Source organism: Frigoribacterium sp. NPDC087798, from assembly GCF_044742985.1.
Classification (GTDB): Bacteria; Actinomycetota; Actinomycetes; order Actinomycetales; family Microbacteriaceae; genus Frigoribacterium.
This window is the reverse complement of the sequence record NZ_JBIUVP010000003.1, coordinates 277723-333709: the sequence shown is the minus strand read 5'-3', so window position 1 is coordinate 333709 and position 55987 is coordinate 277723. Positions and strand designations below refer to the sequence as shown.

Genomic DNA, 55987 nt, shown 5'->3' with positions numbered 1-55987 from the left:
GGACGATGTAGGCCGACCCGCGCCTCCTGCCGGTCGGGGCTCGGCCGGACGGACCAGACGCCACGACGTGCCGCTCGCCTGCGAAGGCGAGCGGCACGTCGTGACAGCTGAGAGGCGGGGCGAGCCGAGGAGGCGCGGGCCGGCTCGGTCAGCCGCGCCCGGTCAGCGCCGCGTGGGCTCGCGCCCGTCCGGGCGTCTCGGTCAGTCGCGCCCGGTCAGCGCCGCGTGGGCTCGGGCCCGTCCGGGCGTCTCGCGCAGGGACGCCGCCAGCCCGGCCAGGCGTCCGGCCGCACCGGGGTCGCGCGTCGGCAGGTCGAGCACGTGCCGCAGGGCCTCCGCCAGTTCGTCGACCGTCGCCGTGTTCGGGGCCAGCGCCACGCCCACCCCGGTGCGCTCGAGGGCGGCGGCCCCGGCGAACTGGTCGGTCGAGAACGGCAGGACGACGACGGGCACGCCCGCGGTCATCCCCTCGGTCACGCTGTTGTTGCCGCCGTGCGTGACGGCCGCGGTCGCCGCGTCGAGCAGCGTCACCTGCGGCAGGAACTCGCGGACGAGCCAGTCGCTCGGCACCTCGCCGAGGTCGGCCCGGTCGCCCGAGCCGAGCGCGATCGCGGCCCGCACGCCCACGCGACGCAGGGCCTCGGCCACGCGCCCGAGCACGTCCGACCGCACCGAGAGGAAGCTGCCGAAGCTGACGTAGACGAACGGCGCGAGCGCGGGGTCGGGGTCGGGCTCGGACGTGGGGTCGAGGTCGGGCGTGGGGTCGGGGTCGGCGCCGCCGGCCAGCCAGGCGGCGACCTCGGCGTCCACCGGCTCGGCACGCACGGCCGATCCGAGCCAGACGTGCGGGGGCAGCAGGGCCTCGCGCTCGGGGTCGGCCAGCTCGCCCGGGTAGTTGTAGAGCAGCAGGTCGCCGTGCTCGCCGAAGGCGCTCGTCGACGGCGGCAGGTGCGGAGCGAGCTCGGCCAACGCGGCGTTCCACTCGGCGGTGAACGAGGCGTCGACCCGCTCGCACAGCTCGCGCAGCCCGGCGACGCCCTCGGGCGCGGCGCCGACGTCGGCCCGCGCCACCGACGCATCTCCGGCGGCTCGCACCACGTTAGCGTCGTCGAACCACGTTCCGGGGTGGTTCGACGACTCGACGGTGGTGCGGCCTCCGGCCAGCGCCGGGTCGGCACCAGCGCCGGCACCGCCGAACGCCGCGGGCCACTCGGGCGGGCAGCCGTAGACCTCGTCGCCCACGGGCAGCGCGGTCGGGTGCCCCAGCACGACGTCGGCGAACGGCACGCCGCCGGCCACGAGCGCGAGCCGGGCGCTGAACGCGAGGTGGTCCACGACGATCTGGTCGGGCCGGACGGCGGCGACCACGTCGAGCACGGCCCGGGCCGTGGCGACCGGCTGCCACATGAGGTCGGTGAGGCGTTCGCGCGCCTGGTACGAGAGCGTCTCGACCATGCCGAGCCGGGTGGCGTCGAAGAAGCCGCGCAGCGACGCGTCCTCCTCGGCCACCTGCTCCTCGGCACGGATCACCCCGGGGTTCGAGCCGCGCCCGAGCTGCAGGTGCACGCGCTCGAAGCCGAAGGACTCGACGATGGCGGCGGTGGCCGGGCCGGTCGCGACGACGACGCGCTCGCCCCGGTCGCGCCACTCGGTGGCCAGGGTCGCGAGCGGCAGCAGGTGCGACGCGTAGTCGGGGCTGATGACGAGCAGGGTCATCGTGCGCTCACGCTCCACTCGCGCTGTTCGAGCTCGTCGTGGTGCACCGTGTCGTAGACGCCCGACAGCGATCGCGCCATGGCCTGGATCGTGAAGGACCGCTCGACGGTGTCGCGTGACCGGGCCGCGCGCGCCTCCGTCGTCTCGACCGAGGCCGCGGTGAGCGCCTCGCCCATCGCGAGGCGCAGGGCGTCGACGTCCCAGGTGCGGGTGAGCCAGCCGGTGTCGCCCTGACGCACGTAGGTCGAGGGCCCGCCGCCCTGCGGCGCGACGACGAGCAGACCGGAGCCCATCGCCTCGAGCAGGGCGATGCCGAACTCCTCTTTCAGGCTGCCGCAGACGTAGACGCCGCGGGGCGCCGCGAGCCCGGGCAGGCCGAAGCGGGCCGCGGCGACCCACCGGGCGACCGTGTCGTTCGGCCGGTGGCCGGGCAACAGGAGTCCGGAGGCGCGGTGCCGGTTCGCGGGGACGATCGCGTCGATCAGGTCGAGCTGTTCGCGCTCGTCGGCGCTCGGGTGCTCGAGGTCGCCGCCGATCAGCAGGAGGTTCGCGCGGTCCCGCAGGGGTCCGTCGGCCCAGGCCTCGACGATCGTCGCCATGCCCTTGACCCGGTGCAGCCGTCCGACGCTGACCAGCAGCGGCAGGCCGCGACGCTCGGGCGGCAGGGTCTCGAGCAGCGCGCGCAGCTCGGCGAGCGGCGGGGTCGCGGGCAGGCCCGCGGCGTGTTCGGCGGCCTCGGCGACCGAGCGGTCGACCACGCCGAGGTCGATGCCCTCGGGCACGATCGTGTGGCGCTCGGGGTGCGAGGTGACGTCGATGCCGACGAGCTCGCGCATGTCGCGCTCGAGCTCGGGCCGGGGGAACAGCACGGTGTGCGACGCGTTCGACGCGAGCTGCTGGACGAGCCGGGTGCGGAACCAGAAGTGCTCGACCTCGTCGACGTCGCCGAAGGTCTCCCGGGTCAGCGCGCCCGACAGGTCGAGCGACTGGATGACGGCGTGCGGGTCCGGCGCGACCGTGAAGACGACGGGGATGTCGAGCTCGCGGGCGACGTCGGCCGCCGCGAGGCTGCCCACGTCGGCCATCCGCAGGTGCAGCAGGTCGACTCCCCCCGCGGCGCGCAGCACCCGCCGGATGCCGCGCCGGGCCGCCACCCGCAGCGGCCACGCGGTCGCCGACGAGACGGGGTCGCTGAGCAGCGGCACGCGTCCGTAGACGTGTCCGGAGGCGCGGGTCGCCAGGTCGTGGACGCTCTCGACCGCCGCGTCCGCCGACCCGCGCGAGAGGGTGACCACCCGCTCGACGTGACGGTCGCCGAGGGCCGGCACCGCGCCTCCTGCGGGGAGCACGGCTCCTGCGGGGAGCACGGCTCCGGCGGGGAGCACGCCGCCCGCGGCGAGTGCGTCGCCGAGCCGGACGAGCAGCGTCGCGATGCCGCCGTTGTCGCCGCTGCCGGCGTGGGTGAGGCCGGCGTCGATGTCGGCGTGCAGGAAGAGCTGCGCGATGGTGAGGCCGTCGCGCCCGGCGGGGTGGTCGCCGTCGGGTCCGTCCTCGACTCCGCGGTCGTGCACCCGGTGGCCGTCGGGCACCTCGTCGGGGGCGGAGAGGTCGATCGCGGAGAGGCGCGCGACGTCGCCGAGGTAGCCGTCGTGGCGGGCGAGCTCGTGGACGACGGCGGCGACCGCCTGGTCGCCACGACGCTGGCCGAGGGCCGAGACGGCGGCGACGCGGACGTGCTCGTCCTCGCCCCGGTCGCGGGCGATCGTCAGCAGCGGGCGGGAGGTGATGCGGGCGCGCACGAGGCCCAGCGTCTCGACCAGGCGGTACCGGGCGTCGGGCTCGTGCACGCCGATCAGGGCGCCCTCGAGGGCGACGCCGACCACGGCGGGGGCGGCCGACGACCACTGCTCGAGCGTGCGCTGGGCGACCATGCCGGTGAAGCCCCCGGCGACGACGAGCCCGATCAGCCGACCGACCGTGTCGTAGCGGGGCAGCCGCTGGCTGAGCGCCGACGCGGCGTGCTCGCGGAGGAAGGTGCGGTCGCTCGACAGCAGATCGCTCAGCACGACGTCGGCCTGCTCGTCGAAGACCTGCGCGAGGGCGTTCGTCGCCGCGATGGCGACGAGCTGGTCGGGGCTGCCGAGCGCGCCGCGCAGCACGCGGATCGTCCGGGCCCCGCCGGTGCGCGCGGCGTCGAGCGCGAGGTCGTCGGCGAGGCGCATCGAGTCGACCAGACGGTCGGCCTCGTGGATCGCGTCGAGCGAGGTCTGGATGCCCATGGCGGTGCCTCTCGGGTGCGGCGGGGTGGTGGTGCGGTGCCCGGCCCGGGGAGCCCAGGGCCTGGTGGAGCCTATCGCCGCCCGGTGGCCGCCCGGTGGCGGGCCGGTGTGCTCGGCGCCGCGGGGGTCCGGTACCGTCGTGGGCGGCATCGATCCCGCTGCCGCGTCCCGCAGCGAGAGGTCCCACCCGTGCGAATCGTCACCATCGGAGACGTCGGCGTGCTCGACGGCATGGTCCACATCGGCGACGAGGCGATGTTCCACGAGGCGACCGTGCAGCTGCGTGCCCGCGGCGCCACGATCACCGGCGTCTCGTCGAACCCGGCCGAGACCGCCGAGCGGTACGGCATCGACGCCGTGCCCGCGATCGGCTTCCACCCCGCGACGACCGGCGGCCGGCTCGGCCAGCGCGAGCGACGCGCCCGCGTGCTGTCGGCGATCGACGGAGGCGCGGGTCACCTCCCGCAGGACGACCCGGCCTGGCAGGTGGTCGAGGCCGTCCGCGAGGCCGACGGCGTGCTCGTCGCCGGCGGCGGCAACATGGCCTCGCTCTGGCCGATGCACGTCTACGAGCGGAACACGCTCGGACTCGTCGCCCGACGCTTCGGCAAACCGCTGGTCGTCAGCGGGCAGACCATCGGGCCGGTGCTCGAGGGCGAGGACCGCGAGCTCGTCACCGAGCTGCTCGACGCCGCCGCGCTCGTGGGCCTGCGCGAGGGCGCGTCGCTCGAGCTCGTGCGGACGCTCGGCGTCGACCCGGCGACGACCGTGGGGACGGTGGACGACGCGAGCTTCCTCGGGTTCGACGCCGCGCCTCCTGCCGGGGGTGCCGCGTCCGTAGCGGGTGCGGCGGGTGCGGCGGGTGCGGCGAGCGCGGCGAGCGCGGCGTCCGTGACGGGCGCGCCGGCGCCCTACCTCGCCGTCAGCCTGTCCGCGCACGTGGGCGACGCCGACCGGGGAGCCTTCGCCACGGCCGTCGCCCGACTGCTCGACCGGGTGGCGGGCGAGGCGGGGCTCGAGGTCGTGTTCCTCGCGCACTGGGGCTCGCTCGACCCGACCGAGGAGCGCGGCGACTCGCTGCTGCACCGGGCCGTGCTCGACCAGCTGACCGTGCCGGCGCGGGTCGAACCCACGACCGACTCCCCCGCGGCCGCCCGCTTCGCCCGCGGGGCGGCCCTCCACCTGACGAGCCGCTACCACCCGGCCGTGTTCGCCGTCGCGGGTGGCGTGCCGACGGTCGGGCTCGCGGTCGACGACTACACGACGATCAAGCTGACCGGGGCGCTCGGCAACTTCGGGCAGACGAGCGTCGTCTCGGCCGCGCAGCTGCTCGCGGGCGAGGCCGACGCGGTCGCGCTGGCGGCCTGGGCCGGACGCGACGCGGTGCGCTCGGCGTGGGCCGACCGCCTCGACGGTACCCGCGCGGCGTCGGCCGCCTGGTGGGACCGGGTCGCCGCCGCGCTGCGCGGCTGACGCGACCCGCCTCGCGCACCATCGGGCACAACCCGCGGTCCGCGACCCGCGCGCCGTCGGGCGCGACCCGCGTCGGGTGGCGACCCGCGCCTCCAGGAGGCTGCCCCGCGTCGCGCGCACGCCGCCGGGTGACGGGCACCACGCCAGGACGTGGTCACGGCGCCAGGACGTGGTCACGGCGCCAGGCTTTCCCGTGGTGCGGTGTCCACCTCCTGGCGTGGTGGCTGGCGGGCTGGTCGCGCCACGCCCCATCCCGCCATGAAGTAAACAGTCCGCCACACAAAGACGTGGCGGACTGTTCACATCGTGGCGGCGTGCCCGGCTGGCGGGACGGCCGAGGAGGCGCGGCGCGGCCTGCTCGCGCCGGCGCGGCTGACCGCGCGGGCTCAGCGCTGAAGCGTCGCGCTGGGGTACTCGCCGAAGCGTCCGACGTACGACGCCGTGAAGCGGCTCAGGTGGGTGAAGCCCCAGCGCTGGGCGACGGCGCCGACGGTGGCCTCGCCCGGGGCGAGCTCGATCAGCTCGGCCCGCACGTGGTCGAGGCGGATGGTGCGCAGGTACTCGGTGGGCGTCACGCCGAGCTGTCGGCTGAAGGCCTGCTGCAGCCCCCGCGGCGTCAGGTGCACGGACTCGGCCAGCTGGGTCATGTTGACCGGCAGGTGCGAGTGCGTGTGCAGGTACTCGACCGCCTCGCGCAGCCGGGCGTTGCGCGGGACGAGCAGGGCGGGCGGCAGGTCGATGGACCGGTGCGAGAACGTGTCGAGCAGGGCGAACGCCGACTCGCGCTTGAGCTCGGAGCGCAGCAGCTCGGTCGACTCGCCGCCGAGGATGGTCTTCGCGGCGTTGGTGATGGTGGACTGCCAACGACGCAGGTTCGCCAGGTCGGGCACGGCCGTGTGGTCGAACTGCAACGGCCCGGCGAGGGCCCCTTCGTGCTCGGCGGCCATGCGCTCGAGGTAGGCGGCGTCGAAGTGCACCAGGTTCTGGCGGTACTCGCGCACCTCGAACTCGAAGGCCTTGCCGGTCGGGAACATCAGCGGGCGGCCGATCTCGAACGCGGCCTCTTCGGCACCCACGTCGACCCGGCCCTCGCCCGCGGTGATCCAGGCGACGACGTACTCGCGCTCGGGCTGGATGGCCCCGCGGATGTCCCCGAGGAACATCGCCGACCGCAGGGTCATGTCCTCGTCGCCCGCCGTCGTGTAGCGGTAGGCGAACGTCTCTTGCCGGGTGTCGGTGCGGAACCCGGCGCCGTTGTAGGTGTCCTCGAACAGGGCGCGCGCCTGGTCCATGTCGCGGCCGCCCATCTCGGAACGCACCGGGGGCAGGGTCTGTTCGGGTTCCATCACAGCGATCCTGCCATGACCGGGCCCCTGAAAGAACGTCCTGACCGGGCCGAAGCCCCGAAACGGGGGCGGAGGTGCGCGGGGCTCACGCGCCGGCGGGGCTCGTCGCCGGGCCGAAGGCCTTCGTGAACGCCGCCTTGAGCACGGCTTTGAAGCCCGTCGGCAGCCGCGTGCGGTGCAGCACGTCGGCCTCGACGACCAGCGCGAAGAACGTCTCGCCCTCGACCAGCCACCAGGCCCGCACCGTCTCGGTCGAGAACACGGCCTCGCCGTCGGGCTCGTCGGGGCTCTCGACGATGACGCGGTCCTCGTAGAGGGCCACCGCACCGTGTTCGCCGTTCATGGACGCCGAGCACTCGAAGACCAGGTCGGGGTCGAGCGGGGGCGCGAAGTCGCCGAAGAAGAGGTCGGCCGCCGCCGTGCGAGTCGCATCGCCGATCTCGCCGAAGTCGCTGGCGACGTTGAAGTCGCCGAACGCCGTGTCGGAGGCGCCGGGAGCGTCGACCTCGGGGGCGCGGCGCGACATGTCGCTCTCTGCGTCCACTGGTTTCTCGACTCTCGTCCCGATCCGGTGCGTACCTTCTCACCGCCGTGCATCTTCTGCACCGGTTCCATTAGAGCGCCTAGCTACTGTGAGTCGCATCCGGGGGCGACCACAGTTCGGTTTGTGGCCATGAGGGGCGGAACCGCAGGAGGCGCGGCCGGCGACGGTCAGGAGGCGCGCGTGATGCGGTCCACGGCCTCGCGGGTCAGCGCCCGACTCGGAGGGGACGGGTCGAGGGCGCGGTGGATCGACAGCCCCTCGATCAGGGCGTCGACCTGGCGGGCGGTGTCCGGGTCGAAGTGGCGCTCGAGCTCGACCCGGCTGCGGCGCATCCACTCGCGGGTGATCTCGCGGAACCTCGGCTCCCGCGCGGCCAGCGTGTAGAGCTCGTAGCTGAGCACCTGGTCGCGGACCGCGGCAGGGCCGGTCAGGTCGTCGTGGACCAACGCGACCACCGCCTCCTTGGCGTCGTCGCGGGTGGTCGCGGCACCGAGCCGGCGCTCGAACCGCACGATGATCGTCTCGGCGAAGCGCGAGAACGCCTCGTGCAGCAGTTCGTCCATGCCGTCGAAGTGGTAGGTCATCGAGCCGAGGGGCACGTCGGCGCGCGCCGCGATCTTGCGGTGCGAGGCGCCGGCGACGCCGACCTCGGCCACGACGTCGAGCGCCACGTCGATGAGGCGGTCACGACGGTCGGGCTCGGTGCGTCGCACGGCGCCCACGACTAGATGCTCCTCAGCACGCGGGCCGGATTGCCGACCGCGACCACGTTCGCCGGGACGTCCTTCGTCACCACCGCCCCGGCGCCGATCACGCTGTTCTCGCCGATCGTCACCCCGGGCAGCACGATCGCGCCGCCGCCGAGCCAGACGTTGTCGCCGATCGTGATCGGCTTCGCGGCCTCGAGCTTGTCGCGACGCGGCTGCGGCTCGACCGGGTGCGTCGGGGTCAGCAGCTGGACGTTCGGGCCGATCTGGCAGTCGGCCCCGATCGTGATCGGGGCCACGTCGAGCGCGGTCAGGCCGTAGTTGACGAACGTGCCGGCCCCGATGGTGATGGAGCTGCCGTAGTCGACGTACACCGGCGGCCGGACGTGGGCCGTCTCGTGCAGGCTGCCGAACAGCTCGCGCGCGACGGCCTGCGCGGCGTCGACGTCGTCGGCGAAGACCGCGGCGAAGCGCGCCTGCAAGGTGATCGCCCGCTGCTGCTGCGCCGCGATCTCGGGGTCGTCCGCGATGTAGAGGTCGCCCGCGAGCATCCGCTCGTGGTTCGTGCGCGGGTCGCCGGCGAAGTGGTCGGTGGTGGTCATGCGCACACCCTAGACGACGAGCGTACGAACGTACACACTGGACCCATGACCAACCGACCGCCGTTCAGCCCCGAGCTCGCCCGACGCCGGGCGGCGGTGTTCGTCTTCATGGCGGTCGTCGGCGTCTCGCTCGCCTCGTGGGTCGTGCGGACCCCGGCCATCCGCGACCTGCTGCAGGCGTCGACGGGCGAGATGGGCCTCGTCATCTTCGGCCTGTCCGTCGGGTCGATGGGCGGCATCGTGTCGTCCGCCCCGATCGTGCGACGTCACGGAGCCCACCGCGCCGTGGCGATCGGCGGCAGCTCGCTGGTCGCCGGCGTGGCCCTGGTCGGCGTGGCCGCCTCGCTCTCGATCACCCCCGGCGTCTTCGTCGGCCTCGCCCTGGTCGGGGCAGGGGTCGGCCTGGCCGAGATCGCCGTCAACATCGAGGGCGCCGCCATCGAGACCGCCTCCGGCCGGTCGGTGCTGCCCGTGCTGCACGGCTGCTTCAGCCTCGGCACGGTCGCGGGGGCCGGCCTCGGCATCCTGCTGACGGCGACGCACGTCCCCGTCCAGTGGCACCTGCTCGGGGTCGCGCTCGCGGGTGGCGCCGCACTGGCCTGGGCGGTACCGATCGTGCCGCGCTCGACCGGACGCTCCGACGAGCGGGCCGAGCGCGCCTCCGGGGTGCGGGCCCGGCTCGCCGGGTCGCTCGCGGTCTGGCACGACCGCCGGCTCGTGCTGCTCGGCCTGATCGTGCTCGCGCTCGCCCTGGCCGAGGGGTCGGCCAACGACTGGCTGCCGCTGCTCTTCGTCGACGGGCACGGGGTCTCGGCGACCGCCGGCACGGTCGTCTTCACGGCGTTCGCGGCGGCGATGACGGTCGGCCGCTTCCTCGGCGAACCGCTGCTCGCCCGCTTCGGGCACGCCACCGTGCTGCGCGCCAGTGCACTCGTCTCGGCGGTCGGCATCGCCCTCGTCGTCTTCTCGGACTCGGTCGTCGTCGCGGGCGTCGCCGTCGTGCTGTGGGGTCTGGGTGCCGCCCTGGGCTTCCCGGTGACCGTCTCGGCCGCGGCCGACGGCGACGACCCGACGACGGCGGTCGGAGCCGTCGCGACGATGGCCTACGTGGCGTTCCTGGTCGGGCCGCCGCTGCTCGGCTTCGTCGGCGAGCACGTGGGCCTGCGCAGCGCGATGATCGTCGTGCTGGTGGTGGTCGCGGGCGCCTCGCTGATCACCTCGGCGGCGCGTCCCCGCGAGCGGTCCGCCGCCGCCCGGCCTTAGTGTACGTTCGTACACCATGACGTCACCGACGACCTCTCCCGCGGCGCCGGCCCGCACCGTGCCGACGCGCGAGGACCGCCGCGCCCGACTCGGCGTCGCCCTGCTCTTCTTCACCAACGGCGCCCTGATCGCGAACCTCCTCCCGCGCTACCCCGCCATCAAGGACGGCCTCGAGCTGTCCAACGCCGACTTCGGCCTGGCGGTCGCGGCGATGCCCGTCGGCGCGCTCGTCGCGGGGCTCGGTGCCGGATGGCTGATCCGCCGCCTCCGGTCGTCACGGGTGGCCGTGGTCGGCACGGTCGTCACCGGGGTCGCCGTCCTGCTGGCCGGCATCGCCCCGGTCGGTGGGCTGCTCGCCGCGGGCTTCCTGCTCGCCGGTGCCCTCGACGCCATCGTGGACGTCTCGCAGAACTCGCACGGACTGCGCGTGCAGTACCGCTACCGCCGGTCGATCCTCAACTCGTTCCACGCCGTGTGGAGCATCGGGGCCGTCCTCGGCGGGCTGATGGGCGGGGCGGCGGCGGGACTCGGCATCCCGATCGTCTGGCACCTCGGGGCCTCGGCGCTGATCTTCGCCGTCGTGGCGCTCGTCGCGTACCCGCTGCTGCTCGCCGGGCCCGAACCGGCCGAGGGCACGGCCGAGGGGGCGGCCGAGACGGCCGACGCCGTCGTCCTGCCCGGCGACGACGCGACCGCGGGCGCCGGGGCGGCGGCCGCACCCGTGGCGACGGACTCCCCCGACGGTGGAGCGCAGGAGGCGCGGGCCGGCTCGGTGGCCGGGGCGGGCTCCGTCGACGACGCGACCCGCGCCTCCTCGGCTCGTGACCGTCGCCGCGTCTCGCCCGGGTTCGTCGCGAAGTGGGGCGTGCTGCTGGCCCTCGTCGTCATCGCGTCGTCGGGCGCCGTCGTCGAGGACGCCGGCAGCACGTGGGCCGCGCTCTACCTGGGCTCGCTCGGGGCCGGCGTGACCGTCGCCGCCCTCGGGTTCGTCTCGCTGCAGGGGGCCCAGTTCGTCGGACGACTGCTGGGCGACGGCATGGTCGACCGCTTCGGCCAGAAGGCCGTCGCCCGCGCCGGGGGCGTCTTCGTCGCGGTGGGCATGGGCATCGCCCTGGCGTTCCCGTCGGTGATCGGCACGATCGTCGGCTTCGCGGCGGCGGGGTTCGGCGTCGCGACCCTGATCCCGGCGGCGATGCACGCGGCGGACAACCTGCCCGGGTTCCGGGCCGGCACGGGGCTGACGCTGGTGAGCTGGCTGCTGCGACTGGGGTTCCTGGCGTCGCCGCCCGTCGTCGGGTTCGTCGCGGACTCGGCCGGGCTGCGGTACGGACTGCTGCTCGTGCCCGTGGTGGGCGTGGCCGTGGTGCTGCTCGCCGGGGTGCTCGAGGGACGTCGGGCCCGGGGGTCGGCACCGCGCGGCAGCTGATCCGGTCCGTGCCGGACCGGGTCGGGTCGGGTCGGGTCGCACCACCGTCGCGTCGTCGAACCGTGTTCCGAGGTGGTTCGACGACGCGAGCGTGGTGCGGCCTCGGGGCACCCGCCGGTCACGGTGCGAGCCCGGGTCGGCGGTGCGACGGTGACGCGGCGCGGCGCGGCACGGCCGATCAGGGCAGGCCGAGCAGGCGCAGACCCGCGGCGACGGCGGCCCCGGTGATCACCACGACGAGGAACGGTGCCCGCAGCAGCAGGGCCACCGCCGCCGCGACCAGCGCCCCGAGCCGGGCGTCGACCACGAGCTGCTGTCCGGTGGCGACGGCGTTCGCGACGGTCAACGACGCCAGCAGCCCGATCGTGAGCGTGCCCGCGACCCGCGCCACGCGAGGGTTCGTCAGCCAGCGTCGGGGCACGAGGTACCCGAGCAGCTTGGTGGCGTAGGCGACCACGCAGGCGACGGCGATCCAGACCCAGGTGCTCACGCCGCGCCTCCTCGGCTCGTGGGGTCGGCGCCCGGGGTCGCGGCCGCGCACGGCTCCGGGTCGCGACGCTCGCGCGCAGCCCGCCAGCCGAGGGCCGCGGCGACGACGGCTGCCACCAGGATCGGCACCCCCGGAGGTACGAACGGCACCGCGACGACGGTCACCACCGCGCACGCGACGGCGATCGCGGCCGCGTCACGGGAACGGAGGCGCGGCCACAGCAACGCGAGGAACGCCGCGACGGCCGCCCCGTCGAGTCCCCAGTCGCGCGGGTCACCCATCGCGTCCCCGGCGAGCGCCCCGACCAGGGTGAAGAGGTTCCAGAGCACGAAGACGCCGACCCCCGCGACCCAGAAGCCGCGGCGCTGCTCGAGAGGATCGGCCTGACCGGTGCTCGTGGCGAGCGACTCGTCGATCGTGACGTGCGCGGCCACCAGCCGACGCCAGCCGCGCGGGTGCAGCAGGGCGTTGAGCTGCATGCCGTAGACCGCGTTGCGGATGCCGAGCAGGGCCGCGGCGGACGCGGCTGCCGGACCCGCGCCTCCTCCGGCGACGACGCCGACGAAGGCGAACTGCGAACCTCCGGAGAACAGCAGCAGGCTCAGGACGCAGGTCTGCGCGGTGGTCAGGCCCGAGGCCACGGCGAGCGCACCGAACGAGACGCCGTAGAGGCCGGTCGCGACGGCGATCGACGCCCCGACGCGGATGCCGGGCGAGCGGCGCCACGGGGTCGGGGTGCGGGTGGGGGTGCGGGTGGGGGTCGCGCGCTCGACGGGTTCGCGGTCCCCGGGTGGTGGTTCGGGCTGGGGGGTCGGCGGCACGGTTCCAGCGTAGGGCGGACGATGCCCCGGGCCGAGTGAGGTCGCACCACCGATGTGTCGTCGAGCCACGCACGAGGGTGGTTCGACGACACGTCGGTGGTGCGAACTGGTCGGGCGGGGACGTGGCCGGGACGCCGCGGGACGTAGGGGCCGGGGTCGGACCTGTCAGCGCCCAGAAGTGGGGAGTGCGGCGGGGCGGGACGCCGTGCAGAATCGGTCCAGCCCTGAGCCCGAGGAGGCCCACCCGTGCTGTCCACCGTGTACGTCAGTCGATCGTCGTACCCCTTCACCGACGACGACCTGGCCAACCTGCTGATGACCAGTCGCTCGAACAACGCCCGCCTGGGCATCACCGGCATGCTGCTGCACCGCGAGGGCCGCTTCATCCAGGTGCTCGAGGGGCCCGAGGAGGCGGTCCGCGAGCGCCTCGCCGTGATCGCGCGCGACCCCCGGCACACGGCCGTGCACACCATCGTCGACGAACTCGTCGAGGACCGGCTGTTCCCCGCCTGGACCATGGGCTACCGGGCCGTCACGGACGACCTGGCGACGGTCCTCCCGGGCTACGCCGACGTCTTCGACTCCGGCACCGGCACCGGCTCCGGTACGGGCTCCGCCTCCGTCGCGGGTGCCGGCGTCCACGACGACTTCAGCAACCTGTCCCCGTCGTCGTCGCACAAGGTCCGCACCCTGCTGCGCTGGTTCCGTGACCAGCCGACCGACGTGACCGACGGGCTGTTCTCGCCCCGCGCCTCCTGATCGGGGCCCGCTGACCGGGGCCTCCCGACCCGCGGTCGGACCCCGCCGGGGTTGTGACCCCCGCTCGGCGTCGGAGATACTTTTCGGACGAAAGTATCTGCCGCCGTCTGGAGCACCCGTGTCGCACCCCACCCCGTCGCCCACCGTCGTCGCGCCGTCCCGAGCACCCGACGCGTTCGTCCACCTGAGCAGCGCCGGCGTCAGCCTGCTGCTCGACGTCACCGACGCGCGCCTGCCGACGGTCCTGCACTGGGGCGCCGCCCTCGGCCGGCCGACGCTCGAGGACGTGCGGTCCCTCGCCGTCGCGGCGGTGCCGCCCTATGTCAACAACCTGATGGACGAACCGGTGCGCCTGGCGATCCTGCCCGAGCACCACGCGGGCTGGTCGGGCAAGCCCGGGGTCGGCGGCCACCGCTCGGACGGCGCCGACTGGTCGCCGCGGTTCACGGTCGACGCGCTCGACGTGACGGGTGAGGCGGAGGCGACCCGCGCCTCCTCGGGTCCCGAGCTGGTCGACGCCGGCGCCGCCGTCGTCACGGTCGAGGCGCACGACGACGTCGCCGGGCTCGCCGTCGTGCTCGAGATCGAGCTGACGGCGAGCGGGCTCGTCCGCACCCGGGCCGAGCTGACGAACGTCGCCGGGCGACGCGGAGGCGGTCGGTCGACCCCCGGCGACGACCGGGCGGCGAGCACCGCGGCCGGTGCCGCGAGCACGGCGGCGGACGTGTACACGCTGACCGACCTGCACCTGGCCCTGCCGGTGCCACCGCGAGCCCGCGAGATCCTCGACTTCGCGGGCCGCTGGGGCAAGGAGCGCACGCCCCAGCGCCGCGAGCTCGTCGTCGGCGTGCACGAACGCGAGGGACGCAAGGGCCGCACCGGCCCGGACGCCGCGACCGTGCTGAGCGTCGGCGTGCCCGGGTTCGGCTTCGGCGCCGGCTCGGGAGAGGTCTGGGGGCTGCACGTCGGGTTCAGCGGCGGCCACCGGCACTACGCCGAACGCCTGTCGACCGGGGCGCAGGTCCTGGGCGGCGGCGAGTTGCTGCTGCCGGGCGAGCTGCGGCTCGAGGTGGGCGAGTCGTACCGCAGCCCGTGGGTCTTCGGCTCGTACGGCGACGGCCTCGACGACCAGGCCCGGCGGTTCCACCGGTGGTTGCGCTCCCGCGAGCAGCACCCGACCCGCCCGCGCCCGATGACGATCAACGTCTGGGAGGCCGTCTACTTCGACCACGACCTCGCCCGCCTGCGCGACCTGGCCGACCGGGCCGCCGCCCTCGGCGTCGAGCGGTACGTGCTCGACGACGGATGGTTCCGGGGGCGACGCGACGACCACGCCGGCCTCGGCGACTGGGTGGTCGACGGCGACGTCTGGCCCGACGGCCTGTCACCGCTGATCGACCACGTCACGGGCCTCGGCATGGAGTTCGGCCTCTGGTTCGAGCCCGAGATGGTCAACGAGGACAGCGACCTCGCCCGCGAGCACCCCGAGTGGATCCTGCAGACCGGCGACCGCCTGCCCCCGCGGTCGCGCGACCAGCAGGTGCTGAACCTCGGCATCGCCGGGGCGTTCGAGCACGTGCTCGGCCAGATGACGGCGATCCTCACCGAGTACGACATCGCCTACCTGAAGTGGGACCACAACCGCGACCTCGTCGACGCCGGCACCTGGCCGACCGGCGCCGCGGGCGTCCACGAGCAGACCCTCGCGGCGTACCGGCTGATGGACGAGCTCAAGGCGAGGTTCCCCGGTCTCGAGATCGAGTCGTGCTCGTCCGGCGGCGCCCGCGTCGACCTCGGCGTGCTCGAACGCACCGACCGCGTCTGGGTCAGCGACTGCATCGACCCGCTCGACCGGCAGCAGATGAACCGCTGGACCATGCAGCTCCTGCCGCCTGAGCTGCTCGGCTCGCACATCGCCTCGGGCGTCAGCCACTCGACCGGCCGCTGGCACGAGCTGTCGTTCCGGGCGGGCACCGCCCTGTTCGGCCACCTCGGCATCGAGTGGGACCTCGCCCGGGCCACCGACGCCGAGAACCGCGACCTCGCCGAGTGGATCGCCCTCTACAAGGAGCACCGCCAGCTGATGCACACGGGCGACCTCGTACGGGTCGACGAGGCCGACCCGTCGCTGCTGGTCTACGGCTCGGTCGCCGCCGACGCGAGCGAGGCCCTGTTCTTCCTCGCCTCCGTGGGGCGGTCGGACGTCGCACCGCTCGGCCGCGTGCTGCTGCCCGGGCTCGACCCCGAGCGCCGGTACCGGGTCGCCCCCGTCACCGTCGGCTCGCCCGACCACGGCCTCACGCCCCCGCCGTGGTGGGGCACGGCGGACGAGGGCGGCGCGTACCCCGGGGTGGTGCTCGGCGGGCGCGCCCTGGCGGTCGCCGGGCTGCAGGCGCCGTCGTCGTTCCCCGAGCGGGTCGTGCTGCTGCGGGTCACCGCCGCGGGGTGAGGCGGGGGCGGCTGCTCGACTCGCTGCCCGATGAACCCCGTTCACGACGATGAACCCCGATGAATCGGGGTTCGTCTTCGCATTCGGGGTTCATCGGCGAACGGTCGGGTAGGAGGCGCGGGTCGGGCAGGAGGTGCGGGTCGGGCAGGAGGCGCGGGTCGCGTCCCGAGGGGGGCTCACGCGAGCGCGCGCGGCCTCAGCGACCGAGCACGCGCGGCCTCAGCGACCGGGCGCGCGCGGCGTCAGCGACCGAGCGCGTGCATCTGGATGGCGACGGCGGCGGCGCCGCGGGCCCACTCGTCGAACCGGAACTCCTGGACGAGCAGGCGGGGCGGTGGGACCGCCCGGTGGGCGTCGCGTGCGATCGCCGCGTCCACCGCGGCCCCGCCGACGGTCGCGAGCCGCACGCCCTCGCCCGACAAGAGGACCACCTCGGGGTCGAGCACGTTCAGCACGCCCGCGATCAGCTGGCCCAGGACGTCGGCGGCGGTGTCGACGACGACCCGCGCCTCCTGGTGTCCGTCGGCGGCGAGGACGAGCAGGTCGTCGTAGGCGACCGGGCGGCCGAGGGCCCGGGCGGCGGCGGCCTCGACCGCGGCGACCGTGAGGAACGCGCTCGCGCAGTCGTGGTGGCCGAGGTCGCAGGTGGGGGCCGGCACGTCGGCGCGGGCCGCAGCGGCGGCCGACGCGGGCACGCGCAGCGGCACGGGCACTTGCACCGGCGCAGTCGCGGGCACGGGCACCGGCACCGGCACCGGCACGGGCATGGGCACGGGCACGGGCGCGGGCGCGGGCGCGGGCGCCACGATCCGCTGGTGTCCGACGCTGCCCGCCGAGGAGTGCGCCCCGCCGAGCACCTCGCCCGCGGCGACGAGGCCGAGCCCCACGCCGGCGCCGATCGTGACGAGGGCGAACGAGCGCAGCCCGCGTCCCTCGCCGAACCAGAGCTCGGCCTGGGTCAGCGCACGGACGTCGTTCTCGACCCAGGTCGGCAGGCCGGTCGTGGCGGTCAGCAGCTCGGCGAGGGGCACGTCGTCCCAGCCGAGGAACGGCGCGTGCCGCACGTGGGCACGGTCGACGACCTGTCCGCCGACGGTGACGCCGACCGCACGGATGCGGTCGTCCCGGCCGCGGGCCGAGGTCACGACCGCTGCGACCTGGGCGACGACGGCGGCGGGCGACGGGTCGGGCAGGTCGTCGTCGTGCCCGCCCAGCACCCTGCCCCGCTGGTCGGCCACGACGACGAAGAGGCGGTCACGGGTCAGCTTGACGCCGACGAAGTGGTGGGCGTCCGGGTCGAGGTCGAGCGGGACCGAGGGGCGACCCGAGCCGGATGGTGCGAGGGACGCGCGTTCGACCAGCAGCCCGCTCTCGAGCAGGGGTCTGGTGATGCGTGTGAGGCTCGGGCCCGACAGGCCGAGCCGGGCGGCGAGCTCGGTCCGGGGGCGGGCGCCGTGCACGAGGATGTCGAGCACCACGGCCTGCGCGCTGCCGGCCAGCGGGGACCAGCCGCCGTCGGCGTGGCCGAGGGGACCATGAGCGGGAGCGGCGTGCCCGGGAGCGTGGGAGTCCGTCACGCGACGATCCTAGGTGGCCGACCCGCGCCTCCTCGTCCCGACGTCGGGCCCCGTCCGGGCCGAGCCATCGCCGCGTCGGGTCCCCCCGACGCCCGTCGCTGCGTACCCCGCCACCCGAAGTGGGGGACAACCTCGGGGCCCCTCGTGGCCGAACATGAGTCGTGGTGATCCTCATGGACGAAACGCGCGAACTCCCCCTCTGCACGCTGTGCGCGTCGCCGACCCGTCTCGAGCCCAACCCGTTCTACGGCACGGCCCTCTCGGTGCACCGTCACGTGCTCGTCTGCACCTCGTGCGCGACCGTCGGCTTCGCCCCGGCCGTCGCCGACGCCCCCGAGGAGGCGCGGCTCCGGTCCCGCCCCGTCGGCCTGCGTGCCCGCGTGGCCGGCTGGTACCGCGCGCTGCCCTGACGCCACGGCCGCGCCTCCCTGGGCGTCCCGTGCCGCCGAGCGGTCGGTCAGCCCTGCGACCGGCCGCCGCGGGAGCGGTCGGTCAGCCCTGCGACCGGCCGCCGCGGGAGGCCGCGGCGTGCTCGGCGTCGGCCTGGAACCGGTCGGCCGCCTCGGCGTCGAGCTCGGTGCCCGCGCCGCAGTAGGCGCAGGTGTAGACGTGCTTCGTCGAGTACGGGATCACCGGGATGAAGAAGAGCGTGAACCACCGACGGTGCTTGACCAGGCGCTGTGCGGCCTCGTTGCCGCAGACCCGGCAGACGAAGAAGAGGACGCCCAGCAGGGCGCTCGTGCCCTTGGTGCCGAAGATGATCATGCGCTCACCCTAGGCGGGACCGGGGCAGCCGGCGGGAGCGGGCCCCGGGGCCTGATGACCCCGGGCCCTGTTCCTAGCCCTTGCGCACCAGGTCGACTGCGAACCGGGCGACGGTCACGACGAGAGTCGCGATCTGCCACCACGGCACGGTCTTCCTGGGCGGGCGGCGGTCGTCCTCGGACATCCGCTCCCTCCTCGCGGTGTTCGCGCCGGCGAACACCGCGAGAGAGCCAGGGACCCACCCCGTGGGATCGACGTTTGCACGTCGATCGTCATGGGATTACACTTCCGATCAGATGAAGCGGGATCTCTGTTGGGTCCCTGGTTCTCTTCACGGAGAGCACATCGAAGCCCGAGATCGGTTGTGCGGTCTCGGGCTTCGCCATGCCCGGGGGCCGTTCCGGCGATGACGACACCCGACGACCATTTTACATATCGGGCGTCTGCCGGGCGGCGGCATCGGGCAGCCTGTGGGTGATCGCACCACGAAATGAACGTCGCACCGCCGACACAGGCGGTGCGATGTTCAGTCGGCGGTGCGACGCGAGCGGGCACGCGGGCACGCGGAGCCCGCCCCGCCTCACCCGGCGCGGAACCGCCGCAGGCGCAGGCTGTTCGTCACGACGAACACGGACGACGCCGCCATCGCCGCGCCGGCCAGCACGGGGTTGAGCAGCCCGAGCATCGCGACCGGGATCGCCGCGACGTTGTAGGCGAAGGCCCAGAACAGGTTGCCCTTGATGGTGCCGAGCGTGGCCCGTGACAGGCGGATGGCGTCGGCCACCCCGGCGAGCTCGCCGCTGACGACGGTCAGGTCGCCGGCCGCGATGGCCGCGTCCGTGCCGGTTCCGAGGGCGATGCCCAGGTCGGCCGTGGCGAGGGCCGCCGCGTCGTTGACGCCGTCGCCGACCATGGCGACGACGCGACCCTCGGCCTGCAACCGGGCCACCGCCTCCACCTTCTGCTGCGGGGTCGCCTGCGCCACGACGTCCGCCGCGGCGATGCCGACCTGCGCCGCGACGTGCCGTGCCGCGCCCGCGTTGTCGCCGGTCAGCAGCACGGGCGTCAGGCCCAGACCGCGGAACCGCTCGACGGCCTCGCGCGCACCGGGCTTCACGGTGTCCGCGACGGTGACGACTCCGCGCACCCGACCGTCCCAGGCGACGGCGACGGGGGTCGCACCGGTCGCCTCGGCGGCGGCGAACGCCCTCTCGAGCCCGGGAGGCGCGGTGACCGACCACTCGTCGGCCAGCCACCCGGGGCGGCCGACCAGCACGAGCGTGCCGTCGACGAGGGCCTGCACGCCGGCCCCGGCGTGGGCGGTGAACTGCTCGGCGGCCGGGACGACGACCCCGCGCCGGGCGGCCTCGGCCTCGACCGCGCGGGCGACCGGGTGCTCCGAGCCGGACTCCACGGCGGCGGCCCGGGCCAGGACGTCGTCGACCCCGGTGGCCGCGGCGTCGTCGAGGACGACCTCGCGCACGCTCATCCGCCCGGTCGTGACCGTCCCGGTCTTGTCGAGGACGATCGTGTCGACCGTGCGGGTGCGCTCGAGCACCTGCGGCCCCCGGATCACGATGCCGAGCTGCGAGCCGCGGCCCGTGCCGACCAGCAGCGCGGTGGGCGTCGCGAGCCCGAGCGCGCACGGGCAGGCGATGATCAGGGTGGCGACGGCGGCGGTGAACGCGGTCTGCAGCGAACCGGTGAAGAAGCCCCCGCCCCCGGCACCCTCGACGAAGCCGCCGAACGCGAGCCAGCCGACGAAGGTCAGCACGGCCAGCCCGATGACGACCGGCACGAACACGGCCGAGACCCGGTCGGCCAGTCGTTGCACCTCGGCCTTGCCGCTCTGCGCCTCCTCGACGAGGCGACCGAGCCGGGCGAGCTCGGTGTCGGCCCCGACGCGGGTGATCTCGACGAGCAGGCGTCCGCCCACGTTGAGGGTCGCTCCGACGACGCGGTCGCCCGGGCCGACCTCGACCGGCACCGACTCGCCGGTCAGCATGCTCAGGTCGACCGCCGAGGTGCCCTCGCGCACGAGGGCGTCGCTGGCGATCGCCTCGCCCGGACGGACGACCACGAGGTCGCCGGGCACCAGACCCGCGGTGGCGACCCGCGCCTCCTGACCGTCGCGCAGCACGGTGGCCTCTTTCGCGCCGAGTTCGAGCAGGGCGCGCAGGGCCTCGCCCGAGCGGCGCTTGGCGCGGGCCTCGAGCCAGCGGCCGAGCAGGATGAACACGGTCACGGCCGACGCGACCTCGAGGTAGAGCTCGGTCGGACCGCCGTGGGTGGCGACCAGGCTGAACGACATGTGCATGCCCGGCCGACCGGCGTCGCCGAAGAACAGGGCCCAGAGCGACCAGGCGAAGGCGGCGACCACGCCGACGCTGACGAGGGTGTCCATGCTCGCGGCGCCGTGGCGGAGGTTGACGGCGGCGGCGCGATGGAAGGGCCAGGCCCCCCACACGGCGACGGGTGCCGCGAGGGTCAGCGCGAGCCACTGCCAGTTGGTGAACTGCAGGGCCGGGACCATCGAGAGCACCACGACGGGCAGGGCGAGGGCGGCGCTGACGAGGGTGCGCCGGCGGAGGGCGTCGACCTCGGTGGCCCGGGCGTCCGGGGCGGCGTCGGACGAGCCGTCGGCCGCGCCGGTCGGGGACGCAGGAGGCGCGGGCACGGTCGCCCCGTACCCCGCGGCGGCCACCGTGGCGATGAGCGCGTCGACGTCGGGCACCCCGGGGTCGCCCTCGCGTGCGTCGTCGACGGCACCGGCCACGACCCGCACGTGGGCCTTCTCGGTCGCGTAGTTCACCGAGGCCTCGACGCCGGGGAGCTTGTTGAGCTTGCGCTCGATGCGGTTGGCGCAGGAGGCGCAGGTCATGCCGGTGATGTCCAACTGCACCGCATCGGGTGGCAGGGTGCTCCCGGTGACGCCCTCGCCCGGCCGACCCGCGCCTCCGGCGGTGGTCATCGTGCGGAGAGCTGGTAGCCGGCCTCTTCGACGGCGGCGCGCAGCTGGTCGTGCTCGACGGTGGCGTCGGCCTGGACCGAGACGGTGGACGCGCCTCCGGGGTTGAGGTCGACCTCGACCGAGTCGACGCCGTCGACCTCGGAGAGCTCTTCGGTGACGCTCGCGACGCAGTGCTCGCAGGTCATGCCGTCGACCTGCAGGGTGGTGATGGTGGTGTCGGTCATGCGCTGTCCTCTCGATCGGGCCTCAGCTTATACCCCCTAGGGGTATCCCTGCCAGGCCTGCCCGCCGGTTGTCCCCCACCTCCGAGATGCCTCCGAGACGGCCCGGCCCCCAGGGAGGCCGACTACTAACGGAGGGGTACCCGCCAGGACGGCGGGAGAGAGAAGGCACCCGACCATGACCGAGATCACCGCACACCACGGCCTCTTCAAGGACACGAACCTGCACGTCGACGACACCGGCGGCACGGGTCGCACCGTCGTCCTGATCCACGGCTGGCCCCTGTCGGGTGAGTCCTGGAGCAAGCAGGTCCCCGCGTTCGTCGAGGCCGGCTACCGCGTCGTCACGTACGACCGCCGCGGCTTCGGACGCAGCGACAAGCCCAAGACGGGCTACGACTACGACCACCTGACCGAGGACCTGCACACCGTCCTCACCGAGCTCGACCTCGACGACGTCACGCTCGTCGGCTTCTCGATGGGCGGCGGCGAGGTCGCGCGCTACTTCAGCACGTACGGCACCGAGCGCCTGCACAGCGTCGTCTTCGCCTCGGCCGTGCCCCCGTACCTGCTCAAGACCGACGACAACCCCGACGGCCCCCTCACCAAGGAGGCCGCCGCCGAGATGACGGCCGGCCTGACCAAGGACGAGGACTCGTTCTACGACGACTTCACGACCGGCTTCTTCTCGGTCGACGGCGTGCTCAAGGTGTCCGAGGCCGACCGACAGGACGCCCTGCGCCTCGCGAAGCAGGCGGACAAGGCCGCCGCGCTCGAGGCCATGGCCTCGTTCGCGAACACCGACTTCCGTGACGACCTGACCAAGGTCACCGTGCCGACGCTGGTCATCCACGGTGACGGCGACGCGACCGTGCCGTACGAGGGCTCGGGCGCCCGGACGCACGCGGCGATCGCCGGGTCCGAGCTGCACGTGATCGCCGGCGCACCGCACGGCGCGAACGTCAGCGACGCCGACGAGTTCAACCGCGTCGTGCTCGAGTTCCTCGAGAAGTAGAGGGCAACCCGACGCGACCGCAGGAGGCGCGGCGCCGGTCCTCGAGACCGGCACCGCGCCTCCTGCGCACCGGCGTCGACCCCTCGGACACGACCACCCCTCGTTCGGGGGTGAAGGTCACGGGCGGGTAACGAAGTCACCGAGATCCAAACCTTCTCGCCCCCGGTGGCGAACCCTGTACATCCCCACCGGGACCAACTGACAAGGAGCTTCACCATGAACGCCTTCACTCGCAAGCGCATCACGAAAGCCGCCTTCGGCATCGCCGCCTCCGGCGCCCTGATCTTCTCGCTCGCCGCCTGCTCGTCCAACTCGGGCACCGCGACCGACACCTCCTCGACGTCGTCGTCCTCCTCGTCCGAGCCCTCCGCCGCGTCGACGCCCGCCGCGTCGATCGCCGACCTCAGCAACGGCGTCGACACCCAGGTCGCCGTCGACCAGTCCTTCGTCGACGCGATCACCTCGCTCGGCCTGACCCCCGGCGTCGTCGGCACCGCGACCTTCACCGACGGCACCTTCGCCTTCCCCATCACCGGCGGCAACGTCGACTACTACGGCCCCGACAGCGACGTGCGACCCTACGTCCAGGGCGAGATCGACCACGACGGCTCCGGCCTGTCGCTCACCTCGGCCGACGGCACCGTCGTCGAACTCACCGACTTCCGCATCGACCCGGGCGAGAGCAAGCTCTACGGCACCGTCACCGCCAACGGCACCGTCGCCGCCGAAGACGCCTACCTCTTCAACCTCTGGGGTGGCACGCTCAAGCCCATCCAGATGGAAGGCTCGAACGCCGTCCTCGAGGGCACCACGGTGCACATCAGCCCCGACGCCGCGTCGCTGCTGAACCAGACCTTCAAGACCGACGCCGTCCAGGACGAGATGCTCGTCGGCGTCGCGAAGATCACCGCCGCCACGGAGTAGTACCTGTATGGCCGGCTACCCGCCGGCCCGGCCCCAGGGCCGCACCCCGCCTCGCGAGGTGCGGCCTGGAACCCGGGTCGTCTCCGTGACGACGCACCGGCCCCGCCCTGCTCGACGGGGTCGGCGATCCCGGTGGACCCCGCCTCGTGCTCACGCACGGGGCGGGGTTTTTCCGTTTGCGCTTCCGCCTCGCGCCGCATGCCCCCCGCTCTGCACCTGCGGTCCGACCAGCCGTGAACCCGGTTTCGAACGATCCACCCCGATTCTTCTGGGTGCATCGTTCGAAACCGGGTTCTTCGCGTGTAGTCGGACCTCGCGCTCAGGGGGTGCGGCGGCGGCGACCGGCGGAAGGCTCGGGAGGCGCGGTGGGCGGCCACGGGTCGGGCTCGGCCGTGCTGCGGGCGATGAGCGCGCGGACGTCGGCGTCGTGCTGCAGCGTCCACGCCACGGCCGAGTTCAGCGACGACGCCGTGTGCAACCAGGGCCGACGCCCGCCCTCGTCGCGACAGTGGGCGTAGACGTCGAACGCGAAGCCGCCCGTGACCGGCCGCTGGCGCACGTAACCGAGCGGAGCCGCCTCGCCCTGCCGGATCAGCCACAGCCCCTGCCCGCCCGGGATCGGCGGGATCGCGCACGGGTGCTCGGCCGGCGGCTTGCGCAGTGCCGCCCGCGCGTTCTCGAACTTCGTCTGCACGCCCATGTCGGCGACCGTAGGCGCGACCACCGACGCCCGCCGTACGACGAAAGTCGTACGGCAGGTCCCGACTCCTGCACCCGGTGCCGCGGCGGCGCAGCCGCGAGCGTAGAGGCATGATCACGACACCGACCCGAGAAGCCCCTCCGTCCCGGCGGCGCCACCCGCGCCTCCTCGTCCGCACGACCCGCACGACCCGTCTCGCCGCCGCCGCGGCCGTCGTCGCCCTGGGCGTCACGCTCGCCGGGTGCGCGTCCGGGGCGACGGGCGCGACCGCCGACCCCGCGCCTCCTGCACCGCCTCAGCACCAGCCCGGCGGTCATTCGCTCACGCAGGACGACGTCGACACGTGGCTCGACGGCGCCGTCGGATCGGCGCTGCAGACGACCGGCATCCCGGGAGCCACCGTGTCGGTCGTCGCCGACGGGAAGGTGCTGACCGCCCGCGGCTACGGCATGGCCGACACGGGAACCGGCGAGACGCCCGCCGAGGCGGTCGACCCCGAGCGCACGCTGTTCCGCGTCGGCTCGGTGTCGAAGGTGGTCTCGGCCACCGCGATCATGCAGCTCGTCGAGAAGGGCGACCTCGACCTCGACGCCGACGTGCAGCAGTACCTCGACTTCGACCTCGACACCCCGAAGGGCGCCGTCACCCTGCGGCACCTGCTCACCCACACGGCCGGCTTCGAGGAGGTCATCGCGGGGCTGATCGGCACGCCCGGCAGCGAGAAGACGCTGCGCGAGGCCGTCTCGGAGGCGCCTCCCGCCCAGGTGTTCACGCCCGGCACCACCCCGGCGTACTCCAACTACGGAGCCACCCTGGCCGGGTACGTCGCCGAACGCGTCAGCGGCGTCCCGTTCGCCGACCTGCTGCAGCAGGACGTCTTCGACCGTGCCGGCATGACCTCGTCGTCGTTCGCCCAGCCGCTTCCCGCCGATCTCGACGCCCGACTGGCGCACGGCTACCCGGACGACTCGAAGCCCGCCGTCGCCACCGAGGTCGTCAACGCGGCCCCGGCCGGTGCGATGTCGGCCACCGCGACCGACATGGCCCGCTTCATGCTCGCCCAGCTGGGCGACCTGCCGGACGACCAGGCGCTGCTGCAGCCCGACACGCTCGCCGAGATGCACCGTCCCGCCCTCGACGCCGACGACCTCGGCACGCTCGTGGCCGGCCAGCGCATGGACCTCGCGTTCTTCGACGACAGCACGCCCGGCCTGGCCGCCTTCGGCCACGACGGCGACACGCAGGTCTTCCACTCGGCGATGCGGATGTTCCCCGAGCACGACACCGGCATCTTCCTCAGCATGAACGGCAGCGGACGATCGGCCACGGCCTCGCTCGACCTGCGCACCACGGTGCTGCAGGGGTTCGCCGACCGGTACCTGCGTGACGCGGCGACCGTCGGCATGGCCGACACGGACAGCCGAGGAGGCGCGGGCACGGTCGACGGCGACGCCTCCGACGGTCCCGTGGCCGCCGACCTCGCCGGCACGTACCTCTCGTCGCGCTCCCCCGTCACCAACCCCGGCGCCCTGCTCGCCCTGAGCGGTCAGACCACGATCGTCCCCCGCTCCGACGGCACGGTCGCCGTCACGCCGAAACCCCTCGGCATGACCACCGGCGTCTACGAGAAGGTCGGGACCGACCTGTGGCGCGAGGTCGGCGGGGACGCCCTGCTCGCGACGCGGACCACCGACACCGAGGGGGACGCGTCCGTCGAGGCGATCTCGTGGGGCGCCTCCTTCACCATGCTGCGGGCGCAGCCCTGGCAGGCCGCGTCGGCCGTGCTGCCGAGCGTGGTCCTGGCCGTCGTGGTGCTGCTCGCCTCGATGATCGCCTGGCCCTCCACCGCCCTCGCCGGCGTGGGACGCCGACGTCGGGACCTCCGGGCCGGCCTGTCGACCGGGTCGGCGACCACCACCCCGCGTCGCCGCGACCGCACCCTGTTGCTGTCGCGTCTGGGACAGGCGTCGACGCTGCTGGCCCTCGTCGGCTGGGCGGTCGTCGCGGTGCAGGCCATGTCGTTCGCCGAGGTGTCGGCCGTCACCCTGCGCCTGCTGCAGGGGCTGCAGCTGCTCGGCGTCGTCGCGATCGCGCCGGCCGCCCTGGTCGCCTGGCGGGCCGTGCGCGACCGTCGCGGCTGGGCCGTGGTGACCGGACGCGTGCTCGTCCTCGCGTCGCTCGTCGTGCTCGCCGGCTTCGCCTTCGGCTTCCGCCTCATCGCCCCGAGCGTGAGCTTCTGATGACCCGCCCCCCGCGCGACACCCGGGCCGACGGTGCACAGCCGTCGTCGGCCCGGGGCCGGGAGGCCCGCGGCACCTGGCATGCTCGGACGGTGACCACGACCCCCGACACCTCGCCCGCTCCGGGCGGTCCGCGCGGCCAAGCCGGTTCGGCCGGGCAGGCCGGGCAGGCCGGTTCGGCCGGGCAGGCCGGTTCGGCCGGGCAGGCCGGTTCGACCGGGCAGGCCGGTTCGACCGGGCCCGGGATGGCGACGGTGCGCCGCGTCCTCGACCGGCTGGGCGTGCACACGGTGCTCGGCCGCGACGTCGCCCTCGCCGCCGTCTGGGCGCTCGTCACGATCGCCTTCCTCGCCACGCTGCTGGCCGCGGGCGAGTTCTACGGCGCGAACCGCAGCATCCCGACCGCCCAGATCGTCGCCGTGATCGTGCTGGCGCTCGTCCAGCACGTGCCCCTGGCACTCCGGCGCGTCCGCCCCGTCACGGCCCTGCTCGCGGTCGCCGTCCTGCAGGCCGCCCTGCTCACCGTGCTGCCGACCGGCCTCGCCCTGTGGACGGCCGCCCCCGTCGTCACGGCCTACACGGTCGCCACCCTGCGGCCGACCCGGGACGTCGTCGGGGCGGTGCTCGCCGCCGTGGGCATCGAGGCCGTCGGTGCCGCCGTCGGGGCGTCGGCGATCGTCAAGGACCAGCTGGGCGCCCCCGCCGGGCTCGGCGAGGTCGGCGTCGTCGTCGAGGCGCTCGCCCTCGTGGCCAGCGCCGTGCTGATCAACGGCGTGAGCGCCGCCGTCGGCTCGTGGGTGGCCCTGCGCCGCGCCCACGACCGCGACGCCCGGGCCCGCGCGGCCGAGAGCGTCGAGCACCAGGCGACGCTCACCCGGGCCGCGGTCGCCGCCGAGCGCACCCGCATGGCCCGTGAGCTGCACGACGTCGCCGCGCACCACCTCACCGGACTCGTGGTGCAGGCCGGTGCCGCCGAACGCCTCGTCGACGGCGACCCCGAGCGCGCCAAGGAGTCCCTCCGCAGCGTCCGGGCCCAGGGCCGCGAGACCCTCGACGCGCTGCGGTCGATCGTGGGCATCCTCCGCGAGACCGGCGACGGACCGAGCGGCACCGTGCCGGTCCCCGGTCTCGGCGACGTGCCCGACCTCGTCGACCAGGCCCGCGCCTCCGGGGCCGTCGTCGCGTCGCACGTCGACGGGACGCTGCCGTCGCTGGCCCCGCTCGCCGACGTCACGGCCTACCGCACCGTGCAAGAGGCGCTCGTCAACGCCCGTCGGCACGCGCCGGGGGCGACGGTCGAGCTGCACCTGACCGCGACGGCCGGGTCCCTCGTGATCGTCGTCGAGAACGACCTGCCCGTGGCTCGCGACACGTCGGGGGGCGGCGGCTTCGGACTGGTCGGCATGCGTGAGCGGGCCGACCTGGTCGGTGGGCGGCTCGACACCGGAGCGACCGCCGACGGGCGCTGGCGGGTGCGACTCGAGCTGCCGGTCGAGGCCGAGGCCTCGGCGGAGGCCCCGGCGGGCGGGCCGTCGGCGACCGCTGCGGCGTCCGGGGCCGACGGCGGGGCCGCCTCGGGGCCCACCTCGGGGCTCCGGCCGGGGCCGGACACGGGGATCACCGGCGGGGGTGCCGAGTGATCCGGGTCGTGCTGGTCGACGACCAGGCGATCGTGCGTACCGGGTTCCGGGTCGTGCTCGAGACGGCGGGCGGCATCGAGGTCGTCGGCGAAGCCTCCGGGGGGCGTGAGGCGGTCGACGTCGTGCGACGCACCCGACCCGACGTCGTCGTGATGGACGTGCGCATGCCCGGCGGCGACGGCATCGAGGCGACGCGGGCGATCGTCGACGCCCGCGTCGGGTTCGACGGCGGCGGGCTCGAGGGCGGCAGGCTCGAGGGCGGCGGGCTCGATGGGGGCGGGCTCGACGGCGTCGGGTTCGACGGCGTCGGGCTCGAGGGCGGTGGCTCCGGGGGCAGCGGCCGCGGTGCCGGACCCGGGACCGCCGACGGGCAGGAGGCGCGGGTCGGCTCGGCGGGCGCCCCCGCGGTCCTCGTCGCCACGACCTTCGACCTCGACGAGTACGTGTTCGGCGCCCTCGAGGCCGGTGCGAGCGGGTTCGTGCTGAAGGACGTCGAGCCCGACGAGTTCGTCGGCGCCGTGCGGGCACTCGCATCGGGGCGGGCCGCGATCGACGGTGCCACCACGCGGCGGGTGATCGCCGAGTTCACCCGACGCCGGCGGGCATCGGCGGTCGAGCCGTCGCCCGACGTCCTGACGGAGCGCGAGCGCGAGCTCGTCCGCCTGCTCGGCGAGGGGCTGTCCAACGACGAGATCGGCGAGCGCCTGGTGGTCGAGACGAGCACGGTCAAGTCGCACCTCACCCGCATCACGACCAAGCTCGGCACCCGCGACCGGCTGCAGACGGTCGTCTGGGCCTACCGTTCGGGTCTGCTGCCCTGAGCCCGGGGCCGAGGCCGATCGGCCTCCCGTCATCGGCCCGGGTCGCACCACGAACCGGACGTCGCACCGCCGATCTCGACGGTGCGACGTCCGGTCCGCGGTGCGACGCGCGGGCCCGAGCAGCATCACGACCCGCTGGTAGCCTCGGGGCGTCGCGGGACCACGGGGGTGCCCGGACGGAGGGGACGACATGTCGATCAGGACCACGCTGCCCGTCGGGGCCGCCACTCTCGTGTTGCTGTTGACCGGGTGCTCAGGGGGTGCCGGCGACGAGCCGACCACGACGCCGAGCGCCACCACCACGGCCAGTCCGTCGGCCACGGCGACTGCCGACGCCTCGTCGGCCGCCCTCTCGGACGCCGAACTGGCGTCCGTCTTCACGGGCATCCAGTTCGTGCCCGACGAGTTCGACACGACCGACCAGCTGCTCGACTCGGTCTACCCGGGGCTGACCGCGAGCGACCCGAGCTGCCTCGCCCCGTTCGGCGTCGGCTGGGACGACGCCGCCCCCGACGGCGCGCTCGAGTTCGGCACGAGCAACGACCGCTCGATGACCACCGTCGTCGCGAGCACGGGTGACGACGACGCGGCTTCGGCCCTGGTCGCCGAGGCGTCCGACGCCCTGACCCGCTGCGCGGACGGAACCGCCCTCTTCACGATGCAGGGCCAGCCCGTGCAGACCACGGTCGAGACCACCGAGCCGACCCTCACGGGCACCGACGAGTCGCTCGGCTGGCGCGTCACGGGCACCGTCGGCGGCGGCAGCTTCACCCTGGTCGGCCTGACCGCCCGCGTCGGCGGGGACGCCGTCGCGGTCGTCGGCTGGGACCCGTCGTCGAACGCCACGAACGTGCCGCTCGCGACCCAGATGTTCGTCGACGCCCTCTAGTCGGGCCTGCCCGGAGCCGTCACCGCACCGACGTCGGCCGTGCTGACGAGGCACCGCCGAGTGGACAGGACGCCGCGGCGTTCGGCGGTGTCCTGTCCACTCGGCGGTGTCGCAGGGGCGGGGCGGTCAGGCGATCGGCTCGACCAGGGCGACGTGCTGCGTCGCCACCCGCACGGGCTGGCCGGCGAACGCCGCGGCCCGCGCCTCGGACTGCAGGTAGGCGGCCTCGACCTCGGCGAACCGTGCAGCGTCGCCGGGGGTGCTGACGGCCCAGACGAACTGGTTGGCGTCACGGTCCGCGTAGGCGAACTCGATCGCGAAGCCCTCGGACAGCCGAGCCGGGATCAGCGTCGAGGTGAACCACGCGACGAAGTCGTCGAGCACCCCCTCGACGAGCTCGTAGCGGCGCAACTGGACGGTCTTCGACGAGTCGGTCATGCCGCCACCCTACTGACGCCGTGCCCCAGCCCTGCCCTGCCCCAGCCCCAGCCCCAGCACCACAGCACCAGGAGATGGCCACCGCACCACGACAAGTCCTGGCGCTGTGATCATCTCCTGGCGCCATGCCGACCCGGCACGCACGCCCGGCACAGCCCGGCACGGCGCAGCCCGGCCCGGCACGCCGGGTAGCGTGGCGGCGTGACCCCGCTGACGCTCGCCCTCGCCGCCGCGGCCATCGTGGTCGGCGCCCTCACGCAGCGCATGGCGGGCATCGGCTTCGCGCTGACCGCCGCACCCCTCCTCGTGGTGGTGCTCGGCCCCGAGGCCGGCGTCTCGGTCGGCAACGCCCTCGCCGCCGTGCTCGCGCTGGTCGTGCTGGCGAGCACCTGGCGCACGGTGCGGTGGCGGACGGCGGCCCTCCTCGTCCTGCCCGCCCTCGTGACGATCCCGATCGGCGCGTGGGTCGTGCAGACCGCCCCGACCGGCCCGCTGACCATCGCGGTGGGCGCCCTGGCCCTGGTCGGCGTGCTCGTGATGGCGTTCTCGAGCCGCGCGCGCCTCCTGCCCGGCCGCGTCGGCGCCGTGGCCGCGGGCGCCCTCGGCGGCTTCATGAACGTGACGGCCGGCGTCGGCGGTCCGGCGCTGACGGTGCACGCCACGAGCGACCGCTGGCCCCGGGAGGTCTTCGTCGGCACCGGCCAGGTGTTCCTGCTGGCGATCAACCTGACTTCGGTGCTGACGAAGGGCATCCCGTCCGAGCCGGTCCCCGTCTGGGCGGGAGCCCTCGGCCTGCTGTTCGTCGGCGCCTTCGTCGGGCACCACCTCAGCAAGGTCGTCCCGGCCCGGGTCGGCCGCATCCTCGTCCTGACGCTCGCGGCCGTCGGCAGCGCCCTCGCCCTCGTACGCGGCATCACCCAGCTCTGACCCGGCCGCACCCGGCCGAGGAGGCGCGGGTCGCCACCCCACGCCCCTCGCCTAGACTCGGCCCGCCATGCAGTGCGACTACTTCGACGCGGGGCTGTGCCGTTCGTGCACGCTCCTCGACCGCCCCTACCCGGTTCAGGTCGCCGAGAAGGAGGCGCGCGTCCGCGACCTCCTCGACGAGCGCCATGCGCCCTCGGCCTGGCTGCCGACGCTGACCGGCCCCGAGTCGGGGTTCCGCAACAAGGCGAAGATGGTCGTCGGCGGCACGATCGACGAGCCGACGCTCGGCATCCTCGACGGCCGCGGACAGGGCGTCGACCTGCGCGGCTGCGGGCTGCACACGTCAGGAATCCAGGAGGCGCTGCCCACGCTGGCGGCGTTCGTGACCCGGGCGCGCCTCCTGCCCTACGACGTCCCGCGACGCCGCGGCGAGGCCAAGTACGTGCACGTCACCGAGTCGCCCTCGGGCGAGCTGATGGTGCGCTTCGTGTTGCGCAGCGAGCAGGCCCTGCCCCGGCTGCGGTCCGAACTGCCCTGGCTGCTCGAGGCCCTGCCCCGGGTCGCGGTCGTGTCGGTCAACCTGCTGCCCGAGCACAAGGCCGTGCTCGAGGGCACCGACGAGATCGTGCTGACCGACCGCGAGACGCTCACCATGCACCTCGGCGGGGTCGACCTCGAGCTGCGCCCCCAGAGCTTCTTCCAGACGAACACGGCGATCGCGGCCGGGCTGTACGCGCAGGCCGCCGAATGGGTCGACGCGATCGACCCGGCCACCGTGTGGGACCTCTACTGCGGCGTCGGAGGCTTCGCCCTGCACGTCGCGCGCCCGGGCGCCGGCCGCTCGAGTCGACACGCGTACCGCGAGGTCGTCGGCATCGAGACCAGCGAGGAGGCGGTGGCCAGCGCCCGGGGCAGCGCCCGTCGCGCAGGCTTCGAGCACGTGCGCTTCGCGGCCGACGACGCGACCCGGTTCGCGACGGGCGCATCCGCGGGGGCGGGGCCCTCGGGTACCGGCACCGCGCCTCCGGAGCTCGTGATCGTCAACCCGCCGCGACGCGGCATCGGGGCGACGCTGGCCGGCTGGCTCGAGGGGTCGGACGTCGAGCACGTCGTCTACTCGAGCTGCAACCCCGTCACCCTGGCGAGCGATCTCGACGCGATGCCGTCGTTCGACGTGGTCGCCGCGCGCGTGTTCGACATGTTCCCGCAGACGCCGCACCTCGAGGCGATGGCCCTGCTGCGTCGCCGCTGAGCGCTCCGCCGCCTCCCGACGACGAACCCCGTTCACGAAGATGAACCCTGCTTGAACGGGGTTCGTCTTCGTGAACGGGGTTCGCGGCGGACGTCCCGCCGGGCCGGGGCTCAGAGCACGACGGTGCTGCTGCGCCAGCCGAGCGAGTCGTCGCCCGTCTGCCACACGACGGTGAGGCCGCGGCCGGCCCCGCTCGACTCGCCGATCTCGGTCGTGAAACGCTTGCCCGATCCGGCCGACACGGCCTCGATCGACGGCAGCTGCTGACCGTCGAGGAAGACCCAGAGCGTGTCGGGGTAGCCGACGACGCTCGGCTCGGTCTGGTCCTGGCTCAACGGGCTGGCGAACGAGATCGACGCGGGGGCCGTGGTGTCGTACACCGCGCCTCCTGCGCTCTGGTCCTCGGCCCCGACGGCCGGGTTGTCCCACTCGTAGACCGAGTCGCCGGTCGGCGGCACGCCGGCGTCGTCGACGCGCAGGCCGTCGGCCGTCTCGCGCACGATCCAGGCGTCGGCGAGGTCGTCGGTCGTGGCGCTCACCAGCGTGAACGCGCCCTCGGGCCCCTCGGCCACGGCCAGGTCGGCGTCGACCAGGACCGAGGCCTCGTCGGGCGTCACCGTGCCGTCCACCGGCGAGTACTCGGCGAAGGTCCGCTCGGCGCCGTAGAACTGCTGCGCCTCGGGGGTCAGCAGGGCCCAGGCCGCCGCCGTGTCTCCGTCCGAGATCGCGTCGAGGTAGCGGACGACGATCGCCTGCTCGGCCGAGTCCTGTTCGGAACCGGCGGGGGTCGCGCTCGTCGCGGGGGCGCTCGGCACGCCGGTCGCCGCGGCGGTCGGGGCCGTCACGGCGGGGTCGGAGGTGCATCCGGTGGCGGCGACCAGCGCACCGACGGCGAGGGTCGAGGTCATGAGTAGCTCTCGTGTCTTAGCCATGCGTGGCACGGTAGCGACGGCCCGGCCGGGTTCGTCGCGACTCCCAGGGGATGCCCACGAGCGTCGGAGGGACCCCGGAGGCGCGGGCCGGGTCAGGCGCGCGCGACGACCGCCCAGCCGTGCGGCCCCACCGACAGGACGTCGCCGTCGAGGCCCGCGTCCCGACCGGCCACCCACTCGGCCGGGGCCGGGTCGGCCACGCGCAGCTCGTCGTCGCCGAGGTTCAGCGCGACGACGAGCGACCGACCCGCCCCGACGCCCGTCACCTCGAGCACGAGCGACTCGTTCGCGACCGACACGGTGCGGCTGCGGGCGGTGTGCAGCCACGGGTGCCGACGTCGCACGCCGATCAGCTCCTGGTGCAGGGCGAGGACCTCGGGGAGGGCGTCCGGGACGCCGGCACCCGGAGCCTCGGCAGGCGTCGAGGGGAACGCCGGACGCACCGCGTCGTCGCCGCCGACCCGCGCCTCCTTGACGGCCCGTAGGCCGAACTCGTCCCCGTAGTAGACCGAGGGCGTGCCGCCGAGGGTGAGGAGCAGCACGATCGCGTGGGCGTGGTGGCGGTCGTCGTCGATCTGGCTGGCGATGCGCGTGACGTCGTGGTTGCCGACGAAGGTCAGCGGCACGAAGTCGTCGAGGAACCCGTCGTGGCGCTGCAGCGCCCACTCGAGCTCGAACAGGTTGACCTCGGCCAGGGCGTGCCAGACGCCCTGCCACAGTTCGTACTGGGTCACCGAGTCGAGGCCTCCGTCACGGACGGCCGCCGCGTAGTCGCCGTGCAGCACCTCGCCCACGACGTACACGTCGGGGTGCCGTTCGCGGAGCGGCGGCAGCACGGTCGCCCAGAACGACGACGGCACCGAGTAGGCGGCGTCGAGCCGCCAGGCGTCGGCACCGCGGTCGGCCCAGTACGTCAGGACGTCCGTGACCGTGCGGGCGACCTCGGGCGACGAGTGGTCGAGGGCGATGAGCCCGCCGTGCCCCTCGAAGGTGCCCAGGCTGCCGTCGTCCTCGCGCCGGAACAGGGAGGCGGCGCTCGAGTCGGGGTCGCGACGTGCCTCGACCAGCGCGGGGAACTCGGGGCCGACGTGGTTGAAGACGCCGTCGAGCATGACCTTGACGCCTTTCGCGTGGGCGGCCTCGATCAGGATGACGAGGTCGGCCTCGGTGCCGAGACGCGGGTCGACCGCGAACCAGTCGATGGTGTCGTAGCCGTGGGTCGACGACGCGAAGACCGGCCCGAGGGCGAGCCCGTTGGCCCCGAGGGCCACCAGGTGGTCGAGCCACGGCACGAGATCGAGGAGGCGCGGTGCCGGCGAGCGGTCCGCTCCCGTCGTGTCCGCCCCGACGAACCCGAGGGGGTACACGTGCCACCACACGACGTGCTCGGTCCAGGAGGGGCCCGGCAGGGCGGTGGCCGTCGTCGGGGACTCGTGTTCGCTCATTCGCGCCACCCTAGTGACGGGCGGTCGTGAGGTGTCCCCCGCTCAGCTCGCGGGGCTCAGCTCGCAGGGCGTCGGCGTCAGCTCGCGGGGCCGAGCAGGACGGCGAGCAGGGCGGCCGCACCGCCGACGATGAACAGCATCGTGCCGGCCTGCATCGTGCGGGTCTTGTTGCGGTCGGCCGTGGGGACGTCGACCTCGAGGATCGGGCAGCCCGACCACCCGATGAGCCCGACGCTCAGGGCGACCAGCGCGGCACCGACCCAGAACAACGTCGCGAGCCCGGCCGAGAGGAGGGCGGGACGCCAGCCGGTCGCGAGCAGCAGCCCCAGGGCCACCGCCACGCTGCCGACCGCGGCGACGAACCAGATCGTGCCGGTCCACATGATGCGTTGGACGTTCTTCTCGGGGGTCATCAGGTCGTGCAGCTCGTGGGTCACCAGAACATCTTTCACCCTCTGCAGCGATTCGGCCCGCACGGGTGCGGCGACTACTCCGTGGCGCCCTCGAGCAGCGGCACCAGCTGGTCGAGCGCGTACTGGCGCGAGAGCGCCGAACCGAGCGAGTACGCCGCGGCGACGTCGCCGTCGATGACGACGGCGTGGCCGTCCTGCACCGCCGACAGGGCCTTCCACTGCGGGTCGTCCGTGATCTCGGTCGTGTCGATGTAGATCGGGAAGGCCACGATGACGTCCGCGTCGATCTGGTCGAGCTGCTCGCTCGAGATCGACACCGAGAATCCACCGGCGTTCGGGGACAGCGCCGAGATGGCGGGGTTCTGCTCGAAGCCGAGCTCCTCGAGCTGCTCGACCCGCTCGCTGTCCTCGACGTAGGCACCCCAGCCCTCGCTGGTCTTCGTGGCGGCGGTGATCGTCTTGCCCTTCCACTCGGGGTGGGCGTCGGCGACGGCCTCGACGGCCTTCTCGTTCTCGTCGACGAGCTGCTCACCCTTGGCCTCTTCACCGAGAGCCTTCGAGACGAGCTCCATCTGGTCCTCGAAGTCGGTCAGGTAGCTGTCGCCTCCCTCGGGCACGCCCACGGTCGGGGCGATGCTCGACAGACGGTCGTAGCGCTCCTGGTCGCCCGAGCTCTTCGTGTCGAGGATGACGTCGGGCTCGAGGGCCGCGATGGCCTCGTAGGAGGGCTCGAGGGTGCCGATGATCTCGGGGGCCTGGTCGTAGAGACCCTGTGCCCAGGGGCCGACGCCGTCGGCCTCGTCACCGAAGGCGAGCCAGTCCGAGGCCCCCACGGGTTGCACGCCCAGCGCGAGCGCCGTCTCGGCGTCGCCCCAGCCGAGCGCGACGACGCGCGTCGGCTTCTGGTCGATGGTGACCTCGCCGAACTTCGTGTCGATCGAGACGGGGAACGCGCCCGATCCGCCCGAGGCTCCGCCGCCGGCGGCGTCGTCCGGGTCGGCGTCGGCCGAGCAGCCGGCCAGGGCGAGGGTGGCGACCGCGACGGCGGCGGTGATCGAGAGTGACTTGCGCATGTGTTCCTCAGGGCTGTGACGTCGGTGCTGTGACGTGGTGTCGGGCGGAAGGTCGGGTGCGGGGGGCGGGCCTGGACGGCGACGTGCGCCACCCGGCCGGACTCCAAGTGAGGGTAGCCTAAGCTAATCGTCATGGCGATGCCCCGAGCGCTCACGGTCGGCCGTGCCCCGCGACCGACGCGGGGCTCCCGGCGCACCCGCACGCGCCTCCTCGCCCTCGTGGCCGCCCTGGCCCTGTTGGCCCTCGCCGTCGTGCTGGGACTCGCCGTCGGCGCGCGGCCGGTCGCGTTCGACGAGGTGCTGCGCATCCTCACCGGCGCCGCGAGCCGCGACACGGCCGACGCGACCGCCGTGCTCGACCTCCGCCTGCCGCGGACGGTCGCCGCGATCGTGGCCGGCGCCGGGCTCGGTGTCGCCGGGGCCGTCGTGCAGGCCGTGACGCGCAACCCGCTGGCCGATCCGGGCATCCTCGGCGTCACCTCGGGCAGCGCCTTCGCCGTCGCCCTCGCGGTCGGCTTCGCCGGGGTCACCTCGGCGAGCGGCTGGGTCTGGTTCTCGTTCGTCGGTGCGGGCCTCGCGACGGTCGCCGTCGCCCTGATCGGTGGCGCCGGACGAGGAGGCGGCGGTCCCGCCCGCCTGACCCTCGCCGGCCTCGCGCTCGGGTCGGTGCTCGCGGGCATCACCTCGTCGATCGTGCTGGCCGATCCCCGCCGTTTCGACGCCGTCCGCGCGTGGGAGGTCGGCTCGCTCGCCGACCGCGGCTGGGAGCCCGTGCTCACGGTGCTGCCCTTCGTCGCGGCCGGGGTCGTCGTCGCCCTGATCGCCTCGCGCCCGCTCGACGCCGTCGCACTCGGCGACGAACACGCCGCGTCGGTCGGCGTCTCGGTGCCGGCCGTGCGCGTCGTCTCGTTGGTCGTCGTCACCCTGCTGGCCGGAGGCGCGACCGCGGTGGTCGGGCCCATCGCGTTCGTGGGGCTCATGGTCGCGCACGCCGCCCGCGGCGTCGTCGGGCCCAGCCAGCCGTGGATCACCGCCCTCTCGGCCGTGCTCGGGCCGGTGCTGCTGCTGCTCGCGGACGTCCTCGGCCGCGTGGTCGCTCCCCCGGGCGAGCTGGCCGCTGGCCTCGTCACGGCCGCCGTCGGCGCCCCCGTGCTCATCGCGATCGCCCGACGCCGACGGGTGGGTGGCGCGTGACCGGGGGCACGGGGCCGGACACGCGCCCGACCCGGGGCACGGGCACGCCGTCGGGTACGCGGACGACGTCGACCTCCCCGGGGGTCGGCCCGCGCCTCCTGCGCTCGTGGCGCTCGACCGGCGGGCGGCGACGCACGGCGACGCTGACGCTGGTCGTGGTGGCCGTCGTCGTCGCGATCGTCGCCCTCGGCATCGGCGACTACCCGCTCAGTCCGCCCGAGGTCGTGCGGGCGCTGTTCGGCGGCGACGGGTTCGCCTCGACCATCGTGCTGAACTGGCGGCTGCCGCGCGTCCTCGCAGCCCTCGTCTTCGGCGCCGCACTCGGCGTCTCGGGCGCCGTCTTCCAGTCCCTGACCCGCAACCCGCTGGGCTCGCCCGACGTGATCGGCTTCTCGACCGGCGCCTACACCGGGGCGATCGTCGTCATCGTGTCGGGTGCGGCCTCGACGATCGGCACGGCGGCCGGCGCCCTGATCGGCGGGCTCGTCACCGCGCTGGTCGTCTACCTGCTGGCCTACCGTCGCGGCGTGCACGGGCTGCGGCTGATCATCGTGGGCATCGGCGTCACGGCCCTGCTGCACTCGGTCAACAGCTGGTTGCTGCTGCGCGCGCAGAACGAGGTCGCCTTGACCGCGTCGTTCTGGGGGGCGGGCTCGCTCGCGCTGGTCGGCTGGAAGCAGCTCGTCCCGGCGCTGGTGCTGCTCGTCGTGCTGACCCCGCTGGTCATGGGGCTGTCGCGTCCCCTCCGGCAGCTCGAGCTCGGCGACGACGCCGCCCGGTCGCACGGCCTCGGCGCCGAGCGGTCGCGCCTGGCGCTCGTCGTCGTCGGCGTCGCACTGACCGCCGTGGTGACCGCCAGCACCGGGCCGATGGCGTTCGTGGCCCTGGCCGCGCCGCAGCTGGCCCGACGCCTGGTGCGGTCGGCCGGGGTGCCGCTCGTCGCCGGCGGACTCGTCGGCGGCGTGCTCCTGCTCGTCGCCGACCTCGTCGCCCAGCACGTGGCCGCCAACCCGGTGCCGGTCGGCCTCGTCACCCTCGTGATCGGCGGGGTCTACCTGATCACCCTGCTCGTCTCGGAATCCCGGAGGTCCGCGTGAACGCCGACGACACCCGCCCCTCCCGCCTCGTGGCCCGCGGCGCGCACCTCGCCTACGACCGGCGGACGGTGAGCGAGGCCGTCGACGCCGACGTGCGCGACGGCTCGTTCACCGTCATCGTCGGGCCGAACGCCTGCGGGAAGTCGACCCTCCTGAGGGCCTTCGCGCGCCTCCTGAAGCCCCGGTCGGGGTCGGTCCTGCTCGACGGACGCGAGCTCGCGGGCGTGCCGGCGAAGGAGGTGGCCCGCATCGTCGGCCTGCTGCCCCAGACCTCGACGGCACCCGACGGCATCACGGTCGCCGAGCTCGTCGCACGCGGCCGCTACCCGCACCAGGGTCTCTTCCGGCAGTGGACCGGCACCGACCGCGAGGCCGTCGACGCGGCCCTGGCCGAGACCGACCTCACCGAGCTGGTCGACGTGCCCGTCGACGAGCTGTCGGGCGGGCAGCGCCAGCGGGTGTGGGTCGCGATGGCGCTCGCACAGCAGACGCCGGTGCTGCTGCTCGACGAGCCGACGACCTACCTCGACATCGCCCACCAGTACGACCTGCTCGACCTGTTCGCCCGACTGCACGGGCAGGGCACGACCGTGGTCGCGGTGCTGCACGACCTCAACCAGGCCGCGCGGTACGCGACCGACCTGATCGTGATGGCCGACGGCGACGTCGTGGCGACGGGCACCCCGGCCGAAGTGCTGACCGAGCAGCTCGTCACCGACGTGTTCGACCTGCCCTGCGTCGTCGTGCCGGACCCCGTGACCGGGTCGCCGATGGTCGTGCCGCGCCGCCGCTGAGGTCGGGTGGGCACCCGGGGCTCCTGCGAGCAGGATGGTCCCATGAAGATCGAACTCGACGGCACCACCGCACTCGTCACCGGCTCGACCCAGGGCATCGGCTTCGCGATCGCCCGGGGGCTCGCCGCCGCCGGGGCCCGCGTCATCGTGAACGGACGCTCGACGGAGACCACGGGGGCGGCCCGAGCGCGCCTCCTCGACTCGCTGGCCGACGACGCCGCCTTCGCGGCCCTCGACGCCGGGACCCGGGAGGCGCGGGTCGTCACGCTCGCGGCCGACCTGGCCACCGAGGCGGGTGCGCAGGCGGCGGTCGAGGCCTTCCCCGAGGTCGACGTGCTGGTGAACAACCTCGGCGTCTTCGGCTCGGCCGACGCGTTGAGCATCGACGACGACGAGTGGCGCCGCTACTTCGAGACGAACGTGCTGTCGGCCGTGCGCCTGACGCGGGCCTACCTGCCCGGCATGATGGAGCGCGGCTGGGGCCGGGTGCAGTACATCGCGAGCGACTCGGCGATCGTGACGCCGGTCGAGATGATCCACTACGGGGTGTCGAAGACGGCCCTGCTCGGGGTGTCGCGGGGGTTCGCGAAGGCGGCCGCGGGTTCGGGCGTGACGGTCAACAGCGTCATCGCCGGGCCGACGCACACGGGGGGCGTCGAGGAGTTCGTGCGCGAGCTGGTCGGCGACGACCTGCCCTGGGACGAGGCCCAGCACGAGTTCATGCTGAAGCACCGGCCGCAGTCGCTCATCCAGCGACTGATCGAGCCGGAGGAGATCGCCAACATGGTCGTCTACCTCAGCTCGCGCTTCGCCTCGGCGACGACGGGCGGGGCGCTGCGGGTCGACGGCGGCTACGTCGACGCGATCGTCCCGTAGGGCGGGAGCGATGTCGAACCACGCACATCGGCGGTTCGACACCACCTCGGTGGTGCGACCCGGGGGCACAGGCGTATGCAGGCGGGTCAGGCCTGGGCTTCGGCGATGACCTCGGCGCTCCAGCCGTCGTACCGACCGCCGGATCGCTGCACGACGTCGAACACCTCTCGGGTGAAGGTCACGGCGCGGTCGTCGTCGAGCGCGTCCTCCCGGCTGGCCCGGAGATCTGCCCCCAGCAGACCGTGCCGGGTGACCGTCGCGTCGTAGCCCGCCGTGCGGAGTTCGTCGGCCGCGCGTTCGGCAGCCGATCGGCGCGAGAAGTCGGCCGCGTGCGTGACGGTCCGTGCGAGGTCGAACCGATCACGGAGCTCGTTGCGGGTGACCAGCTGGGCGGCGCACCGCTGGAGGTGGACGACGAGTCCCTCGTCCATCGTCGTACCCCGGGCCCCGACTAGCGGGTGCGGGCGGCGGGACGTCCGCCGCGGCCCCGGCGGTCGGCACGGGGCGCACGGGTGGGCAGCACCGCCGCGACCAGGAAGAAGACGATGCCGAAGATGACGACGATCGACCCGATGACCATGAGGGCGATGATGACGGTTTCCATCCGCCCATCCTCCCGGGCGGGCGGGGCGGGCACAAGGCGCGGCTCCTGAGCATCCGCCGCCCGCGCCTCCTCGGGGTACGCCTCCCAGCATCGGGACCACCCGCGGTGGGCAGTCAGTCGTACCACCGGCACGGTCCGCACGCCCTCATTCGGCCCGATGACGGTGGCGGGCCGTAGCGTCGAGTCCGCCGGGACGACGGGGGTCGTCGCCCGGCCCCACGTCTTCTCCGAGGAGTCCGAGTGACCAGCGACACCACCACACGCCCCACCCTGTTCTGCCTGCACGCGCTCGGCATGAGCCGGCTCGAGTACGGTCCCGTCACCGAGGCGCTCGGCGACGACGTCGAGGTGGTCGCCCTCGACCTGCCCGGCTTCGGCGACGCCACCACGGCCGACGGGGTGACCGTCGACGACATGGTCCGTCAGGTCACCCGGCAGATCCGCCGGCACGGCGCCACCCGCTGGCTGCTCGTCGGTCACAGCATGGGTGGCAAGATCGCGTCGATCGTCGCCGCGCGCACGCTCGCCGGCCAGGGCGGGCTCTTCGGCCTCGCCGGGGTCGTGCTGCTCGCGGCCTCCCCGCCGTCACCCGAGCCCATGAGCGAGTCGAACCGCGAGCAGATGATCGCCGCGGCCGCCGACGGCCCGCTCGGCGCCGACACGGCCCGCAGCTTCGTCGACGACAACGTCGGCGCTCCCCTGGCCACGCCGCTCGACGACCAGGCCCTCGCCGACCTTCACCGCACCTCCCCCGAGGCGTGGACCGCATGGTTCGACCGCGGCAGCCGCGAGGACTGGTCGGCCGAGGTCGGCACCCTCGACGTGCCCGCCCTGATCGTCGCCGGGGGCGCCGACGGGCCGTTGGGCGAGGACGCCCAGCGTCGCCTGAACGGCGCCGTCTACCCGCGTGCCACGCACCTCACCCTGGACGGCGCGGGGCACCTCTTGCCGCTCGAGCGCCCGACCGAGGTCGCTTCGGCCATCCTCGACTTCTGGCGCGACGACGCGGGGCGGGCTCCGGTCATGTCGGACGACTTCGCCCGCGTCATCGCCTCGAGCCGCACCGCCTCGAACACCCGCGGCATCCTCGCCCGGCGCGCCGTCGCCGACGACCCGCGCTACGTCCCACAGGTGCTGACCGAGGCGCAGCTGACCACGTTGCGTGCCGTGGCCTCCCGCGTCGTGCCGCAGGACGACCCCGACCACTCGGTCGACCTCGCCGCGCGGGTCGACGCCCAGCTCGCCGCCGGCTACGGCGACGGCTGGCGCAACGCCGACCTGCCGAGCGACCCCGAGGCCTACGCGCTGGGCCTCGACGCCCTCGCCGACTTCACCGGGCTGTCGTACGAGCAGCAGGACGAGCGGCTCGCCGCGATCGTCGCGGGCGATCCCGACGACGCCCTCGGCACCGTCGGCGACAGCGGTGGCGGCGACTCGCACCACGGCGGCGACCAGGACGACGCCGGGATGACCGGCGGCACCCCCGGGCGCACGGGGCAACCCAGCCCCGACGAGGCACACCCCTTCTCGGTCGAGCAGCTCACCGCGTGGTTCGAGGACTGCCGCGTCGACTTGGTCAAGCTCTGGCTCGCCCACCCCGCGACGATGGAACGCATCGGCTTCGACGGTTTCGCGAACGGCCGTGCCGGTCGCGCCCTGCAAGGATTCAGCCGGCTCGGTGCCGGCCAACGAGAGGGCTGGGAACCAGCCATGGAGGTCACCCGATGAAGCTCGACGGACAACGCACCTACGACGAGTCCGAGGTCGTCGACGCGGTCGTGATCGGAACCGGCGCCGGTGGCGCCCCGATCCTGGCGAAGCTCGCCCTGCAGGGCCTCTCGGTCGTCGCGCTCGAGGCCGGCCGCAACTTCGAGCCCGACGAGTACACGCAGGACGAGATCGAGGCCGTCAAGATCAACTGGATGGACGAGCGCCTCAGCGGCGGCGAGACCCCGACCGCGTTCGGCCAGAACAACAGCGGCAAGGGCGTGGGCGGTTCGACCCTGCACTGGGGCGCCTTCACCCCCCGTCCCGACGAGCGCGACCTCAAGCTCAAGTCCCTCACGGGCAAGGGCGAGGACTGGCCGGTCGACCACGCCGAGCTGATCGGGTACATCGAAGAGGTCGAGCACTTCGTCGGCGTCTCCGGCCCGGCCGACTACCCGTGGGACCCGTCGCGGTCGTACCTGATGCCGCCGCCCGCCCGCAACGCCTCGAGCGACATGATGATCCGCGGGTGCGAGGCCCTGGGCATCCGGGCCACGGACGCCCCGGCGGCCCTGGTCAGCCGTGACTGGCGTCAGGAGCACGTCGGCACCCGACCGGCCTGCGTCGGCTGCGGCAGCTGCCACCAGGGGTGCCGCAGCGGCGCCAAGGTCAGCATGGACACCAGCTACCTGCCGATGGCCGTCGCGAACGGGGCCGAGATCCGCCCCGAGTCGATGGTCACGGGCATCGAGCTCGACGAGGCCGGCGAGGTGTCGGCCGTGGTCTACGTCCGCGACGGCGTCGAGCACCGCCAGCGCACCGCCGCGCTCTTCCTCTGCGCAGGCGGCGTCGAGACCCCGCGCCTGCTCTTGCACGCCGGCATCGCCAACAGCAGCGACCAGGTCGGCCGCAACTTCATGGCCCACGGCGCGACGCAGGTCTGGGGCACGTTCGACACCGAGATGCGCGGCTACCGCGGGTACCCGTCGTCGATCATCACCGAAGACACCATGCGGCCCGAGGGCGTCGACTTCGTCGGCGGCTACCTGATCCAGAGCCTCGGCGCCATGCCGTTGACGCTGGCGACGACCCTGGCCCGCGGTGCCGGCCTCTGGGGCCCCGAACTCGTGAAGGCGCTCGACGACTACCGCTTCATGGCCGGCGTCGGCATCAACGCCGAATGCCTGCCGAGCGAACAGAACCGCCTGACGCTGTCCGACGAGGTCGACGAGTTCGGCATGCCCAAGGTCGTCGTCACCTTCACGCCCGGCGACAACGAGAAGGCGATCGACGACCACGCCGTCGAGACGATGACCGCGATCGTCGAGGCGGCCGGGGGCCGCGACATCCGCGTCCTGGCCCGCACCGCGCACACGATCGGCACCTGCCGCATGGGCACCGACCCGGCGACGGCCGTGGTCGACCCCGACGGGCGCAGCTTCGACGTGCCGAACCTCTGGATCGCCGACAACTCGGTCTTCCCGAGTGCCGTCGTCGCCAACCCCGCCCTGACGATCATGGCCCTCGGCCTGCGCACCGCCGACCGCTTCCTGGCGAGCGCCGGGCTGACGGGCACCGTCGCCGGCGAGCGCGTCGGCGCGGACGTCTCGCGCGTCGTCGACGCGGCCTGACCTGCAGCACGCGACCCGCGCCTCCTGAGCTCCACCGCCCAGGAGGCGCGGGTCGCGTCGGCGAGGAACGCCCCCGTGGCGCAGGGCCACGGGGGCGCCCTCTCTCCTAGCCCTTACGCCACAGGTCGAACACGAACCGGGCCACGGTCACGAACGACGTCGCGATCTGAAGCCACGGCACGGTCTTCCTGGGCTGGCCCTCGGCGTCTTTCGACATGAGGATCACCTCCTGGTGTGCGCGCCGGCGGACACGAGGAGCGGAAGGTGCCAGGGATGCAATCCAGGAGGACCTGGATTACGATCGACCGAGTAGTGAACTCGGGATTGCTAGCATCCCTGGTCTTCCACTCGGAGGACAAACGAAGCCCACGATCGTTCTAGCGGTCGTGGGCTTCACTCTTGCCCGGGGCCGTGACCCGGCGGTGCCCGGCCCCAGGGACGATCCTAGATGAGACATGTCGGTCAGGCGGCGGGGGGGGTCGTCCTCCCGGCGCGCGGCGTGGTCCCCGAGACGGACGCGACCCGGCTCGCCCGTTCGTAGGCTCGACGGATGACCTCTCCAACCCTGCGCCGGGCGATCGCGACGTCGGTGGTGGCTGCGGTTGTGGCCGGGGTGGCCGACGGGCGGTCGGCCGACGGCCTGTCGTTCGTCGTCCAGACCGGGTGCCTCTCGTGACGCCGCCCGTCGAGTGGTCGCGAAGCGTCCCTCCCGCTGTGCGCAAGGACGATTCGGGACCACTCGACCCGCGGGCCGCAGGTCCGGGGGATGCTCGACGACTGCGGGCGCGGGCGCGGCTGCTGACGGCGGTCGCGGCGGCGGCGACCGTCGCCCTCGGCGTCGTCGCGAAGCTCGCCGTCCCCGGGCTGACGGGCGACCTGCTCGGCTCGGCGCTCTACACCGTGCTGCTCGCCCTGCTGCTCGCGCTCGTCGCCCCACGCCTCGTCGCCCCGCGCCTGGCCGCCCCCGTCGCGGCCGGGGCCGCCACCGCGGCGTCGGTCGGCATCGAGCTGCTCCAGCTGACCGGACTGCCCGCCGCCGCCGCCGACGCGTTCCCGCCCGTCGCGTGGGTGCTCGGCTCCACCTTCGTGGCGACCGACCTGCTCGGGTACCTGGCGGGGGGCGTCGCGGGGCTGGTGCTGCTCCGGGTGCTGCGCCGCGCCTCCTGACGTCCCGACCCCGGGAGGCGCGGGTCGACTGGGCAGAAAACGTCCTTCGTCGAGGCGGGAAGGACACCTTCTGCCCACTCGACCGGCCAGGGGGCCAGCGCGTCGGGGCGCCAGGGCGCCGGGCGTCAGCGCGCCGGGGCGTCAGCTCGCGGAGGCCCGCCCGCGCCAGAGCAGCCAGACGAAGTACGGCGTGCCGATCACGGCGGTCAGCAGGCCGGCGCCGAGCTGTGCCGGGGCGATCAGCGTGCGGCCGAGCACGTCGGCGGCGCAGACCAGCACCGCGCCGAGCAGCACGGCCACGGGCAGCACCCGCGCGTGCCGCCGTCCGACCAGCGACCGGGCGGCGTGCGGGGCGACGAGTCCGACGAATCCGACCACGCCCACGGCGGCCACGGCCGTCGCCGTGAGCAGCACGGCGAGCGACAGGAAGACCAGGCGCGACCGCGAGAGCGATACCCCGAGGAGGCGCGGGGTGTCGTCGTCCACCCCGAGCAGGTCGAGGCGACGGCGCAGCAGCACGACCACCACGAGCGCGGCCACGAGCACCAGCGACACCGGCAGCGCGTCGTCCAGCGTGCGGCCGTAGGTCGAACCCGACAGCCAGGTCAGCGCCTTCGCGCCGTTGAACGGGTCGGTCAGGACGATCAGCAGGCTGATCGCGGCCGCCGTCGCCGTCGAGACGCCGATGCCGATCAGCACGAGCCGGTTCTGCGGGAAGCCACCGCGGGAGGCGAGGCCGAACACGACGACGGCCGCCACGACGGCTCCGGCGAACGCCGCGCCGGCCATGCCCCAGCCGGTCGCGAGCGGCACGGTGGTGACGAGCAGCACGGCCCCGAGGCCGGCTCCGCCCGTCACGCCGAGGATGCCCGGCTCGGCGAGCGGGTTGCGCGTGACGGCCTGCACGAGCGTGCCGGCGAGAGCCAGCGCCGCCCCCGCGGCGAGGGCGGCCACGACCCGGGGGACGCGGGTGTCGAGCACGTAGGTGACGACGCGGCCGGACCGACCGGTCACCCAGTTGGCGACGTCGCCGAGCAGCAGCTTGGCGTCGCCGAGCAGCACCGAGCCGAGGACGACGGCGACGAGGGCGGCGAGCACGACCACGACGACGACCACGAACCGCAGGCGGGAGACCACGGGGTGCCGGTCGGTCGGGGTGACGCCGCCGTGGTCGCGGGCACGGAAGGCCAGCACGACGAGGACGACCGCCCCGAGCAGCGAGGTCACGACGCCGGTCGGCACCTGGACCGACGTCTCGGCACCGACCAGGGCGCGCAGCAGCACGTCGGCGCCGAGCACGAGGGCGGCGCCCGCCAGGGCCGCGAGGGGCAGGAAGACGAGGAAGCGGCGGACGGAGGGCACGGCCCGACGCAGCAGGCGGACGAGGGCGGGGGCGCAGAGGCCGACGAAGCCGATCGGCCCCGCGAGGGTGACGGCGGCGGCCGAGAGCAGCACGGCGGCGAGGACGGTGACCACGCGGGTCGTGCGGACGTCGACGCCGACGCTGCGGGCGGCGTCGTCCCCGAGCGCGAGGGCGTCCACGCGGACGTTCATCGCGACGAGCACGAGCAGCCCCACGACGATCACCGGGGCGAGCTGGACGACGCCGTCGAAGCCGTTCTGCGAGATGCTGCCCTGGCCCCAGGCGTAGAGCCCGGCGGTCTGCTGCGGGAAGAGCAGCAGCAGGGCGCTCGTCACCGAGGCGAGGCCGAGGGCGAGGGCGCTGCCGGCGAGCACGAGCCGCACGGTGCCGGCGCCGAGCCCGGACACCGCGAGCACGAGCCCCGCGGCGAGCAGCCCGCCGACGAACGCGACGCCGGACGACGCGAGCAGGGGCAGGCTGAGTCCCGTGACGGCCGCGAGCGCGAGCGCCGCGTAGGCGCCGGCGTTGACGGCGAGGGTGTCGGGCGAGGCGAGCACGTTGCGGCTCATCTGTTGCAGGGCCGCACCGGCGGCTCCGAGGGCGACGCCGACCAGCAGACCGGCGACCATCCGGGGGAGGCGCGAGGCCACGACCACGGACGCGTCACCTGCCGTCGCGGTGCCGGTCAGCGCCTGCCAGACCTGCCGGGCGCCGACGTCGGCGGTGCCCTGCGTGACGTCCACGAGGGCGAGCACCACGACGACGGCGACCAGCGCGACCGTCACGCCCACCGACCCGAGCGTGACCCGGCGGGGGGCGGCGAGCCGCGCCTCCTGGGCTCGCGCCGCGCGGAGCGCCCGCTCGTCGGGCCCGGCAGCGGGCTCGCCGAGCCGGGGCGGCGCGGGGTCGGTGGGGGTGACGGTCGTGCTCACGGTGCCGGTTACTTCGTCAGGGTCGACACCAGCGAGTCGACGTAGGCGGTCATCGCGGCGGGGCCGCCGAACATCCAGATGCCGTCGTCGAGACGGTGCACGTCACCGGACTGCACGAACGGCAGCGACGTCCAGACGGCGTTCGAGGCGAGCGACACCGCGAACGGGTCGTCGGCACCGGCGGCGGTGTTGTCGATGTAGAGGAACTGCACGTCGGCCGGCAGCTGCGTGAGGCCCTCGACGTCGGTCGTGGCGAGGCCGTACGCCTCGTCGCCCTCGACGGTCCAGGCGTTCGTCAGGCCGAGCTCCTCGGTGACGTCGGACACGAGCGAGCCCTTGGCGTAAGGGCGGATGCTGACCTGGCCGGCGTCGACGTAGGCGTCGGCGAAGGCGAAGGGCTGACCTGCGAGACCGGCGTCGGCGAGGGCCTGCCCGCCCGCCTCGACGGCGTCGGTGAACTCCTTCTTCACCTCGGTCGCCTTCTCCTCGGTGCCGGTCGCCTTGGCGATGAGGTCGAGGTTGTCCATGCTGTGCTCGATCTGGCGCGAGGCGTCGGCCGAGGTGATCTGCAGCACGGGAGCGATCTCCTTCAGCTGCTCGACGGCGTCGGCGCTCAGGCCGTCGGTCGCGACGATCAGGTCGGGTGCGAGCGACGCGACGGTGTCGAGGCTCGGCTCGCCGCGGGTGCCGATGTCGGTCGGCTCGTTGGTGAGCGGCACGGCGGCGTCCCACTCGTTGTACCCCTTCACGTCGGCGACGCCCACGGGTTCGACGCCGAGGGCGACGAGGTCCTCGACGACGTTCCACTCGGTGCCGACGACCTTCGTCGCGGGACCGTCGAGGGTGACCTCGGCCCCCGTGCCGTCGGTCAGGGTGATCTGCTCGCCGCTGCCCGAGGTCGAGCCGGCGTCGGCCGACTCGGTGGTGCCGCAGCCGGCGAGGGTCAGGGCCGCGGCCGCGGCGACGGCGGTGACCGTCAGCAGTCGGCGGGCGGGGCGGCGGGCGGGGCCGCCGGTGGTCGGGGTGTGGCGGGGCGTCGTCATCAGGCGCTGGGTCACGGGTGGTGTCTCTCTCATCGGACGGGCGTCTCGGCCCGGGTGTGGTGTCGGCCGATCGCGCGGGTGCGCAGGTGGCCGGTGGTGGGGTCGGTGTCGACGTCGATGCGGATGCCCCAGACGTCGGTCAGGAGGCGCGGTGTCAGCACGTCCCCGGGGTCGCCCTCGGCGACGATGCGGCCTTCGCTCAGCACGACGATGCGGTCGGCGAGCGCGGCGGCCTGGTCGAGGTCGTGCAGGACGACTCCGACCGCGATGCGGCCCGAGTCGGCCAGGTCGCGCACGAGGTCGAGCAGCTCGACCTGGTAGCGCAGGTCGAGGTAGGTGGTGGGCTCGTCGAGCAGCAGCACCCCGGTGTCCTGCGCGAGGCAGCTGGCCAGCCAGACGCGCTGCAGCTGACCGCCCGAGAGCTGGTCGACGCCTCGGTCGGCGAGGTCGGCGACACCGGTGAGCCCGAGCGCGCGGTCGACGGCGGCGGGGCCGTCGGGGTCGGAGCGCCCCCAGCGGCCGCGGTGCGGGTAGCGGCCGAACTCGACGACGTCGCGCACGCTGAGTCCACCGGGGGTCGGGCGCCCCTGCGTCAACAGCGCCACGCGCCGCGCGAACTGCCGCAGCGACAGCTCGAACCCGTCGACCGTCTCGTCGCCCGCGTCCGCGCTCGCACTCGTGCTCGCGCTCGCGCGGTCGAGTGGTCGCGAATCGTCCTTCCCCGAGGCGCGGACGACGTTCTCGGACCACTCGCCCCCCGCAGGAGGCGCGGCGAGGGTCAGCGAGCCCGTGCGCGGCTTCTGCAGCCGGGCGAGGGTGCGCAACAACGTCGACTTGCCGCTGCCGTTCGGGCCGACGAGGGCGGTGACGCAGCCGGGGCGCAGCTCGAGGCGGGCTCCGCGGACGACGTCGACGCCGTCGTAGGCGACCGAGACGTCGTCGGCACGGAGGGTGGCCGAGGCGGGTGCGGTGGCCGCGAGGGGCAGGTCGGTGGTCACGCGCTTAGGTTAGCCTAACCTCACCCCGGTGCCGCAACCCGACCTCTCGACGTCGAGCCGACCCGCGCCTCCGGGGCGTCGGCGAGACTGGACCGATGACCTCCCGGACGACGAAGACGACGACCCTCCTGACGGCCACCGCGCTGGGCCTGGGCCTCGCGCTGACCGGCTGCTCGACGCCCGGGGCGTCGGCACCCGCCCCGAGCCCGACCGCGACCCCGGTCCCCCTGCCCAGCCCGATCGTCGCGCCCGACCTCGCGACCCCCGAGGTCGAGGCCGCGCTGACCGACCTCGAGGCCAGGTACGACGCGCGCGTCGGCCTCTCCGTGCTCGACACCGGCTCGGGCGCGACCCTCGACCACCGCGCCGACGAACGCTTCGGGTACGCGTCGAGCCTCAAGGCGTTCGCCGCGGCGGCCCTGCTCGACGCGACCGACGACGCCGACCTCGACCGCGTCGTCACCTGGACCCAGGCCGAGGTCGACGCCGCGGGGTACTCGCCGCTGACCAGCGAGCACGTCGCCGACGGGCTCCCGCTGCGGCAGCTCGCCGAGGCGGCCGTGCGGCAGAGCGACAACACGGCGCTGAACCTCGTGCTGACCGAGCTCGGCGGCCCGGCCGGGCTCGACGCCGCCCTCGCCGCGCAGGGCGACGACGTGACCGACGTCGTCCACGGCGAGCCCGAGCTCAACACGCTCACCCCGGGCAGCACGGCCGACACGACCACGCCCGCCGCCTTCACCGCCACCCTCGCCCGCATCACCGACGGCGACTGGCTCGCCGCCGACGACCGCGCCACCCTGCTCGAGTGGATGTCGGGCAACGCGACCGGCGACACCCTGATCCGTGCCGGCGCTCCCGACGGCTGGCAGGTCGCCGACAAGTCAGGAGGCGCGGGCGGCATCCGCAACGACGTCGCGATCGTGGTCCCCCCGTCGGGCGACCCCGTGGTGATCTCGGTGCTCACCACGCGCAACGACCCCGCCGCCGAGTACGACGACGCCCTCGTCGCCGCCGTGGCCGAGGTCGCCCTCACCGCCGTCGCCGCCGCCCGCTGACCCGGCCGGCCCCGCCCGCCCCCTCGACCCCCGCCCTCTCCTCTTCTCCCCGCCGCTCGTCGAGTGGGCAGAAGATGCTCCTCCCGCGGTGACGAGCAGCATCTTCTGCCCACTCGTCGCCGACCACCAGCGGGGCGACGACCTCGGCCGCCCGCCCCGCCACCACCTGTTCGCCCCTCGTTCACGCGGCCTCCCCCGGGACGTCGTCGCGCCTCCTTAGCGTGCCCAGCGGGCCGTCCGGTCCCCGTCGCCGTCCCCGGCGAACCCCGGCCCCGCACCCGAAGGACTCCACCGCATGATCGACAAGCGCCTGCTCGTCTCGGCCGCCACCCTCGGCATCGCCGCCCTCGCCCTGACCGGCTGCTCGGCGAGCGCCGACGCCGACAGCTCGGGAGGCGCGGCGAACGGCACCGACGCCGCCACCGCCACCAGCGCCGAGGACTTCGGCGGCATGGACGCCCTGGTCGAGGCCGCACAGGCCGAGGGCGAGCTCAACGTGATCGCCCTCCCCGACACCTGGGCGAACTACGGGAAGATCATCGACGGGTTCGAGGAGAAGTACGACATCACCGTCAACTCGGACAGCCCCGACGTCTCGAGCGCCGAGGAGATCACCGCCGCCCAGAACCTGAAGGGGCAGGACACCGCCCCCGACGTGTTCGACCTCGGCTCGGCCGTGACGCTCGCCAACCTCGACCAGTTCGCGCCGTACGAGGTGTCGACCTGGGACGACATCGCCGACGACCACAAGGACGCCGACGGCAGATGGGTCTACGACTACACCGGCCTGATGTCGGTCGGCTACGACGCCGACGCCGTGCCGGCCCCCGAGAGCCTCGACGACCTGCTCGGCTCGGACTACGAGGGCAAGGTCGCGATCAACGGCGACCCGACCCAGGCCGGTGCCGCCGCCGCGGCCGTCGAGTGGGCCGCGCTGCAGTCCGGCGGCAGCGCCGACGACGTCAGCACGGGCGTCGACTGGTTCTCGCAGCTGGCCGACGCCGGCAACTTCCTGCCCACCGACCCCACCCCGGCGACGATCGCCTCGGGCGAGACCCCGGTCGTCTTCGACTGGAGCTACAACAACCTGGCCGCCGCGGCCGACGCCGGCGGACGCGACTGGAAGACGGCCGTCCTCCCCGGAACCGCCCTCGGCAGTTACTACAACCAGGCGATCAACGTCGACGCCCCGCACCCCGCCGCGGCCCGCCTGTGGCAGGAGTACGTCATGGGCGACGACGCGCAGAACCTGTACCTCGCGGCCGGCGCCTACCCCGTGCGCCTCGCGGCGATGACCGAGGCCGGCACCGTCGACCAGGACGCCCTCGAGAAGGTCGGCGAGCAGCCCGCCGACACCGTCCAGTTCACGGCGGAGCAGACCGAGGCCGCCTCGAAGGTCCTGGCCGACACCTGGGCCACGGCGATCGGCTGATGGTGACGACGTCGACCCGCGCGGCGGACACGACCGCCGACGTGCGGTCGGCGCACGAGGGGGACGGCGGCGGCCTGCCGACCCGCGCCTCCTCGTCCTCCGACGGCGTCGGCCCCTCACGGGGTCGGCGCCGTCCGGCGGCCTGGTGGGGGCTGACCCCGTTCGCCGTCTGGGTGCTCGCCTTCTTGATCGTGCCGTGCCTGCTCGCGCTCGGGACGGGCTTCGTCGACGGCGACGGCGCCCTCACCCTCGACAACCTGGCCGCGCTCGGCGACCCGCTGATCGTCCGGGCCTTCGCCAGTTCGGCCGCCGTCTCGGCCGTCACCGCCGTGGCCGGGGCCGTCGTCGGTGCCGTCGTCTGCTGGGGCCTCACCTCGCTGCGCCCCGACGGAGCCGTCCGCAACGCCATCGACGCCGCGTCGAGCGTGCTCGCCCAGTTCGGCGGCGTCATGCTGGCGTTCGCGTTCATCGCGACGATCGGCATCCAGGGAGTCGTCACGCGGCTGCTGATCGACGTCGCCGGCGTCGACCTCTACGCGGACGGGGTCTGGTTCTACCAGGTGCCCGGGTTGCTGCTGCCCTACCTGTACTTCCAGGTGCCCCTCATGGTGATCACCTTCATGCCCGCCGTCAGCGGCCTCCGCCCGCAGTGGAGCGAGGCCGTGGCCACGCTCGGCGGCACCCGGTGGCAGCACCTCGTCCGCGTGGTCGTCCCGGTGCTCGCCCCGGCGTTCGTCGGCAGCCTGCTGCTGCTCTTCGCGAACGCCTTCTCGTCGTACGCGACCGCCGCCGCCCTGATCAGCCAGGGCGCCCAGATCGTGCCGCTGCAGATCCGCGCCGCACTGATCAGCGAGACGGTGCTCGGCCGCGAGAACGTCGCCGGCGCGCTCGCGCTCGGCATGGTCGTCGTCATGGCCGTGCTGATGACGGGTTACTCGCTGCTGCAGCGCCGCACCGAGCGGTGGCAGCGATGAGCGCCCGGACGACGGAGCCGACGCGCACGACGCGCACGCCCCGGACGACGAGCGCTCCGCGGTCGACGAGCGCAGGAGGCGCGGGCACGGTCGCGCGCCGCACCGCCCTGGTCGTCGTGGGGGCCCTCTTCGCGGTGCCGATCGCGGCGATGGTCGCGTTCTCGCTGCGCAGCGCCGACGGCACGGGTCACGACCTGAACCACTGGCTGGCGATCGTCGACCCCGAGAACGAGCGGATGTACCGCAACCTCGTCGAGGGGGTCACGAACTCGCTGCTGCTCGCCGTCGTCTCGGCCCTGCTCGTGCTCGTGCTGCTGGTGCCGGCGATGGTGCTCGTGCACCTCCGCCACCCGCGCCTCGTCCGGCCCCTCGAGTTCGTCTGCCTCGTGCCGATCACGGTGCCCGCGATCGTGCTCGTGGTCGGGCTGGCGCCGGTCTACTCGGTCGTCTCGCGGGTGGCCGGTTCGGGCGCCTGGACGCTCGCGCTCGCGTACGGCGTCACGGTGCTGCCCTACGCCTACCGTGCGGTGCAGTCCGACCTCGCGGCCACCGACCTCCGCACGCTGACCGAGGCCGCGCGCACGCTCGGCTCGAGCTGGCCGCGCACGATGGCCCTCGTCGTCGTGCCGAGCCTCCGCCGGGGGCTGCTCGCGGCGGCGTTCATCACCGTGGCCGTGGTGCTCGGCGAGTTCACCATCGCCTCGCTGCTCAACCGCGTGAACCTGCAGACCGCCCTGGTGCAGGTGTCCCGTTCCGACCCCTACGCCGCCGTCGTCCTCGCCCTGATCTCGTTGGCCTTCGCCTTCGTGCTGCTGCTCGTGATCGGGCGGGTCGGCGCCCTCGGGGCCGCCCGCCCGATCCCCACCCGGAAGGCCCTCTCGTGACCGCCACGCTCCCCCGCCCCTCCGTCACGAGTCCGACGGCCGCCGGTGCGGGTGCCGCCGTGGCGTTCCACGACGTCACGAAGCAGTTCGCCGGCCACCGGGCGCTGACCGGGCTCGACCTCGAGCTGCAGCCCGGCGAGCTCGTCGCCGTGCTCGGCCCCTCGGGCTGCGGCAAGACCACCGCGCTGCGCAGCCTCGCCGGGCTCGAGGACGTCACGGGCGGCAGCATCACGATCGACGGCCGCGACGTGGTCGGCGTGCCGACGCACCGCCGCGACGTCGGCATGGTGTTCCAGGCGTACTCGCTGTTCCCGCACCTGACCGTGCGGCAGAACGTGGAGTTCGGGCTGCGGATGCGTCGGGTCGACAAGGCCGCCCGCGCCACCCGGGCGGGCGAGATGCTCGACCTGGTCGGGCTCGGCGACCTCGGCGAGCGCTACGCCCACCAGCTCTCGGGCGGACAGCAGCAGCGCGTCGCGCTGGCCCGGGCGCTGGTCACGCGGCCCCGCGTGCTGTTGCTCGACGAGCCGCTCAGCGCCCTCGACGCCAAGGTGCGGGTGCAGCTGCGGGACGAGATCCGGCGCATCCAGCGCGAGCTGTCGATCACCACGCTCTTCGTCACCCACGACCAGGAGGAGGCCCTCGCCGTCGCCGACCGCGTCGCCGTCATGCGCGCCGGGTCGATCGAGCAGGTGGGCACCCCCGAAGAGCTCTACTCGGCCCCCGCGACGGCGTTCGTGGCCGAGTTCGTCGGGACGAGCAACCGGGTCTCCGGCGAGGTCATCGGCGGGCTCGTGCGGCTGGCGGGCTGCCCCGAGGTGCCGGTCGTGGGGACGCCGGCCGAGGGACCGGTCTGGGCGTACGTGCGTCCAGAGGACGTGTCGTTCGTCGCGCAGGGCGGGCTCGCGGGCGTCGTCGAGTCGGTGTCGTTCCTGGGGGCCGTGTGCCGCACCCGCGTGCGCGTGGACCGCGAGACGCTGCTCGTGCTGGACCACCGGGCCGACGAACGGCGCGAGCCGGGGTCGTCGGTGCGCGTCTCGTTCACGCCCGCCCGCGTCGCCGTGACGAGCCGCGCCTCCTGACCCACCCGACGGCACCGGGTCACCCGGGCGACGGAGGCGGCCCGCACGGTCCCGCCGTTAGCCTCGGGGCATGCCCCCGGTGACCGGTCCCGACGACGTGCCCCGCGCCTCCTCGGTGTGGCAGGCCGAGATCGCAACGACCCGGCGGCCGCGGCCGCTCGTCGCCGGGCGATGGCTCGTCTCGGTCGTCGTCGGGTTCTTCCTCGGCTCGTTCGAGGGCGAGTGGCCGGGCTTCGACGTCGTGGTCCGCGAGCGCTCGACCGGCCGCGAGATCCACCGTCTGCCGCCCCAGGGCCTCACCGGCGCCGACGAGTCCAAGGTCGAGATCGAGGCGGACCTCGACCGGCTCACCTGCGACGAGTTCCGCGCCGAGTGGGCGCTCGCCTGACCCACATCTGATACTTCAGACGGAGGCGCACCATCACCACGGGGGACGACCGGGAGGCGCGGGTCGGCTTGGCTGGGCACATGACCTCCGCTGCGCCCGCCGTCGACTCCCCACCCACCACCGGCACCCGCTGGAGGTTCGTCGACTCGCTGCGCGGCTTCGCGCTGTTCGGCATCCTGCTGGTCAACACGCTCGACATCACCCGCCTCGGCATCGACCTGGCGATCGAGAACGCCGGCCCGGTCGACGACCCGGCGCGCGACCTGCTGTACCTCACGGTGCAGACCCGGTTCGTGCCGATCTTCGTGTTCCTCTTCGGCATGAGCCTCTGGTTCGTGCTCGCCGGTGCCCGGTCGCGCGCTCCCCGGCCCGGACTCGTCATGGTGCGCCGCCTGGTCGGACTCGTCGCGATCGGCGGGCTGCTCATGCTCGTCTACCCCGGCAACGTGCTCCTCGAGTACGGCGTCGTCGGCCTCGTGGTGCTGCCGATCGTCGTCTTCGCCCCGCGCTGGGCGACCCTGACCCTCGGTGCCGCGCTGACCGTCGCGGCCTACGCCCTGACCGGTGGCGGCCTCGCCTCGACCCCCGGCCTCATGCTGCTCGGTGCCGGCGCCGCCGCGTACGGTCTGCCCCGCGTGCTCGAGT

General features: G+C 74.2%; 54 protein-coding genes (2 of these 54 running past the window's edge). 31 read left to right on the top strand and 23 right to left on the bottom strand.

What is annotated here, in order from left to right; translation table 11 throughout:
- On the top strand, nucleotides 1-11 hold the end of the coding sequence (locus ACIOSR_RS11465) for an SDR family NAD(P)-dependent oxidoreductase (RefSeq protein WP_402752675.1). It extends 787 nt beyond the left edge of the window; the window shows 11 of its 798 coding nt (coding positions 788-798); its start codon lies beyond the left edge, outside the window; its stop codon occupies nucleotides 9-11.
- A 190-nt stretch (nucleotides 12-201) separates the two neighbouring features.
- Here the strand turns inward: ACIOSR_RS11465 and ACIOSR_RS11460 are convergent, their stop codons facing one another.
- A complete protein-coding gene (locus tag ACIOSR_RS11460; RefSeq protein WP_402752674.1) occupies nucleotides 202-1716 on the bottom strand; it encodes a nucleotide disphospho-sugar-binding domain-containing protein in 1515 nt (504 codons plus the stop codon).
- Entirely contained in the window at nucleotides 1713-3995 is a 2283-nt protein-coding gene (locus ACIOSR_RS11455; RefSeq protein WP_402752673.1) for a glycosyltransferase, read from the bottom strand. Before ACIOSR_RS11455 ends, ACIOSR_RS11460 begins: the two co-directional genes overlap by 4 nt.
- A 189-nt stretch (nucleotides 3996-4184) precedes the next feature.
- Here ACIOSR_RS11455 and ACIOSR_RS11450 point away from each other — a divergent pair, with 189 nt between their 5' ends.
- Nucleotides 4185-5468 (top strand): polysaccharide pyruvyl transferase family protein, encoded by a 1284-nt coding sequence (locus ACIOSR_RS11450; protein WP_402752672.1) that lies wholly within the window; start codon nucleotides 4185-4187, stop codon nucleotides 5466-5468.
- 386 nt (nucleotides 5469-5854) lie between these two features.
- Here ACIOSR_RS11450 and ACIOSR_RS11445 read toward each other — a convergent pair whose 3' ends face one another.
- The 4 genes from ACIOSR_RS11445 to ACIOSR_RS11430 all read right to left on the bottom strand — a co-directional run bounded on the left by ACIOSR_RS11445 (nucleotide 5855) and on the right by ACIOSR_RS11430 (nucleotide 8667).
- The gene (locus tag ACIOSR_RS11445) at nucleotides 5855-6814 is read right to left on the bottom strand and encodes a helix-turn-helix domain-containing protein (RefSeq protein ID WP_056044714.1); all 960 of its coding nucleotides are present in this window, start codon (nucleotides 6812-6814) and stop codon (nucleotides 5855-5857) included.
- 85 nt (nucleotides 6815-6899) lie between these two features.
- Nucleotides 6900-7358 (bottom strand): hypothetical protein, encoded by a 459-nt coding sequence (locus ACIOSR_RS11440; protein WP_402752671.1) that lies wholly within the window; start codon nucleotides 7356-7358, stop codon nucleotides 6900-6902.
- A 167-nt stretch (nucleotides 7359-7525) separates the two neighbouring features.
- Nucleotides 7526-8080, bottom strand: a complete 555-nt coding sequence (locus tag ACIOSR_RS11435) for a TetR/AcrR family transcriptional regulator (RefSeq protein WP_371740417.1) — start codon at nucleotides 8078-8080, stop codon at nucleotides 7526-7528.
- A 2-nt stretch (nucleotides 8081-8082) separates the two neighbouring features.
- Nucleotides 8083-8667, bottom strand: coding sequence for a sugar O-acetyltransferase (locus ACIOSR_RS11430; protein ID WP_159825057.1), 585 nt, complete (start codon nucleotides 8665-8667; stop codon nucleotides 8083-8085).
- A gap of 45 nt (nucleotides 8668-8712) precedes the next feature.
- Between ACIOSR_RS11430 and ACIOSR_RS11425 the strand changes: the two genes are divergently transcribed.
- Nucleotides 8713-9930, top strand: a complete 1218-nt coding sequence (locus ACIOSR_RS11425; RefSeq protein WP_123570971.1) for an MFS transporter — start codon at nucleotides 8713-8715, stop codon at nucleotides 9928-9930.
- Between the two features lie 16 nt (nucleotides 9931-9946).
- A complete protein-coding gene (locus tag ACIOSR_RS11420) occupies nucleotides 9947-11356 on the top strand; it encodes an MFS transporter (RefSeq protein ID WP_402752670.1) in 1410 nt (469 codons plus the stop codon).
- Between the two features lie 178 nt (nucleotides 11357-11534).
- Here the strand turns inward: ACIOSR_RS11420 and ACIOSR_RS11415 are convergent, their stop codons facing one another.
- Together ACIOSR_RS11415 and ACIOSR_RS11410 are read right to left on the bottom strand one after the other, a co-directional pair.
- Nucleotides 11535-11846 (bottom strand): AzlD domain-containing protein, encoded by a 312-nt coding sequence (locus tag ACIOSR_RS11415; RefSeq protein WP_173154386.1) that lies wholly within the window; start codon nucleotides 11844-11846, stop codon nucleotides 11535-11537.
- Nucleotides 11843-12553, bottom strand: a complete 711-nt coding sequence (locus ACIOSR_RS11410) for an AzlC family ABC transporter permease (RefSeq protein WP_402752688.1) — start codon at nucleotides 12551-12553, stop codon at nucleotides 11843-11845. The genes ACIOSR_RS11415 and ACIOSR_RS11410 overlap by 4 nt, the downstream gene beginning before the upstream one ends.
- Before the next feature lie 360 nt (nucleotides 12554-12913).
- Between ACIOSR_RS11410 and ACIOSR_RS11405 the strand changes: the two genes are divergently transcribed.
- Together ACIOSR_RS11405 and ACIOSR_RS11400 are read left to right on the top strand one after the other, a co-directional pair.
- Complete coding sequence (locus ACIOSR_RS11405; protein WP_402752669.1) at nucleotides 12914-13426, top strand: BLUF domain-containing protein; 513 nt, start codon at nucleotides 12914-12916, stop codon at nucleotides 13424-13426.
- Nucleotides 13427-13544: 118 nt separating this feature from the next.
- Nucleotides 13545-15875, top strand: coding sequence for an alpha-galactosidase (locus tag ACIOSR_RS11400; protein ID WP_402752668.1), 2331 nt, complete (start codon nucleotides 13545-13547; stop codon nucleotides 15873-15875).
- A gap of 242 nt (nucleotides 15876-16117) precedes the next feature.
- Here ACIOSR_RS11400 and ACIOSR_RS11395 read toward each other — a convergent pair whose 3' ends face one another.
- On the bottom strand, nucleotides 16118-17452 hold the full coding sequence (locus tag ACIOSR_RS11395) for an ROK family protein (protein ID WP_402752667.1): 1335 nt from the start codon (nucleotides 17450-17452) through the stop codon (nucleotides 16118-16120).
- Nucleotides 17453-17625: 173 nt separating this feature from the next.
- On the opposite strand from ACIOSR_RS11395, the gene ACIOSR_RS11390 reads away from it, so the two are divergent.
- Nucleotides 17626-17862: a hypothetical protein gene (locus tag ACIOSR_RS11390; RefSeq protein ID WP_148053668.1), complete on the top strand. Its 237-nt coding sequence runs from the start codon at nucleotides 17626-17628 to the stop codon at nucleotides 17860-17862.
- A gap of 82 nt (nucleotides 17863-17944) precedes the next feature.
- On the opposite strand, the gene ACIOSR_RS11385 is transcribed toward ACIOSR_RS11390, so the two are convergent.
- From ACIOSR_RS11385 to ACIOSR_RS11375, 3 genes are all read right to left on the bottom strand, one after another.
- Nucleotides 17945-18217: a zinc-ribbon domain-containing protein gene (locus tag ACIOSR_RS11385; RefSeq protein WP_402752666.1), complete on the bottom strand. Its 273-nt coding sequence runs from the start codon at nucleotides 18215-18217 to the stop codon at nucleotides 17945-17947.
- 580 nt (nucleotides 18218-18797) lie between these two features.
- Nucleotides 18798-21188 (bottom strand): heavy metal translocating P-type ATPase, encoded by a 2391-nt coding sequence (locus ACIOSR_RS11380; RefSeq protein WP_402752665.1) that lies wholly within the window; start codon nucleotides 21186-21188, stop codon nucleotides 18798-18800.
- Complete coding sequence (locus ACIOSR_RS11375; RefSeq protein WP_054145925.1) at nucleotides 21185-21412, bottom strand: heavy-metal-associated domain-containing protein; 228 nt, start codon at nucleotides 21410-21412, stop codon at nucleotides 21185-21187. The genes ACIOSR_RS11380 and ACIOSR_RS11375 overlap by 4 nt, the downstream gene beginning before the upstream one ends.
- Before the next feature lie 175 nt (nucleotides 21413-21587).
- Between ACIOSR_RS11375 and ACIOSR_RS11370 the strand changes: the two genes are divergently transcribed.
- Nucleotides 21588-22424, top strand: coding sequence for an alpha/beta fold hydrolase (locus ACIOSR_RS11370; protein ID WP_402752664.1), 837 nt, complete (start codon nucleotides 21588-21590; stop codon nucleotides 22422-22424).
- 216 nt (nucleotides 22425-22640) lie between these two features.
- Nucleotides 22641-23348: a hypothetical protein gene (locus ACIOSR_RS11365; protein WP_123570978.1), complete on the top strand. Its 708-nt coding sequence runs from the start codon at nucleotides 22641-22643 to the stop codon at nucleotides 23346-23348.
- 319 nt (nucleotides 23349-23667) lie between these two features.
- Here the strand turns inward: ACIOSR_RS11365 and ACIOSR_RS11360 are convergent, their stop codons facing one another.
- Nucleotides 23668-24048, bottom strand: a complete 381-nt coding sequence (locus ACIOSR_RS11360; protein ID WP_173154373.1) for a hypothetical protein — start codon at nucleotides 24046-24048, stop codon at nucleotides 23668-23670.
- Nucleotides 24049-24158: 110 nt separating this feature from the next.
- On the opposite strand from ACIOSR_RS11360, the gene ACIOSR_RS11355 reads away from it, so the two are divergent.
- The 4 genes from ACIOSR_RS11355 (at nucleotide 24159) to ACIOSR_RS11340 (ending at nucleotide 29638) form a co-directional block, all read left to right on the top strand.
- A complete protein-coding gene (locus tag ACIOSR_RS11355; protein ID WP_402752663.1) occupies nucleotides 24159-26288 on the top strand; it encodes a serine hydrolase domain-containing protein in 2130 nt (709 codons plus the stop codon).
- A 92-nt stretch (nucleotides 26289-26380) separates the two neighbouring features.
- Nucleotides 26381-27928 (top strand): histidine kinase, encoded by a 1548-nt coding sequence (locus ACIOSR_RS11350; RefSeq protein WP_402752662.1) that lies wholly within the window; start codon nucleotides 26381-26383, stop codon nucleotides 27926-27928.
- Nucleotides 27925-28749: a response regulator gene (locus ACIOSR_RS11345; protein ID WP_402752661.1), complete on the top strand. Its 825-nt coding sequence runs from the start codon at nucleotides 27925-27927 to the stop codon at nucleotides 28747-28749. The genes ACIOSR_RS11350 and ACIOSR_RS11345 overlap by 4 nt, the downstream gene beginning before the upstream one ends.
- Nucleotides 28750-28939: 190 nt before the next feature.
- On the top strand, nucleotides 28940-29638 hold the full coding sequence (locus tag ACIOSR_RS11340; protein ID WP_123570982.1) for a hypothetical protein: 699 nt from the start codon (nucleotides 28940-28942) through the stop codon (nucleotides 29636-29638).
- A 126-nt stretch (nucleotides 29639-29764) separates the two neighbouring features.
- Here ACIOSR_RS11340 and ACIOSR_RS11335 read toward each other — a convergent pair whose 3' ends face one another.
- Nucleotides 29765-30076, bottom strand: a complete 312-nt coding sequence (locus ACIOSR_RS11335; RefSeq protein ID WP_123570983.1) for a hypothetical protein — start codon at nucleotides 30074-30076, stop codon at nucleotides 29765-29767.
- Nucleotides 30077-30277: 201 nt separating this feature from the next.
- On the opposite strand from ACIOSR_RS11335, the gene ACIOSR_RS11330 reads away from it, so the two are divergent.
- On the top strand, nucleotides 30278-31003 hold the full coding sequence (locus ACIOSR_RS11330; protein ID WP_056044452.1) for a sulfite exporter TauE/SafE family protein: 726 nt from the start codon (nucleotides 30278-30280) through the stop codon (nucleotides 31001-31003).
- 67 nt (nucleotides 31004-31070) lie between these two features.
- Nucleotides 31071-32255, top strand: a complete 1185-nt coding sequence (rlmC, locus tag ACIOSR_RS11325; protein WP_402752660.1) for a 23S rRNA (uracil(747)-C(5))-methyltransferase RlmC — start codon at nucleotides 31071-31073, stop codon at nucleotides 32253-32255.
- A 110-nt stretch (nucleotides 32256-32365) separates the two neighbouring features.
- On the opposite strand, the gene ACIOSR_RS11320 is transcribed toward rlmC, so the two are convergent.
- The 4 genes from ACIOSR_RS11320 to ACIOSR_RS11305 form a co-directional block, all read right to left on the bottom strand.
- Entirely contained in the window at nucleotides 32366-33187 is an 822-nt protein-coding gene (locus tag ACIOSR_RS11320) for a hypothetical protein (RefSeq protein WP_402752659.1), read from the bottom strand.
- Nucleotides 33188-33279: 92 nt separating this feature from the next.
- Nucleotides 33280-34632 (bottom strand): alpha-amylase family glycosyl hydrolase, encoded by a 1353-nt coding sequence (locus ACIOSR_RS11315; protein ID WP_402752658.1) that lies wholly within the window; start codon nucleotides 34630-34632, stop codon nucleotides 33280-33282.
- Between the two features lie 77 nt (nucleotides 34633-34709).
- Nucleotides 34710-35069, bottom strand: a complete 360-nt coding sequence (locus ACIOSR_RS11310) for a hypothetical protein (protein ID WP_043595969.1) — start codon at nucleotides 35067-35069, stop codon at nucleotides 34710-34712.
- 50 nt (nucleotides 35070-35119) lie between these two features.
- The gene (locus ACIOSR_RS11305; RefSeq protein ID WP_285063782.1) at nucleotides 35120-36118 is read right to left on the bottom strand and encodes an iron-siderophore ABC transporter substrate-binding protein; all 999 of its coding nucleotides are present in this window, start codon (nucleotides 36116-36118) and stop codon (nucleotides 35120-35122) included.
- Between the two features lie 132 nt (nucleotides 36119-36250).
- Here ACIOSR_RS11305 and ACIOSR_RS11300 point away from each other — a divergent pair, with 132 nt between their 5' ends.
- The 4 genes from ACIOSR_RS11300 to ACIOSR_RS11285 are packed head-to-tail and all read left to right on the top strand — an operon-like array spanning nucleotide 36251 to nucleotide 40079.
- Nucleotides 36251-37312, top strand: a complete 1062-nt coding sequence (locus ACIOSR_RS11300; RefSeq protein WP_123570988.1) for an iron ABC transporter permease — start codon at nucleotides 36251-36253, stop codon at nucleotides 37310-37312.
- Nucleotides 37309-38409, top strand: coding sequence for a FecCD family ABC transporter permease (locus ACIOSR_RS11295; RefSeq protein WP_402752657.1), 1101 nt, complete (start codon nucleotides 37309-37311; stop codon nucleotides 38407-38409). The genes ACIOSR_RS11300 and ACIOSR_RS11295 overlap by 4 nt, the downstream gene beginning before the upstream one ends.
- Entirely contained in the window at nucleotides 38406-39203 is a 798-nt protein-coding gene (locus ACIOSR_RS11290; protein WP_056044437.1) for an ABC transporter ATP-binding protein, read from the top strand. The genes ACIOSR_RS11295 and ACIOSR_RS11290 overlap by 4 nt, the downstream gene beginning before the upstream one ends.
- 42 nt (nucleotides 39204-39245) lie before the next feature.
- Nucleotides 39246-40079, top strand: a complete 834-nt coding sequence (locus ACIOSR_RS11285) for an SDR family NAD(P)-dependent oxidoreductase (RefSeq protein ID WP_402752656.1) — start codon at nucleotides 39246-39248, stop codon at nucleotides 40077-40079.
- Between the two features lie 86 nt (nucleotides 40080-40165).
- Here the strand turns inward: ACIOSR_RS11285 and ACIOSR_RS11280 are convergent, their stop codons facing one another.
- Together ACIOSR_RS11280 and ACIOSR_RS11275 are read right to left on the bottom strand one after the other, a co-directional pair.
- Nucleotides 40166-40510, bottom strand: coding sequence for a ribonuclease E inhibitor RraB (locus tag ACIOSR_RS11280; protein WP_192122843.1), 345 nt, complete (start codon nucleotides 40508-40510; stop codon nucleotides 40166-40168).
- Between the two features lie 20 nt (nucleotides 40511-40530).
- Nucleotides 40531-40683 (bottom strand): hypothetical protein, encoded by a 153-nt coding sequence (locus ACIOSR_RS11275; protein WP_157485223.1) that lies wholly within the window; start codon nucleotides 40681-40683, stop codon nucleotides 40531-40533.
- A 240-nt stretch (nucleotides 40684-40923) separates the two neighbouring features.
- On the opposite strand from ACIOSR_RS11275, the gene ACIOSR_RS11270 reads away from it, so the two are divergent.
- The 4 genes from ACIOSR_RS11270 to ACIOSR_RS11255 all read left to right on the top strand — a co-directional run bounded on the left by ACIOSR_RS11270 (nucleotide 40924) and on the right by ACIOSR_RS11255 (nucleotide 45188).
- Entirely contained in the window at nucleotides 40924-42411 is a 1488-nt protein-coding gene (locus tag ACIOSR_RS11270; protein WP_402752655.1) for an alpha/beta fold hydrolase, read from the top strand.
- Entirely contained in the window at nucleotides 42408-44021 is a 1614-nt protein-coding gene (locus tag ACIOSR_RS11265) for a GMC family oxidoreductase (RefSeq protein ID WP_285063777.1), read from the top strand. The genes ACIOSR_RS11270 and ACIOSR_RS11265 overlap by 4 nt, the downstream gene beginning before the upstream one ends.
- 550 nt (nucleotides 44022-44571) lie before the next feature.
- A complete protein-coding gene (locus tag ACIOSR_RS11260) occupies nucleotides 44572-44697 on the top strand; it encodes a hypothetical protein (protein WP_256415795.1) in 126 nt (41 codons plus the stop codon).
- Nucleotides 44698-44735: 38 nt separating this feature from the next.
- Nucleotides 44736-45188, top strand: coding sequence for a DUF2809 domain-containing protein (locus tag ACIOSR_RS11255; RefSeq protein ID WP_402752654.1), 453 nt, complete (start codon nucleotides 44736-44738; stop codon nucleotides 45186-45188).
- A 141-nt stretch (nucleotides 45189-45329) separates the two neighbouring features.
- Here ACIOSR_RS11255 and ACIOSR_RS11250 read toward each other — a convergent pair whose 3' ends face one another.
- From ACIOSR_RS11250 to ACIOSR_RS11240, 3 genes are read right to left on the bottom strand one after another with little or no spacing between them, the layout of a single operon-like run.
- On the bottom strand, nucleotides 45330-47483 hold the full coding sequence (locus ACIOSR_RS11250; protein WP_402752653.1) for an iron ABC transporter permease: 2154 nt from the start codon (nucleotides 47481-47483) through the stop codon (nucleotides 45330-45332).
- Nucleotides 47484-47491: 8 nt separating this feature from the next.
- Nucleotides 47492-48541, bottom strand: a complete 1050-nt coding sequence (locus tag ACIOSR_RS11245) for an ABC transporter substrate-binding protein (protein WP_402752652.1) — start codon at nucleotides 48539-48541, stop codon at nucleotides 47492-47494.
- Between the two features lie 14 nt (nucleotides 48542-48555).
- Nucleotides 48556-49524, bottom strand: a complete 969-nt coding sequence (locus ACIOSR_RS11240; RefSeq protein ID WP_402752651.1) for an ABC transporter ATP-binding protein — start codon at nucleotides 49522-49524, stop codon at nucleotides 48556-48558.
- Between the two features lie 95 nt (nucleotides 49525-49619).
- Between ACIOSR_RS11240 and bla the strand changes: the two genes are divergently transcribed.
- The 8 genes from bla to ACIOSR_RS11200 form a co-directional block, all read left to right on the top strand.
- On the top strand, nucleotides 49620-50582 hold the full coding sequence (bla, locus tag ACIOSR_RS11235; protein ID WP_402752650.1) for a class A beta-lactamase: 963 nt from the start codon (nucleotides 49620-49622) through the stop codon (nucleotides 50580-50582).
- Between the two features lie 88 nt (nucleotides 50583-50670).
- Nucleotides 50671-50802 (top strand): hypothetical protein, encoded by a 132-nt coding sequence (locus tag ACIOSR_RS11230; RefSeq protein WP_402752649.1) that lies wholly within the window; start codon nucleotides 50671-50673, stop codon nucleotides 50800-50802.
- A 75-nt stretch (nucleotides 50803-50877) separates the two neighbouring features.
- The gene (locus ACIOSR_RS11225; RefSeq protein WP_402752648.1) at nucleotides 50878-52014 is read left to right on the top strand and encodes an ABC transporter substrate-binding protein; all 1137 of its coding nucleotides are present in this window, start codon (nucleotides 50878-50880) and stop codon (nucleotides 52012-52014) included.
- Nucleotides 52014-52988 (top strand): ABC transporter permease subunit, encoded by a 975-nt coding sequence (locus ACIOSR_RS11220; RefSeq protein ID WP_157485222.1) that lies wholly within the window; start codon nucleotides 52014-52016, stop codon nucleotides 52986-52988. The genes ACIOSR_RS11225 and ACIOSR_RS11220 overlap by 1 nt, the downstream gene beginning before the upstream one ends.
- Nucleotides 52985-53872: an ABC transporter permease subunit gene (locus tag ACIOSR_RS11215; RefSeq protein ID WP_173154335.1), complete on the top strand. Its 888-nt coding sequence runs from the start codon at nucleotides 52985-52987 to the stop codon at nucleotides 53870-53872. The genes ACIOSR_RS11220 and ACIOSR_RS11215 overlap by 4 nt, the downstream gene beginning before the upstream one ends.
- Nucleotides 53869-54954 carry an ABC transporter ATP-binding protein gene (locus ACIOSR_RS11210; RefSeq protein WP_402752647.1) on the top strand — a complete coding sequence of 362 codons (1086 nt, stop codon included), beginning with the start codon at nucleotides 53869-53871 and terminating at the stop codon, nucleotides 54952-54954. The genes ACIOSR_RS11215 and ACIOSR_RS11210 overlap by 4 nt, the downstream gene beginning before the upstream one ends.
- 70 nt (nucleotides 54955-55024) lie before the next feature.
- Nucleotides 55025-55342 (top strand): hypothetical protein, encoded by a 318-nt coding sequence (locus ACIOSR_RS11205; protein WP_402752646.1) that lies wholly within the window; start codon nucleotides 55025-55027, stop codon nucleotides 55340-55342.
- An 80-nt stretch (nucleotides 55343-55422) separates the two neighbouring features.
- Nucleotides 55423-55987, top strand: the 5' portion of a protein-coding gene (locus ACIOSR_RS11200; RefSeq protein ID WP_402752645.1) for a DUF418 domain-containing protein. 455 nt of this gene lie beyond the right edge of the window; 565 of the gene's 1020 nt are visible here — the first part of the coding sequence; it begins with the start codon at nucleotides 55423-55425; its stop codon lies off the right edge, out of view.

Excerpts from the sequence above, each read along its gene's own strand:
- ACIOSR_RS11460 (WP_402752674.1), bottom strand. The coding sequence starts at position 1,716 with ATGACCCTGCTCGTCATCAGCCCCGACTACGCGTCGCACCTGCTGCCG.
- ACIOSR_RS11455 (WP_402752673.1), bottom strand. The coding sequence starts at position 3,995 with ATGGGCATCCAGACCTCGCTCGACGCGATCCACGAGGCCGACCGTCTG.
- ACIOSR_RS11445 (WP_056044714.1), bottom strand. The coding sequence starts at position 6,814 with ATGGAACCCGAACAGACCCTGCCCCCGGTGCGTTCCGAGATGGGCGGC.
- ACIOSR_RS11430 (WP_159825057.1), bottom strand. The coding sequence starts at position 8,667 with ATGACCACCACCGACCACTTCGCCGGCGACCCGCGCACGAACCACGAG.
- ACIOSR_RS11425 (WP_123570971.1), top strand. The coding sequence starts at position 8,713 with ATGACCAACCGACCGCCGTTCAGCCCCGAGCTCGCCCGACGCCGGGCG.
- ACIOSR_RS11420 (WP_402752670.1), top strand. The coding sequence starts at position 9,947 with ATGACGTCACCGACGACCTCTCCCGCGGCGCCGGCCCGCACCGTGCCG.
- ACIOSR_RS11390 (WP_148053668.1), top strand. The coding sequence starts at position 17,626 with ATGGACGAAACGCGCGAACTCCCCCTCTGCACGCTGTGCGCGTCGCCG.
- ACIOSR_RS11385 (WP_402752666.1), bottom strand. The coding sequence starts at position 18,217 with ATGATCATCTTCGGCACCAAGGGCACGAGCGCCCTGCTGGGCGTCCTC.
- ACIOSR_RS11380 (WP_402752665.1), bottom strand. The coding sequence starts at position 21,188 with ATGACCACCGCCGGAGGCGCGGGTCGGCCGGGCGAGGGCGTCACCGGG.
- ACIOSR_RS11375 (WP_054145925.1), bottom strand. The coding sequence starts at position 21,412 with ATGACCGACACCACCATCACCACCCTGCAGGTCGACGGCATGACCTGC.
- ACIOSR_RS11370 (WP_402752664.1), top strand. The coding sequence starts at position 21,588 with ATGACCGAGATCACCGCACACCACGGCCTCTTCAAGGACACGAACCTG.
- ACIOSR_RS11365 (WP_123570978.1), top strand. The coding sequence starts at position 22,641 with ATGAACGCCTTCACTCGCAAGCGCATCACGAAAGCCGCCTTCGGCATC.
- ACIOSR_RS11360 (WP_173154373.1), bottom strand. The coding sequence starts at position 24,048 with ATGGGCGTGCAGACGAAGTTCGAGAACGCGCGGGCGGCACTGCGCAAG.
- ACIOSR_RS11355 (WP_402752663.1), top strand. The coding sequence starts at position 24,159 with ATGATCACGACACCGACCCGAGAAGCCCCTCCGTCCCGGCGGCGCCAC.
- ACIOSR_RS11340 (WP_123570982.1), top strand. The coding sequence starts at position 28,940 with ATGTCGATCAGGACCACGCTGCCCGTCGGGGCCGCCACTCTCGTGTTG.
- ACIOSR_RS11335 (WP_123570983.1), bottom strand. The coding sequence starts at position 30,076 with ATGACCGACTCGTCGAAGACCGTCCAGTTGCGCCGCTACGAGCTCGTC.
- rlmC (WP_402752660.1), top strand. The coding sequence starts at position 31,071 with ATGCAGTGCGACTACTTCGACGCGGGGCTGTGCCGTTCGTGCACGCTC.
- ACIOSR_RS11320 (WP_402752659.1), bottom strand. The coding sequence starts at position 33,187 with ATGGCTAAGACACGAGAGCTACTCATGACCTCGACCCTCGCCGTCGGT.
- ACIOSR_RS11315 (WP_402752658.1), bottom strand. The coding sequence starts at position 34,632 with ATGAGCGAACACGAGTCCCCGACGACGGCCACCGCCCTGCCGGGCCCC.
- ACIOSR_RS11305 (WP_285063782.1), bottom strand. The coding sequence starts at position 36,118 with ATGCGCAAGTCACTCTCGATCACCGCCGCCGTCGCGGTCGCCACCCTC.
- ACIOSR_RS11300 (WP_123570988.1), top strand. The coding sequence starts at position 36,251 with ATGGCGATGCCCCGAGCGCTCACGGTCGGCCGTGCCCCGCGACCGACG.
- ACIOSR_RS11285 (WP_402752656.1), top strand. The coding sequence starts at position 39,246 with ATGAAGATCGAACTCGACGGCACCACCGCACTCGTCACCGGCTCGACC.
- ACIOSR_RS11280 (WP_192122843.1), bottom strand. The coding sequence starts at position 40,510 with ATGGACGAGGGACTCGTCGTCCACCTCCAGCGGTGCGCCGCCCAGCTG.
- ACIOSR_RS11275 (WP_157485223.1), bottom strand. The coding sequence starts at position 40,683 with ATGGAAACCGTCATCATCGCCCTCATGGTCATCGGGTCGATCGTCGTC.
- ACIOSR_RS11265 (WP_285063777.1), top strand. The coding sequence starts at position 42,408 with ATGAAGCTCGACGGACAACGCACCTACGACGAGTCCGAGGTCGTCGAC.
- ACIOSR_RS11260 (WP_256415795.1), top strand. The coding sequence starts at position 44,572 with ATGACCTCTCCAACCCTGCGCCGGGCGATCGCGACGTCGGTGGTGGCT.
- bla (WP_402752650.1), top strand. The coding sequence starts at position 49,620 with ATGACCTCCCGGACGACGAAGACGACGACCCTCCTGACGGCCACCGCG.
- ACIOSR_RS11225 (WP_402752648.1), top strand. The coding sequence starts at position 50,878 with ATGATCGACAAGCGCCTGCTCGTCTCGGCCGCCACCCTCGGCATCGCC.
- ACIOSR_RS11220 (WP_157485222.1), top strand. The coding sequence starts at position 52,014 with ATGGTGACGACGTCGACCCGCGCGGCGGACACGACCGCCGACGTGCGG.
- ACIOSR_RS11215 (WP_173154335.1), top strand. The coding sequence starts at position 52,985 with ATGAGCGCCCGGACGACGGAGCCGACGCGCACGACGCGCACGCCCCGG.
- ACIOSR_RS11205 (WP_402752646.1), top strand. The coding sequence starts at position 55,025 with ATGCCCCCGGTGACCGGTCCCGACGACGTGCCCCGCGCCTCCTCGGTG.